The sequence below is a fragment of the Prolixibacteraceae bacterium genome (genome assembly GCA_019856515.1).
Taxonomy (GTDB): domain Bacteria; phylum Bacteroidota; class Bacteroidia; order Bacteroidales; family Prolixibacteraceae; genus Halosquirtibacter; species Halosquirtibacter xylanolyticus.
Genome location: CP082230.1, coordinates 1,960,829 through 2,018,499, shown reverse-complemented (window position 1 = coordinate 2,018,499; position 57,671 = coordinate 1,960,829). Strand labels below are relative to the sequence as shown.

Sequence of the window (57,671 nt, the reverse complement as noted above, 5' to 3'; positions counted from 1 at the left end):
AGCTTATAGCTTTAGTCCGATGCATAAGAGTAATATACAGCATAGTTTTGGTTTCCAATTAAAGTTGTAGAATTGAATTATCTCAGGAGATAATAAGCATAAAAAAACGTATCTTTGCGATCGTTTTTAATTATTTATATCTACCTAATGAAAGGCAAACAAACGAAGTTGGTTATTGCAATTGATGGATTTTCATCATGCGGTAAAAGTACAATGGCAAAAGATATAGCAAAACGAATGAGTTATATCTATGTGGATACAGGAGCAATGTATCGAGCAGTTACTTTATACGCTTTGCGAATGAATTGGATTAAAGAAGACCATGTAGAGAAGCAGTTGTTGATCGATGCTTTGAATGATATTCATATCTCTTTCCAATACAATGAAGAAAATCAAACTAATGTTACATTTTTAAATGGAGAGAATATCGAAACCGAAATTCGCCAATTGGGAGTGTCTAATAATGTTAGTGTTATTGCTGCCATTGCTGAAGTAAGACACCATTTGGTTAAATTACAGCAAGAGTTTGGAAACGACGGAGGTGTTGTAATGGACGGTAGAGATATTGGTACAGTGGTTTTCCCTCATGCTGACCTAAAGGTATTTATGACTGCAGACCCATTGATTAGAGCAAAACGACGTTTTGATGAGTTAAATGCCAAAGGAGATCATGTGACACTTGACGAGATTCTTGCCAATGTTGAGAAGCGTGATTATATCGATCAAAATAGAGATGAGAGCCCATTAACTAAAGCAGATGATGCCGTGGTGCTTGACAATAGTCATATCACTCCTTCAGAACAAACTGCATTGGTTATGGAGTGGATTCAAGAAAAAATTGAGGAAAAGGATCTGTAGGTCTTGTATTTGATCTTTACCTTTTGTAAAATTGTAATTCCAATTGCATTATGAAATGAGCTATAAAAACTTGTGAAGATATTTTGATTAAACAAGGTGAGAAATGGTTTCCTATGGTGATACTTCTTAACGATGAGTAATCAAGTATATAAGATGAGAGTTTCGCTCATTTAAATATGGAATTGGCATATATAGCCATAATGATGAATAGATTTTCGTATTGTGGTTTTCGTAATTCAATCTTATAGAATCCTAGTAAATTATGATCATAGAAATAGATGACAATTCTGGTTTTTGTTTCGGTGTGATCAAGGCGATCAAAAAAGCAGAAGATATATTAGAGTTAGAAGATGAACTTTATTGCTTAGGAGACATTGTCCATAACAGCTTTGAAGTTAATCGTTTGGCTCAATTGGGGCTGAAAACCGTAAGTCGTGAAGAGTACTTTACCATGAGTGATTGTACTGTTTTACTTCGTGCCCATGGAGAACCACCGGAGACTTATTTGTACGCAGAAGAGAATAACATTAAACTAATTGATGCGACCTGTCCAGTGGTCTTACGACTTCAAAAGAAAGTGAAAGATGGTTATGATGATGTGACACAAGAGAGTGGTCAGTTGGTCATCTTTGGTAAGAAAGGACACGCAGAGGTTAATGGTTTGGTTGGTCAAACAAATGGAAATGCGATTGTAATTGAGGGCACTGATGATATTAAAAATATCGATACCAGTAAAAAGACCCTTCTGTTCTCTCAGACGACCAAATCGTTAGATGGTTACCATGCACTTATTGATAATATCAAGGGTAAAGTAGGCGAAGATAAATTAACTTTCCACGATACGATATGTCGTCAAGTAGCCAATCGGATTCCTAAACTGCGCGAGTTCTCGAAGAGATATGATATAATTGTCTTTGTCGGTGGCGAGAAGAGCTCCAATGCAAAGGTGTTATACAACATATGTAAAGAGAACAATGAGAATGCATATTTTATTTCTCATCCGAACCAATTAGATCTATCTTTGTTCCACAAAAACAGTAGAGTAGGTATCTGTGGTGCGACTTCAACTCCAAGACATTTGATGGATTTGGTGGCACAGAAACTACAAGATAATTTTGATTCTTAATAAAATGATCCTATTTATTTAACCTTAATTTCTTGTCTTTTCAATCGATTGCAAGTAATATTGTGTAGGAAAGTTTTTTTCAGAATAAATAACAAAGAACAAGCGAAATAGATCATGGTGGAATTAGGAAATACAACCATTAAGAGAATTGGCCTTCTAACATCAGGAGGTGATGCACCAGGTATGAATGGCGCAATTCGTGCAGTCACACGTGCTGCAAGATATAAAGGATTAGAAGTGATTGGTATCTCTCATGGATATAAAGGTCTTATCAATAAGGCTTTTAAGAAAATGGAATCTAAGGATGTAAGTAACATCCTACAGCAAGGAGGTACAATGCTTAAATCTGCACGTTGTATGGAGTTTAAGACACCAGAAGGACGTAAAAAAGCACACGATAATATTGTTGAGGCTAAAATTGATGCCTTAGTGGTTATCGGTGGTGATGGAACTTTTACTGGAGCTGGTCTTTTTGCCAAAGAGTTTAACTTTCCTGTGGTTGGAATTCCTGGTACGATTGACAACGATTTATATGGTACAGATTTTACTATCGGTTACGATACTGCATTGAACACGATTGTAGAATGTGTCGATAAAATTAAGGATACAGCAACAGCACATGAACGTCTATTCTTTATTGAAGTGATGGGTCGTGACGCTGGATTCTTAGCGCTTAATGGAGGTATTGCTGCTGGATCAGAAGCTGTTTTGATTCCTGAAGTACCAACGAGCTATGCAGACCTTAAGTCTTACTTGGCAAATGGTTATAGAAAATCAAAAAACAGTTCAATTGTTTTGGTTGCTGAAGGAGAAAAAGAAGGTGGTGCATTTAATTGGGCTAAGAGAGTAGAGAAGGATTTTCCTGATTATGATGTTAGGGTAACTATTCTAGGTCACATTCAACGTGGTGGTACTCCATCTGCTTCAGATAGAATTCTAGCGAGTCGTTTGGGAGCTGGTGCAGTCGAAGCACTCATGGATGATCAAAAGAGTATTATGATTGGAATTGAGAATGGGGAGATTGTTCATGTTCCATTTACTAAAGCAATCAAGAATCAAAAGGTTGTAGAAAGACAACAGTTGGATTTAGTTAAGATTCTTTCGAACTAAGCAATATTGTCAAAATAATATTATCAAGGCTGTCTTTTTAGGCAGCCTTTTTTATTTTTGTAAAATGAGGTTGGTTCTTTTAAACCATTAATGAATATTCTTAAACCGTAACTTTATAAGTGCCGTTTCCCGTAATCTAAGGATGTACAAAGAGATCTCATAACTCAAATAAATTCTACAAACACAAATCTCTATACAAACGTTCTTTTGTGATTCGTTTCGCATAACAAACAGGACTACGGTGTTCTTAAAATAGTTTACTGAAGATGAATCATAATTATTAGATGTCAAATTAGTGAATTGTGGTTGATCTTATTTCTTTTCTTGTGATTATAAGCAATGACTCGATATTCTTACCAAACCTATCAAACAACGGCTTCTATATGGTTCAATGGCTGTAAATACCCATTGAATAAATTTTTGTCTATGACTATCATTAGCTTATGCATGGAGAAAATTAGTTCATTTCATCATTGCAATAGTCTTATGTTTATTAAGATGTATTTTATGTTGATTGCTGCAATTTAATTTATGTTGAGTTTATACAAATCAATATAAGGTCTTCTATATATTATTTGTATAAGTCTGCATTGTGTGTCATTATTAGATCGTTATATTTATGTTGTTAGGATCCAAAATTGTACAGTGTTAAATAATATGATCTATTTTAGTGTTTATTTGATTATACTCCCGTATCTTTGATGCGGACTGGATTATTAATTATTAAAAACGCAATTTTGGACATGAAACATTATTTTTATCTATTTACTCTTATGGTGGTATTTGTATGTTTTTCTTGCCATCAAGGGAATAATAAGCAAAAGCTAGCTACTAGTAAGGAGCAACCACAAACAGTAGTGAATGGTAATAAAAAGAGCAAACAGATGCTTATCGCTCCTATAGAAGGTGGAGATACAAGAGTTGCTGTATCTAAATTTATGGATGCTATCGTCTTTTCTAATGTTATGAATCTTGAGATGCAAGATCATGGGAAGAAATGGAGCTTCAAATTGGAAGATAGTACGATCTCAGCTCTTCTTGAGGATAAGGCCGATATAACCATGATGGTATGGGAATATCATAATAAGCCAGATATAGCCAAAGAACACCCCGAGATACAATATATATCATCTATATCTACAAATGCCAGAGAAGGGTTTGTAGTCCCTGAATATACTAGAGCATTGAGTGTGAAAGATGTGAAAGTGAAACAGAGAGTTTTCGTGGATACGATCTTTCTTTTAAAGAGATTGTATGGTATTCGTATGGAGACCGAACAGATTATTAAAACATATGATCTTCCAATGACTATAAAGCTCTGTAGTGAAAAGGAGTTGATGAGTGATATGCTTCGTTTATATAAGCAGAAGAAGGGTTTTCTTGCTTCAGGTTGGTATCCTAGTCTTATGTTTGGTTTAATGGATCTTAATATGGTTGATCGACCAACAATGAACGCATCTGAACGTGTTGATATAAATATCTATGCAACTTCAAAATGGTGTTCTTCTCACCCTGAAGAGGTAAAGATGATGAAACGCCTACGTTTAGATAATGAGTTTTTTGCTTTGGCTTTAGATGTGATGATGGAACATCAGGATGATTTAGGTGAAGCTTCACGTATTATCTATCGTCATAATAAAAAAATGTTTGATAAGATGTTACATTAGATAATCGATCACTTCGATATCTGTCTAACTCTTTAAGTGGTTAAAACGTGAATTCAAGCGACAAATGCAACTTTTCTATCAAGTTTTAGCTTATTATACATTTCAATAGGCTTATGATATCCATATCTCTTACGAGGTCTATTATTAAGCTTAGCTTGTATCCAGTCTATTTCCTTTTGTGTTAAGTTCTCAAAAGAGCTTCCTTTAGGTATATACTGTCTAATCAATCCATTTAGATTCTCATTTGCACCTCTTTCCCAAGAATGATATGGATGAGCAAAGTAGAAGTCCACCTTTAGTGATTCTGCAATATGCTTATGCTCATAGAACTCTCTTCCATTATCAGATGTAATGGTGTGTATTAGATCTTTAAAGGGGGTTAATACATCAATAGTTTGCTTTGCAAGAGCTTTGGCATTCTTTCCATTTAATAACCTTATCCAGCACAGCCCTGTAGACCTGTCGTTAATAGTGAGAATTGCCCCTTTCCGGTTCTTTCCAATAATTGTGTCTATTTCTAAGTCTCCAAAGCGTTGTTTCTCTTCCACAATTTTAGGACGCTGGTCTATACTTACGCGACCTTCCATTTTGCCCCGAAATTCGTTCTTTGCACCTCTTCTGGAGTATTTCTTATGTTTGCGTCTCAATGACTTATAAATCTCTCCACCTGCAATCTTATCCTCCCAGATATAGGTGTATATCGTTTCATGTGACACACAAGAAATCCCTTTTAATTTACTTCTGCCATTAATCTGTTCTGGACTCAAGCCTTTCTCCAAGTAATGTTTAATATAGTCTTTCATCGCTCCATCTAATACAATCTGCTTTCGCTTGTTACGATGTCTTTCTCTACATAAAGCTTCTGCATAGATCGCACAATAACATCCAGTTTCTGGATTACTATTCCTTTTTACTTCCCTACTTATTACTGACTTGTTTTTGTTGATTGCAGAGCCTATCGATTCGAAACTAGCTCCTGTTGCAAGCATCAATTCAATTAAGTATCTTTGTTTTATTACGAGTTGTCCCATTTGCATTATTTCTTGGAGGATTTATCTGTAAATATTTGATGGACAAACTTAGTATAAAGGAGGAGAAATCCTCCTTTTTGTTTCTTCAATATTTACACACAAATAACACTCATAGTTATAATATTGTGTTGCATTTATGATTTGAATGCAAGAAATATAAGAATCATCATTATAATCGGAATTATAGTCATATGTGCTTTTTGTCTTGCAACTCTCATTATTCGTTTGATGCAATTTTATATTATGATTTGATCTATAGTTAATTGTATGGTGTATTCTGATTTTATTTATCATCTCTAATTTATAAGAACAATGTCTTACTCTAACAGAATTGGTATTGATGTCACTGAATGGGGTTGTTGTCTATTTCATGTGATTAAGTTTATTATGTAGAGAAATATAGTATCATATAATATTGAAAACCTACTCCTTTTTTGAAAGGAGTAGGTTTTTTTATGTTTGTGATTATGAGTGAACTTATGTCTTTTGTGTTTGTTTTCCTTATGAGATGAAGTGAATCCTACGATAGGAGTAGATGACAATATATTATCTGAAACAAAAGATTTGATATGAAGAAGTTTGCTATTACCCTTATGCTGCAATTATTAGTTGTTTCAATCTTGTTTGCTCAAGAAATGAAACATGATGCTTCAACAAGCTTTTTTAAGCAACACCTAACGATGCCTGTTGATGGTAGAATTGAGTATAATTATCTTGATTATGAGAAGAATTTTGCGAATTATGGGTCGACACATAAATTTCAGTTTTCAGATCTTCTTTTCAGAATAGAAGGAATGTTAACTCCCAATATTGGATTTAATTTTCGAACCGTATTTAATTCGAATGATATCAATGCAAATAATATCCTAGATAATATTCAGGCTGCGAATATAACTTATACTACAGATAATAATAAGTGGTTTTTTAGTGCAGGGCGTTTCTTTATGAATGTGGGTACCGTTGAACAGTATTACAACCCCGCGGATGTATATATCTATAGTGTGGTTGGGAATAACCTTGGTGTGTATAAAACAGGGGTAACTGCTCAGTATACAACAACCAATCTGCAAAGTTTTGGCTTCCAATTGATGAATGCAGATAATGCGAGTGAAAAGCAAGACATGGAGTATAACTTATATTGGTATGGTCATATTGTAAAGGATAAGATTGAGACTTATATGAGTGTTACTGCAAAAGATAAGGGTGGTGCCGATGATACTCCTTATGCCATTAATCTTGGAATCGGTTGGAACTTTAAAGATCTACATATTGATACAGACTATGCTAGAGTGGAGAATATGCCCAACTTCTATGCAAATGCTGTCTACACTAGTGTTCCAATAAAAATTGCTTATAACTGGGACTACTTCAAACCTTATATCAAGTATATGTATAATAAGGTAGATTTTGATGGAGATGGTTATGATGTTCCAATGGAAGATGGGTCAACTGAAACTATTGATAATACTGCAATACATACCATTGAATTGGCGCTTCAATACTATCCATTAAAAGATAAGAATTTAAGATTATATGTGACTGGAGCTTACTCTTCTGATGGGAATATCTCTATTGTGACTCCCGATGCTCCAGCTTCAAGTACACGTCAGCACTATAATGCAGAGTTTCAAATTATGGCAGGAGTTAGAATAGGTTTTGATCTTCTACGTGGATGGAAATAATTTGTTTATGGCAATACGATCAAAATATTGTGATATAGCGAATAACCTATAGTTTATCATGAAAGATGGAATTGTATATAATAATAAGTCGTGAAAGATGCTGAACCACTCAGTGCTTCAGCATTTGTTTTTTTATAAACCATTAAAACAATTTGCTAATGAGAAAGAAAAAATACTTTCTAGTATGCTTTATCCTTACGATGTTAATCAGAAGTTCTTTTGCTCAGAGCTCAATTAATAGCAGTGGACATAAGATCACTGGTACAACCGGCTCCTTAAACTATTCCCTTGGACAAGTTATCTATAATACGTCTGTAAATAATGGTTCTGTTTCAGGTGGCGTACAGCAAGCTTATGAAATCTCTGTTGTAACAGGACATCGAACAGTTAACCTAGATCTATTGCAGATTTCATTTTACCCGAACCCTGTGCATGACATTCTGCAATTACAGATAGATAATGAACGGATTGGAGAAGACTTGTCATATAGTCTCTTTGATTCTCAGGGGAAGTTACTTAAAAAGGGAGTTGTCCTTTCCGATAAAACGAGAATAAACATGCAGGTCTGTAGACCTGGCGTCTATTTTTTGTATGTGACCAAACAGAATATTCAATTAAAGGTATTTAAGATCCTAAAAAACTAAATCAACTATGACTAGAATTATACTTAAGCTTTTCTTTCTGCTTATTACAAGTAGTGTCTCTTTATGCTCTCTGTTCGCTCAGAGTCCTGAGGCAGTCAATTATCAGGCTGTTATACGTAATAATAAAGGGGAATTATTAGTTAACCAGAATATTAGTATGAGGGTAAGTATTCTTGCGAACTCTGCAAATGGAGATGCTATTTATACAGAACTACATACTCCAACAAGTAATGCCAATGGCTTAATCTCAATTGAGATTGGAAAAGGGGCCACATCTGATGTTTTCTCTAGTATTAATTGGGGGCAAGGAATCTTCTATATTAAAACAGAAACGGACTTAAATGGAGGAAACAATTATACTATTGTTGGTACGAGTCAGTTGTTAAGTGTGCCTTATGCATTACATGCTAAAACTGCAGAGGGTTTAAGTGGCGACCTTAATGAAACCGATCCAGCTTTTACTGCTTGGGATAAATCAACAGGAATTACAATATCTACATCTCAGATCTCGGACATAGAAAATATTACTATAGAAGAGAAAGATGGGGATGTGACTAATGAGATACAGGATTTGTCATTGACGGGCAATATCTTAAAGATTACCCGTAATGGGGAGGCTACCTCTATAGACTTGAGTAAATATTTAGACAATGTGGATACCAAGCTAAGTGAGACAGAGGTGGATAATATCGTTTCCGCAAAGGGTTATGCTAAGACTTCTGATCTTAATGATAATGATGCATCAAATGAGATACAAGATTTGACGTTGACGGATAATATTCTAAAGATTACAAGTAATGGTGCTGCTACCTCTATCGATTTAGGAAAGTATTTAGACAACACGCAGTTAAGTGAGACAGAGGTGGATAATATTGTTTCTGCTAAGGGTTATGCTAAGACTTCTGATCTTAATGATAATGATGCATCAAATGAGATTCAGGATTTGTCATTAATAGGCAATATTTTGAAAGTTACCCTTAATGGTGCTGCTACCTCTATTGATTTAAGTAAGTATTTAGATGACACCAATTTAAGTGCTACAGAGATCAATACTATCGTTGCGGATCAAGGTTATGCCAAGACTTCAGAATTGAATGATAATGATGCTACGAATGAGATTCAGGACTTGTCATTAATAGGTAATATTTTGAAAGTGACTCTTAATGGTTCGGCTACCTCTATTGATTTAAGTAAGTATTTAGATGACACCAATTTAAGTGCTGCAGAGATCAATACTATCGTTTCGGATCAAGGTTATGCCAAGACTTCAGAATTGAATGATAATGATGCTACGAATGAGATTCAGGACTTGTCATTAACAGGTAATATTTTGAAAGTGACTCTTAATGGTTCGGCTACCTCTATTGATTTAAGTAAGTATTTAGATGACACCAATTTAAGTGCTACAGAGATCAATACTATCGTTGCGGATCAAGGTTATGCCAAGACTTCAGAATTGAATGATAATGATGCTACGAATGAGATTCAGGACTTGTCATTAACAGGTAATATTTTGAAAGTGACTCTTAATGGTTCGGCTACCTCTATTGATTTAAGTAAGTATTTAGATGACACCAATTTAAGTGCTACAGAGATCAATACTATCGTTGCGGATCAAGGTTATGCCAAGACTTCAGAATTGAATGATAATGATGCTACGAATGAGATTCAGGACTTGTCATTAACAGGTGATATTTTGAAAGTGACTCTTAATGGTTCGGCTACCTCTATTGATTTAGGTAAGTATTTAGATGACACCAATTTAAGTGCTACAGAGATCAATACTATCGTTTCGGATCAAGGTTATGCCAAGACTTCAGAATTGAATGATAATGATGCTACGAATGAGATTCAAGACCTTACGCTAACAGGTAATGATCTAAAAGTCACAGGTAATGCATTAGCGACTACCATTGGTTTAGTTAAGTATTTAGATAATACGAATCTTTCTCCAACTCAAGTTGATGCCATTGTAAGTGCAAAGGGATATGTTAAATCGAGTGATATAACAACAAAAGCGGACCTTGATTCACCATCATTTATAGGAACTCCGCAATTACCTACAGGAACTATTGCTGTAACTCAGACAGCAGGAAACAATTCGACTAAAGTGGCTACTACAGCTTATGTTGAAAATGCAGTTGCATCAGGAGGAAGTGTCTCGGATGCAACAGCATCAACAAAAGGAGTGATCAAGTTGGCTGGAAATATTGGAGGTACAGCGGATGCTCCTAAACTAGTTGTTCCAAATAATACAAATGGTGACCTTTTATATCATAATGGAACAGAGTGGTTAAGGATTGCAGCTGGAAGTGATGGTCAAGTGTTACAGATGACATCTGGTATCCCTCAATGGGTTAATGCAAGTTCCTCAGGTAGCGGTTCTGTGGAAGCGGAAGAATCCGTTACACGTATTGTAAAAGGAGAAATTAATTCAGCAGGTGGAGTTGTGTCGGGATCAGGTTTTAGTACGACTAAAAATGGAAGTAATGATTACATAATAACCTTTAATGAGTCATTTAGTGAAAAACCAGTCATTGTTTCTAACATTGTTTCAGCTTCACCAAATTATTTCACCATAGAAATAAAAAGTATAACGACTTCTTCATGTATAGTAAAAATAATTGACCCTGTCAATGGCTCTATTATGACAAGTGGATTTACTTTTATTGTGATGGGAACAAAATAAACTAATTTATTAATTCTAAAAATGAAAATTTATGGAACCTTTTATTGGTCAGATCATGTTGTGGGCAGGTAATTTTGCTCCTAGAGGATGGGCTTTTTGCTATGGACAACTTCTTCCTATTAGCTCAAATACTGCTTTGTTTTCACTTCTTGGAACAACATATGGTGGAGATGGACGGACGACTTTTGCCTTGCCTGATTTACGTGGTCGCGTAGCTGTTGGTGCTGGCACTGGTCCAGGACTATCTACTAGGGTGTTGGGACGTGGAATTGGATATGAAACAACGAGCTTATCTGTAGCTAATATGCCAAATCATACACATATAGCGTATCTAAAAGGATGTAGTGACAATGCTAATACAAATGATGTTGAAGGAGCTGCCCTTGCTTCAGGAGGACGAGATCATGAGTATCTTATTCATACCCCTGACAAAACTATGCATGCTGGTTCAGTTACTGTGTCAAATGAAGGTGGTAATATCCCATTTAATAATGTACAGCCAAGTCTGCCTCTGAGTTATGTTATTGCTTTGCAAGGGATTTTTCCTTCAAGAAGTTAAGAGTGCTTATGAGTATGTCTAAAATTTTTATTAATTCTAAAAATAAAATTTATGGAACCTTTTCTTGGTCAAGTCATGTTATGGGCAGGAACTTTTGAACCTAGAGGTTGGGCTTTTTGTGATGGAAGAACCTTATCAGTAGCAGAACATACAGCATTATACTCATTAATAGGCTCTGCATATGGTGGCAATGGTAGAACGACATTTTGTTTGCCTGATTTACGAGGAAGAGTAGCTATTGGATATGGACAAGGACCTGGGCTCACTAAGCGTTTGTTGGGTGCAAAAAGTGGCGTTGAAGCTAATGTGTTATTTGAAAGTCAGATGCCATTACATACGCATGATGCCGTATTAATGGGATCAACAGAAACTGCTGATATTAACTTGGTCACTAATGCCACTTTGGCATCAGGAGGAAGAGATAATGAATACAAGGTGGTTAATCCAAATGAAAAAATGCATAAAGATTCTGTATCTGTCAGTGAAACAGGAGGGAACGCACCTATTAATAATATGCAGCCCTATGTTGCTTTGAATTATGTAATTGCGCTTCAGGGGTTATACCCTTCTCGGAATGATTAATTAGATTCAATAATAATGGCATTTTATTTTGAAATTTATATGCCATAAATAAAAAGCGATTACCTCTTTCGAGATGATCGCTTTTTTTATTTATAGTAATAACTGATGTTTCCCATGTCTTTATTCAGGTTCATAAACCATTGATTCAATGAGCCTAAAGAATTTATTATTTTCGGGTTTATTTTTAAGTACACTGATTATCAATTCATTAAAATCACTATCGATGATTTCTGCGAGAGTTCTCATCAATTCGAGGATAAAACCCCAAATTCGTTGTACTATTACAAGTTCCATTCCTTGATCTTTTACATGAGCAAAGATTCCACCTAGCGTCTCATATGCCTCGAACCTTTTTGCTAAACTAAAAACGTTAAACTCAATAATAGCTACAGATAGATCTGCTATTTGAGCATCAAAATCACTCGATTGAGATTTTCCTAAACCAAAATAGTTCTTTGATTCCTTAAAAAAGACCTCAATACTCCATCTAATACTATATATCTGATAAGCTTTCTCTATGCTCAGCTTTGTATTTGAAGATACCAATAAATGCCATTTCCCTCGCTTACTGTTCTTGCAAAAGAATAGTTTTACATCTGTACCTTTATATTTCACTGTGACTTCTGCACAATATAGACTAAGTGACTTTACCCATTTTACTCTCTTTCGCTGTTTAAGTAAGAGAGCAAGTTCTTTGGTGCTATATTCTTTGTCTTTGAAAGAATATTTAGCACTAGACATCTTAGCCATTGCAACAAGATGCATACCATTAGAGATCACAGTTTTTAATATTGAATCACAGAAGAACCAACTGTCCATAAGTATGTAGTCTACTGTAATTCCTTGTTTAATAGCATTTACCATCATCTCTTTTGCCATCGTTATTTTATCAATAACGAGTTCTTTCTCTCGGTTAAACCCATTACTCTTTGTTGATCGTTTCTTTGAGAACTGTTTTTTACGTTGTTTGGCAGTGAGTCCAAATGGAGTCTTTTTATTCTTCCCTCTTTCTTTATGTAGAGAGAAGTCCAATGTAAAATAGCTTTTGCCATCCCATAAACCTAGAAATAATCCTTTAAAACCAAATATATAACGATGGGTTACATGCGACCATATTTTACTAACATGTTCAGTTTTGTAGGTAGACTTCTCAAAATCAGTATCGTCAATAATTAAGCATCTTTCTGCTTGATTACAGTCATCAGAGTGAGAGTTTTTGGCTATTTGACCAAAGAGTTTATTATTACATGATGAAACTATAGTACGCCAATCTATCTGGCTGTTATTTTTAAATCGATAGAATGTATTCTTTTGTGCTTCTAACATCTCTGATAGATAATGCTTACTGTAGCTATAAATATTAGGGATAGAGAAAATTGGGAAAAGTAGTAAGCCTAATAGTATGTCACCTTTGAAGTAAGTAGACTGAGGCAACTCTTTATTTCCTAATTTCAGTTGTCTTAAGTTGAGTAACTTGTAAAGGCTAATAATTCGATTAATTCCTTTTTCACTTGAACTGAAAAAACTCTGTGTCTCTGAAAAAACTTTTGTACTTTTATTCTGAAGCATGATTTATTTGGTTATTGGAACAACATTAATTTACTGATAATTAATGAATTATCAAAATAAACATGCTTCTTTTTATGCTGTAAATCAAGATGTTAGCCTACATGGGAAACATCAGGTAATAAGTTAATTACTTATTGGCTTTGTTTTCCATAAAGGCTTTGCAATAGGTTCAGTTCCTTTTCCAATAGCATTTTGTTTTTCTGATCTGATTCATTTAGAATCGTAGCTTTTACATCATTTATAGCATCAGTCCTTTCGAGTTGAACTGTTAATTTTGCTGCCAATAATCTCACTTCAAAATCCTGATCTCGTAGCATCGGAGGAATTAATTTTTTGGCAGACCATGCACTCATATCTACCAGTTCCTGCATCGCTTTTAGCTTTTCTTCTTTCGATTTACAAAGCTGTTTCTTAGAATGTCTGTACTTTGCCTGTTGTTCTTCGGTAAATAGGATCTCTTGATGGTATAGATCTGGTTTCACTACATTCTCATCGTATGAGATGATCTTCTTGTTTGCTACCACTCTTATAAGGCGAGGAATCATCCATCTCATTCCAGGAGTGCATTCTGGGTGTCCTACAACGGATGCGGTTTTTCCTTTCCCAATCTTATTGATGGTGATAAAAGGTTTGTTATTGGTCATGTTAGCCGGTGTACCTTCAATGGTATGCACATCGCTTAACATGGTTGCCAGCTTGGTATACTTACTTTCGTTGTTGGTTATTGGAACCATTACTGGTCCTTCGTAATATTGACAGTATGATATTTCTCTATCGGCCAATTCAGGGAATATTTCTTTCCCTTCTTGGGTTAATGAAAATTCCGATAGCCCATGTCCTCTATGGTCATGTTCTACATCGATGGCTTTATATCCGCTTAAGTTTAAGAAAGTGTAGTTCTCGGTTCCTGTTAATAGATAGGCTCCAGCACATATCCCAACAATTCCTTTGCCTTGTTTTTTAACAAGATCAATTATTCTTTGTCGACCAGTTTCTCCAAGGCTGGCTGCTTCTGAACTCCCACTACCTCCTGGAAATAAGTACACGTCAATATCTTCAGTATTGCCTATCATGATATCAGCAGCTGAAATGACACGGGGGTCAATATCTTTATCGATTTTTAATGCTTCCATAGCATCGGTAATGCAGAATGGGCTGTCGCCGTTTTTATCGAATACACCAACTTTAATGGTATTTGATGTAGTTGTATTTACTTGCTGTTTTGTGCAAGCAGTGAAGATCAGAAGTACTGTAAAGAGTAAAATTGTAGTTCTTTTCATATTTTAAAGGTATAAGTACATATCTGTAAACAATTATACGAAAAGATATTACTAATTGGGATGATTGTTTTTAAATTATTTGAAGAAACATCAAAATGAAATACAATATTATAAAGGAAATCGAGCATGAAATCGCATGCGCTATAAGGAATCATTGGAAAATAGAAGTAATGAATCGAATAACAGAGGTCAATTGGTGAGAAGGTTGTTTTAGCTCCCTAAACGATAGAATTCGTTATCTCAGAATTATTGTGTCCGAGAAAAGGTGGTTCTTACCCTATTCCTCATATATTTTGCCTAACCCATCACCGATTTAGTATTCAAATAATCTGTTGAGAAAGAAAAAGCGATTACCTCTTTCGAGATAATCGCTTTTCTGATTTATGTATGTGAGTAGGATTACTTCACTTCCTCAAAACTAACCGATATTAATTATCAGTGTTTTACGATTTTCTCGTACAGATTTGGTACAAATGAAGACTTCTTATTGTGCAAGATTGTATTCACTACCCAAATTTACAAAAAAGTGTCTTAAAATTGAATTAAGTACTAAAAAAATATTCAGTTGTGAGGTTTAGTTATTTCCCAATGACCACCTTTATCTGCACCAGTTCTATTTATTTTCCAATTTTTGAATTGTAAATTTGTTTTAATACAATCAATTCCCACTTCGGCTTGATTCAAAAGTATCGTGATGAGGCAGCGATCTCTTTCATTCAGATTGGAGGTAAAACTCTTTATATAACCAGTGATATTAAAGAAATCCTAGATAAGAATTATATACCTGCAATTGATTAAAATTATAGCTAGATACCCAGACTATTCTGGGTGTTTTTATATCTAATACTTAAAAAGCGAGTTGAAGCCTATTCACAAGAGAAGTATTTCAGACGTTTCTCTCCAGGACTAAATACCTTTATGGTATATGCCAATGATATTGCTAGGGAAATGCTTAGTGCCAATCATGAGCTTGTAGAAACCCTGCCTCCATTATATCAAAACATCCTCTACAAAAGCCGAAGAAATAAGGCTTTGGTAACGTTCTGCATCGCATTGTTTATGAAAAAGCTTATCCAGCCACCTAACTAAAGAATGTCATCGCGTCACCAATCTCATCTCAGAACAGTGTCAAAGTCAAATTTCTTTTGAGCTCATCCTCTCTAGTTTCAATCAAAAAAAATGATTTATATTTACGATTGGTATCTGTCCTTGTCAAGATGTTAATCCTCATACATCATTATGTTTTTTCATAATTTCATGTTTTGATTATCAATTGTTGTTCAAACGTGATAGCTTTGCGTTAAATTTAGGGATAGTCCTATATATAGTATGTATATGCTATGATAGTAAAAAAGTGCTAGGATATCTAGTTGACTAGATATCCAGTTAGCTGTAATTAATCCGATATCTCTTGCAGAGATATAATAATATTCAGGGCCTGTTCATAAAAATTATGCGGCAAAGAACTTGTTTATTTTCTCTGGATTATGAACAAGTTCTTCTCTTAATATATTTAAGTTACCTTCGTTGTTTATTCTAACTAACCCACTGCATATGAATAGCATAATAGCAGCCATAGATTTCTGTATTCCATGATTTAGGGACTTAAAATTGTCTTCTCCAAAATTGACATCTCTTATTCGATTCATCACTTCTATTTTCCAATGATTCCTTATAGCACCTGCAATTTCAGCGATATCACCATTATAATTCGTGATATAATATCGGTTTTCATTACGACATTTGCCTGTACTCATAGAAGAACTTGACCTTGTTACTTTAATCATCTTACAGATGCCACTTTCCGACCATCGAGGTTGTAGCATCTCGGTATTTATTACATAAGTCGCATAATCTCGTTGGTCTATTCTACCATGTGATTTGTCGATTTCTGACAACACTTCATCAGCAATAAGATGTTCTGAGGTATGGATTAAATCTTCTTTTAAGTGCTTCTGATTTGCTTTTATTTGCGTTAAATAGAAACGATTGTTTTGTTCAATGTCTGATAACAATCCAGATGAGTTATGCATGGCATCTAGACTTATTTTTGCAGCATCTGGCATATCCTTTATGGACTCTTTGACAACCTCCTTTTCACTCTCTTTAGTTCCATCATAGTAACCCAAAAGTTGTTGTTGATTGGTCAAGTGTGATAAAGCATAGACAATACTTAAACCTCTAGTATCCTTGGTGTTTAAATCAATACTCCCTCTTAATTCTTTCCCATCTACGGCATACCATTCAGACAAACCCTCTTTACTTGTGCGAATTGACAAGAAGGAAATGAAATCTAATGAAGATAAGACCCTAGATAGTTGAACTCTGCTAATACAATGATCAATATCCTTCTGTAAACAAACACATAAATTCTCGTAGTTACGTAACATATTACGATGAATCTTACTCATATTTAGATGTCCGTAGCTTCTCAAAATAGAGATCACTAGAAGCGTTATCACAAAGGCTAACTCATGCTTACGGCCAGAGTTACTTCTTGTATCATTAAGATTTATTTGTAGGTCGTTGTAGAATAATCTAACTTTGTTGTTCGAAAGGTCGTTGTTCATGCTTTATATCTGTTTTTAGCAATCCAAATATAATATGAATTAGCGACCTTTTATTATACCTTTATTTTATGAACAAGCCCTGTAATAATATTATGAATAAAAAATATGACATATAGTTTCTTTATTGAATGTGATGATTGTAGTAAAAAATATAGAATTCGTTATGGCTTAGGAAATAACTACCCTCAATTTGCATCTTTTCAATGCGATGATTGTTCTAAAAATATTGAAATTGGACACAAAGAATTTAAAGGGAAAATCATAATTAAAGGTGCAAAACACATTGAGGTTGATGACTCCCAATATTGGGATGTAACTGTACAGAATTTACACCCTGAAATTCCGACTCATAATAATGCGAAGAATGACCCATATTATTTTCAAACTGCAAATGTTTTTCAAAATGCTTTTAGGAATAACCTAGAAAAAGAACAATTTCAAGAAGAACAACAGAGGTGGGGTACTTTTAATAGTAAATGGGATAAAATTGAAATGCCCTTGAGAATCCTGTCGACAAAAGGTGAGATAGCTTTAAGGGAAGTATGTGGTTTAAAATTTAGAGAATTATTTAATCTGTTTAATGAGTGGTTATGGACTTTTACAAGTGGTGAATTGGAAGATGACTACGAGAATATTTGTGATGAGTATAATTCGTTAGAATTGACTGATGCTAAATTGTATATAAGGAATGATAATAAAATCTTTAATCGAATTTATGAATTGTGTAATACTTATATGAAGCGGTCTCACCAATTCCAAAGTACTATTCTATATCAAAAGTTCGGTTGGGAGGTTACGGAAGATATGACCGCAAATGTTAACTGGGAAGAAATATGTACTATATATGGAGATTTATATGAAATTGTTGGAGATCTTTTTGTGATACCTACAATCATGAATAATGTTAAGGCAGGTAGGAACTTTGATGAATTTAAGACAGTTGAATTTTCTCTTTCTAAGTATATTCAATCTGACAAGGCAAAGAGAGCAATGAATTTTGAAAATAATAGTAATTTATCTTTTCTAGCAAATTCTTATTTTTCTTGGTTACGAAACGGTACTCACCATAAGAATTCATTTCTAAATATAGAAACTAATGAAGTTGATTTGGGAACAGGCAAAGGAAGTACTATTCAAAAGAAAATTTCACTAACTGAATATGTGAAGAGTACTAATGAACTCTTTGGTGTAGGTTTAATATTATCAAGTATTGCACTAAATATGAATAAATAAAAACTGCACTTACCCCATAGTATGGACAATAAGTGTTTCAGAGGTTTGAGATAAGCACTAATTAATATTAAAGTTCGTCGAAACTTCACACATTACGTAATCATATATTGGCATATTGCTATTGGGTTATAATTTACAATACCCAACAAATATTCCTCATGATTCATGGGGAATATTTTCCTCCTTGAAGCAAATGTCTTTATTAACTCTTCTTAGATTTCCCTCATATCTCAGGCCCAAATAACATCATATTAGAGAGATTTATTCTAAATAGTGATTTATTTTAAGAGAATTTAGTGGGGATTATTTTATGTATAATACACTCATGAGAGCTGCGTTTGCGGGTAATTGCAGATTAAAAGAGGTGAAGAAATATCATAAATGCAATCAATCTGAAATGCCGTACAATTAAAAAACTATGTATTTATTAAAAATAATGTATTATCTTTGAATTCGAAACGATGTACAAAAATATTTCCTGATGATTGTAAAACTTGACGACATAGCAGAAATTCAATTTGGTCCTTATGAAAAAGGACAAGATGAAGGTCGTATTAAATATCTACTTGCTGGTCATTTCGATGATTTTTACCAGCCAACAATATTTACGAAAAGTTATATTGACTCATCTGAAAAAACAGATAGATTCCTTTTGCAAAACAACGATGTGATATTAGCAGGGAAAGGGCAACGAATTTTTGCTTGGGCATATAACGATACAATAGGTAAGGCTGTGCCATCTTCACTTTTTTATATCCTCCGCGCAAAAGTGGAATTTATTTTAGGTGAATATTTAGCCTACTATCTTAATTCTCAAAAAATGCAGTTTGAGCTTAAATCTATTGGTGCTGGTGCAACAATTACCTCGATTCCCAAAAAGGAATTAGAGCACTTAAAATTGATAATTCCATCAATCGATGAACAGAAGCGGATTATTAAATTGGGTAATCTACTCGATAGAGATGTCGAATTAACAGCAAAATTATTAGAGAATAAAAAAGACCTCAAGCGAGGTTTGATCAATAAGTTGATTACTAATCAAATAAGTGTGACAAAGACAGTAAAAAAGTCTTAAAAAGTTAGTCGCTTTTTAAGACTCTGTAATAAGGTGTTGTTGAGGCTCAGGGGCTTGTCACCCAACTGAGTTTAATAATGTTTCGCAAAACAAAGATATGCCTTAATTATCACTTTGCAAAATTTGCAATGACTCGGCTAACTCGTCCTAATCCGTAACAATATTGGACGATTGCAAAATTGATAAAATTATGGCTAATACTAGACACGTAGTACCAAATCACGATGGTGGTTGGGATTCTAAAAAAGGTGGAGCATCAAGAGCTTCTAAACATTTTGACACAAAAAAAGACGCTGAAAATTACAGCAGAGATCTTTCACGTAAAGAAAGTTCTGAATTGGTTATCCACGGCAAAAATGGACAAATCCAAAGAAAGGATTCCCATGGGAATGATAATTTTCCACCAAGAGGATAACTAAATTTAATAATCAAGGATAAGCAAATAGACTTGCTTCTCTTTAATTCAATAAAAAAATAGAAATATGAACAATAAACTAACTCAAGATATAATTAATCAAAAGGTTTGGAAAGCATGTGATACTTTCCGTGGAACCATTGATGCAGCTCAATACAAAGATTATATCTTAACCATGCTCTTTATAAAGTACATCACTGATGTGCAAAAAGAAAAGAAAGAAGAATACATGCATAAGTACAATAGCGATGCTGAGCGTGTAGATCGAGCTTTAAAACACGAAAGATTCAAAGTGCCTGAAGAAAGCTCTTTCGACTTTATTTATGAGGAGCGTAACGAAGACAATTTAGGTGAGCTCATCAATATTGCTTTGGAAAACCTCGAAGATGCCAACCGTTCCAAGTTAGAAAAGGTGTTTCGTAATATTGACTACAATTCAGAAGCCAATCTTGGACAAACGAAAGATAGGAATAGACGATTAAAAAATCTCTTGACTGACTTTTCTGACCTGAACCTAAGACCTTCGAATTTGGAAGATAATGATGTGATTGGAGATGCCTATGAATTCTTGATTGCAAATTTTGCTTCGGATGCAGGAAAAAAAGCAGGCGAATTTTATACACCTTCTATGGTTTCTAGCTTATTGGCAAAGTTAATTGAGCCAAAAGATGGAAATAGGGTATGTGACCCGACTTGTGGTTCCGGTTCTTTACTATTAAAAGTGGCCAAGGAGATTTGTAGTAAAAATCTTTCTTTAAATGGGCAAGAAGTAAATGGAAGCACTTGGGCTTTGGCTCGAATGAACATGTTCTTGCATGAAATGGACAACGCTAGAATTGAATGGGGCGACACAATCAATAGCCCACAGTTGGTCGAGAATGATTCTCTTATGAAGTTCGATATTGTCGTTGCAAATCCTCCTTTTTCTCTGGACAAATGGGGAGCCGATGACGCCAGTGCCGATCGTTACCTCCGTTTCCATAGAGGAGTTCCGCCAAAAAGTAAAGGGGATTATGCCTTTATTACCCACATGATAGAAACCCTGAATGAACACGGTAGAGCGGGCGTAGTATTGCCTCATGGTGTCTTGTTTCGTGGAAGCTCCGAAGGGAAAATCCGTCAGGCTTTAGTCAAGGAAAATGTATTAAAAGCGGTAGTAGGTTTACCTGCTAACTTGTTTTTTGGGACAGGTATTCCAGCTAGTATATTAATCTTCGATAAGAATAAAGGGGAGAATACTGATGTGCTCTTCATTGATGCAAGCCGCGAGTTTGATAATGGCAAAAACCAAAGTAGATTAAGAGTCGTCGATATTGAAAAGATCTATACCACATATAAAAACTGGGAGAGTATTGATAAATACAGCTATGTGGCTACTCGTAAGGAAATAGAGGATAATGACTACAATCTAAATATCCCTCGTTATGTTGATACTTTTGAAGAGGAAGAACCAGTAGATATAGCTGCAACTCAAAATGAAATAGTCAATTTAAAGACAGAATTGACTGAAGTTGAGAAACAAATGGCTGGGTATTTAAAAGAATTGGGATATTAGAGATGGGAAAGAAAAAAGATAAAGAACCGAGACCGCCTATTCCTGCAAATACAAAAGCACGACTTTGGCTAGCCTCTGGAGGCAGGTGTCAATTCAAGGGTTGTAATAAAGCATTATGGTCTCATTCTATCACGAGAAATCTTATGAATAAATCATATATAGCTCATATATATGCGTTTTCTCCTGAAGGTCCTCGATATGATAAGATTTTATCACCACAGCTTGAAACAGATTATAACAATCTGATGCTTATGTGTGATGAATGCCATCGTTTAATCGACGCTATGCCTGTTAAAGAATATACTGCTGAGACTCTTATCCAAATGAAGAAAGACCATGAGGCTAGAATTGAGCTGTTGACAGGTATTCAACCTAACAAGATGACTCATGTTATCATGTATGGTGCAAAGGTTGGTAAACACGATTCTCCGCTAAGATACGATAGCGCTGTACAAGCTGTTATACCACAGTATTATCCTTTAAGTTCCAATGCCATAGAGCTTGGTATGAAGAATACTGTCATTGAAGATTCAATGCCTGAATATTGGAACATTCAAGAGCAAAACTTATGTGCCTTGTTTAAAAAACAGGTTGAATACATTAAAGAGAATGATGGAATACAACATTACTCGATTTTTGCTCTTGCACCTCAACCTTTGTTGATAAAACTGGGGACCTTATTAAATGATATTTATTCTGCTGAAGTATACCAATTACACAGAGAACCATCAACATGGGCATGGCAAAATGATGATAAATCAATTGAATATGAATTGGTCATCCCAGAAAAACGTGCCAATGTAGTTGCATTAAAAATTGAACTAAGCGCAACAATAACTGATGATCGATTAACAGATGTAATGGGTATTGATGTTGACATTTGGTCTATAAAAATTGAAGAACCTTATAACGACTTTCTTCAAAGTAGGCATCAACTCAAGCTTTTTAGAGAATTTATCAGGAAAGCATTTGATAAAATAAAAGCGATTTATGGTCAAGATGCTGTTTTAAATATATTTCCTGCAATGCCTGTTTCTACAGCTATTGAACTTGGACGTGCATGGATGCCAAAGGCGGATATGAGTATGCTCGTATATGACCAAAATAGAACGCTTAATAAATTTATTAAAACCCTGAAAATTAAATAATATGCAACTAACCACTGAACAAATAACCCAATTTAGTGATATCCTCGAAGAGTTTGGTAAAACACTTGATATTACTAAAGAGCAACATGAACAAGCTTTAAAAAGCTACGAATTTGTTGCTAACCATTTAGCGTCCGTAAATTCCCCACTTCACAGATATAATCCGGAGATTATTCCGCAAGGTTCTTTCATGCTTGGAACCATGGTGAAGCCTCTTCAAAAAGATGAACTTGATGTTGATCTTGTGTGTCGTCTTGAAGGGAAAAATCTGGATTGGACGCAAAAAGATCTTAAGATGGTGGTTGGTGACCGCCTAAAAGATCATGGCACCATAAAGAATCTTCTTGAGACTCCAGATGGAAGAAGGTGTTGGACGCTACAGTATGCCGATTCTGCAAAATTTCACATGGATATCTTGCCTGCAATTGTGAGTACTGATTATAAAACCATACTTGCAAAAGCATTCTCAGCTAGACAAATGGAGAATCCAGATTCTTTAGCTATAAGAATTACAGATAGAGAAATGGACTGTTATGATTCCTCAAATCATCCAGAAGACTGGTTGAAAAGTAATCCTTTTGGATATGGAATATGGTTTGAGCAACAGGCTACTATTGGTTTTACAAAGGCTGTTATGATGAGTGAGTCTGTTCAACCTTTGCCTAAATACCATGAAAAGAAACATCCCTTGCAAAGAGTTGTTCAAATTCTTAAACGCCATAGAGATATGATATTTAATGGGGACGATGATAAACCTATCTCTATTAGTATTACAACATTGGCAGCCAGAGCTTACAGAAAAGAAACAGATATTCTTCAAGCATTAGTGAATATTATTGATCAAATGCCTAATGAGATAGAAGAGAAATATTCTGAAGAACATGGTAGATCAATTAAATGGATCGCTAATCCTGTGAATGATGAAGAAAACTTTGCTGATAAATGGCCTGATACCCCTAGAAAGCAGGATAATTTCTACAAGTGGATGGCTAAAGTTCGTGAAGATGTTCATGCTGCAATGTCAAATACGAATAAGGGACTACCTGCCGTTGTGGAGTCACTTAGGGATTCATTTGGTGAAAAAGATTTTAATGATGCGTTTAATAACTATGGAGTTAATCAAAGACTTTTAAGAGAGTCAGGTAAAATGAAAATGGCGGCTACTACTGGGACAGTTGGTCTTATTGGAAGGACAACTATTGCTCAACATCAAAACTTTGGCATAGATGAGTAGTGTGTCATTGGCAGCCCAAGAGGGTGCCCTGAAATCCTATTTCCCTAATTCCATAATTAAAAGAATTAGAGAAAAGGAGATAACATGGACGCATGATGTAACTCCTTCTCCATTAAGTGGAACCTATAAAATACGTCTCCATTATAAGATGGGAAGAGCTCCTGAAGTCTTTGTGCTTGAACCAAAACCTTTAAAACTTGCAGAAGGGCAAATAGTACTTAAACATGTTTATAGCACACCAAAGCAGAAACTTTGCTTATACTACCCATTGGCTAGAGAATGGTCTTCATCTATGTATTTAGCAAACACTATAATACCATGGGCTTGCGAATGGTTACTGCATTATGAAATATGGGCGGTAACAGGTGTTTGGAATGGTGGAGGCATTGAACATTCAAGTGAAGATAAAAAATAAAATGAGTAAGTAATAATTATTCAGTATGTGCAATTATTGCACATACTGAATCTTATTAGATAATTTGATATAATAATGATGATTCAATATTGTTCTGACCTGCATTTGGAGTTTCCAGAGAATGAAAAGTTTCTTAGGGCGAATCCTATAGAACCTATAGGCGACATCTTGATTCTCTCTGGCGATATCGTTCCCTTTGTTGTCTTGGATAAATATTTATGGTTTTTCGAGGACCTTTCCAGTAAGTTTAAACAGAGCTACTGGATTCCTGGAAATCATGAATATTACTATTCTGATATATCCAGTCGTACGGGTGTTATAAATGAAAAGATTTTTTACAATGTATCATTGGTAAACAACCACTGTGTACAGCATGATGATATTACATTCATTTTCTCTACTCTATGGTCTAATATCAGTGAACAAAATCAATATTTTATACAGAATAGACTTTCTGATTTTGTTGTCATAAAGAATCAGAATAGATCATTTCTACCTCTTGATTATAATGAGATGTATAGAGAATCGATTGATTTTATTAAAAGCGCACTTAATCATTCTGCAACAAAATTAACAGTAGTAGCTACTCATCATGTGCCTACTTTTCTGAATTACCCTGAACAGTATAAGGGTGATATGCTTAATGAAGCTTTCGCATCCGAACTCTTTGAACTCATCGAGTCGTCCAATATTAATTATTGGATTTTTGGGCATCATCATTCTAATATAAACGATTTTACCATTGCAGATACACTGCTTCTTACTAACCAATTGGGATATGTTAGAAATAATGAGCATCATTTGTTTAAAACAAGTACAATTAATGTTGCAAGTTTAAAACAATAAACCTATAATTGCATAATAAACTGAGTGGGTTTATTGTGCAGTTTCAAGTTTAATTATCTGATATGGAATATCTGAAGACGTATTTGAAGGAAATATTGGGAGAGCCAATAGGTATAGAAAGGCTCCCTAAGAATCAGTTGAAGGTTATGCCGCTTTATATATATCATGCTTATAATATATATGAAACGACCTTGTTGAATCAGCATGTTATATTGCTTGAAAATAAGAATGTTGATGATTTTAAGATTTCACAAACAGATAAACATATTGAGCTTTTGAGAGAGGCGTTCAGTATGCCTGTTGTACTCGTATTAGCTCAATTAGCTTCATATAATCGCTTACGATTAATCGATAAAAGAATCAATTTCATTGTACCTGGCAAACAACTCTTTATTCCTGACTTAATGATGGATCTTCGAGAGTCTTTTGCTCCTTATAAAAAACAAAACAAAGAGACGCTTACACCTTCAGCTCAGTTGATTGTTTTATATCATATCTTAAATAGAGACGAAGCAGAGGCGATAAAAAATCTTTCTTTTAAAGAAATTGCTGAGAAACTGGTTTACTCGTCAATGGCGATAACCAAAGCTGTTGAAAATCTTAAACAACTTGACTTGATCGAAGTTCAGGGGCTTAAAGAGAAGAGAATTAGTTTTGTATATGATAGGATTGATTTATGGAAAAAACTGAAAGAGAATGGATTCTACCGTGATCCTGTTCTTAAGAGAGTTTTTGTTGATGAGATTCCACATGACACACAACTTTTGAGGAGCAATGAGTCTGCTCTTACTGAATATTCAGATATGAATCCTTCAAGACAGTTGTTTTTTGCCATTGAGAAGAATGCTTATTATGCTTTGCAAAAGAGTAATAAATTGGTAAATGAGAATAAATACGAAGGGCGATATTGTTTGGAGGTTTGGAAATACAACCCCTTAACACTTGCTGAGATTTTTAACAGGTATCCTAAGATTGTCGATCCACTTTCGTTGTTTATCAGTTTTATGGGGGATAGTGACGAACGTATTGAAATGGCATTAGAACAAATTGAAGAGAAATACTTATGGTAAGAGGAATAGATATATTTAAAGAGTTTTTTAAATATTTTACGGATAACTATATCATCATTGGGGGGACGGCTTGCGATATTCTTATTAAGGAGGCAGGATTCTCACCTAGGGTAACTAAGGATATCGATATCATCTTAATTGTCGAGGCTTTAAGTAAAGAATTTGTAGTTCAGTTTTGGGAATTTATAAAGAAAGGGAATTATGAGCAGCGCGAAAAAGGGGAGGGTGACCATAATTATTACAGGTTCATAAAGCCTGAAAATAAGGAGTTTCCTTATCAGATAGAACTGTTTGCTAAGAATCCTGACTTATTGGATTTGGATGAAGAATCTCATCTTACTCCCATACCAACCGATGCTGAACTTTCCAGCCTGTCTGCCATTTTAATGGATGAGAAATATTACAAGTTCACTCTTGATAATAGCGAAGTGAAGGATGAGGTAAATATTGCCAATACCATTGCCCTTATTTGCCTAAAGGCTCAGGCTTTACTTGATTACACCCAAAGGTCACTTGAAGGGGAGATAGATTGTTCCAAGCAAATTAAAAAACACAAGGCGGATATGCTACGTCTGACACTACTTCTTGTTCCTGGTGAAAAAATAGAAATTCCAGATGTAATCAATGAGAATTTGAAAAGCTGTCTTGAAATTATGGCTAAAGAACCACCTGGCAAGGAAATGTTTAAGAGTATGGGGATTACAATTTCTCCAGATAAAGTGATTGGGCAATTTAAAGAGTTCTTTGAACTATAATCAAGGAAAAGAGAAATAAATGACAATATATAACGAAAATAAAACAGGCTATAAAAAAACTAAGATAGGTTGGATTCCTGAAGTGTGGGAAATAACACGAATCTCAAATATAGTAGCTTCAATAAAATCTGGTGTAAGTGTTAATTCTACAGATAGAACAAAATTGAATAATGAAAAAGGTATTCTTAAAACTAGTTCTGTTTATAATGGAATATTTATTCCTGACCAAAACAAAGCAATTATTTCAGTTCAAGAGTTAATAAGAGCAAGATTAAATCCTAAAAAAGATTCGTTACTTATTAGCCGGATGAATACCCCAGATTTGGTAGGTGCATGTGCATATGTGGCTAAAACAGAACAGGATCTGTTTATCCCGGATCGTTTGTGGCTAACAGAGTTAAATAATAAAATTGTCAATGCTAGGTGGTTTAATTTTCTATTGAATTCCCAATATTACAGATTTCAGATTAAGAACAGGGCAACTGGAACAAGTAATAGTATGAAAAATATCTCAAAAGAAAGCTTTACTGGTATTAAAATCCCTCTACCCCCTCTCGCTGAACAACAAAAAATAGCAGAAATCCTTTCTGTATGGGACAAAGCCATTGAGCATATTCAAAACCTTATTGGGCAACTAAAGCTTCGGAAAAAAGGATTAATGCAGCAATTACTAATTGGTAAGTCACGTTTGCCTGGTTTTAGTGGGGAATGGGAAAGTTGTCCTCTAGGTAGTTATATTTCAGCTACTTTAAGACCAGTTGATAAACCGAGCTTTAATTATCTAGCTCTAGGTTTGAGAAGTCATGGTAAAGGTGTTTTTCATAAAGAAAATTTTGATCCTGATTCTATAGCAATGGATACATTGTATGAAGTAAAAGAGTATGATTTAATTGTCAATATTACTTTTGCTTGGGAGCAAGCCATCGCTATCGTTGATAAACAGGATGAAGGTGGATTGGTTTCACATCGTTTCCCAACATTTACATTTAATGAAGGAAAAGCATTCCCTCATTTTTTTAGATACTTTGTTTTGCAACCACGTTTTAAATATTTGCTTAATTTGATTTCACCAGGTGGAGCGGGTCGAAATAGGGTGATGAGTAAAACAGACTTTCCAAAATTAGAAGTAAAGATTCCTCCATATATGGAACAACAAGCTATAGCTAAAGTCATAGCTGCTGCTGATGAGGAGATACAAATACATGAATCATACTTATCTCAATTACAGACACAGAAAAAAGGTCTGATGCAACAATTATTAACGGGTCAGAAAAGGGTAAATTAATAATATATGGGTACACCATCATTTTTAGAAGATCACATTTCTCAATTACCAGCAATTCAACTGCTCATAAATATGGGGTATCAATATGTAACGCCTACACAGGCGGTTAAGTGGCGGGGAGGTAAAGCCTCTGCGGTATTGTTTGAGAATGTTTTGCGAACTCAGTTAAAGAAAATTAATAGTATTTACCGTAAAGGAAAAGAGTATGAATTTTCTGATGCTAATATTAGCGCTGCAATTTTGGCAATCAAAGATCTTCCAATTCAAAATGGTTTCATCAATGCAAATGCTGCATTATACGACCAGATTACATTGGGGAAAGCTTTTGAGCAAAGCATCGGTGGTGATAAAAAAAGTCATACCCTGCATTACATAGACTGGAAAAATCCTGAAAACAATAGCTTTCATGTCACCGAGGAGTTCTCTGTGTTGCGTACTGCTCGTACCGATCATTACCGACCCGATGTATTGCTCTTTATAAATGGCATCCCCACCGTTATTATCGAATGTAAAAGCCCATCATTAAGTGGCACCAAGTCACCAACAGACCTGGCTGTTGAGCAACATATAAGGAATTTTAGTAAGGACGGGATTCGTTCTTTATATGTGTATTCAAACTTATTATTGAGTTTAGCCACCAATGATGGTAGTTATGCCACAACAGGTACCAGTAAAGAATTTTGGGCAAAATGGAAAGAACAATTCACCAACAAAAAAGCAGAAGAGGATTATTGGACTTCTCTGAAAGAACTTAAAAATAAGCCACTCTCCGAAAATAATAAAACAGATCTGTTTTCTGATCGATTTAAGTACGTCAAAAATTATTTCGATACTTTGGAGCAAGAGGAAAGACCGCTTACCAAACAGGACGAATTGCTCTATAGCTTGTGTCAACCTAAGCGTATTGTCGATTTTATTCGAAATTACACCTTGTACGATGATGGCACTAAGAAAGTGGCTCGTTACCAGCAATATTTTGCGGTAAACGAAACGCTAAAAAGGGTGAGCGATTTTGACAATACAGGTAAGCGAAGGGGCGGAGTTATTTGGCACACTCAAGGAAGTGGTAAATCACTCACTATGGTAATGCTGGCTCAAATGATTGCATCAAGCAGTGAGATCAGTAACCCCAAAATCATATTGGTAACCGACCGGATAGATTTGGATGATCAGATTTCAGATACATTTAAGAAGTGTCAGAAAGAAGTGAATCAAGCAAAAACGGGATCTCACCTAGTAGACTTAATAAATGACAGTGGTGATGCTATCATTACCACCATCATCAATAAGTTCGAAGCTGCTGTTAAGCAATGTAAAAAGCCATTTATGTCTCCCGACATCTTTGTGCTGATCGATGAGGGGCACAGAACGCAATATGGCTCTTTTAATGTGAGTATGCAGCGAGTATTTCAAAATGCGTGTTTTATAGCCTTTACAGGTACGCCTTTAATGAAAAAGGAAAAGAGTACTGCTAACAAATTTGGTGGCTACATAGGCAAGGCATATACGGTAAACGATGCTGTTGAAGATGGTGCAGTTGTCCCTCTTTTGTACGAAGGGCGACATAATCTGATTACTCTAAATTCAGAGCCAATTAATCGATTCTTCGATAAAGTATCTGAACCATTAAGTGATTACGGGAAGATTGCTTTAAAGAAGAAATTTAATACCATAAATGAGCTCAATAAAGCAGATCAGATAGTTTATGCCAGGTCATGGGATATTAGCGAGCATTATACCGATTTCTTCCAAACAAATAACGATGCATATAAGCCAAAAGCACAGCTGGTGGCACCTTCTATTAAAACCGCTTTGCTTTACAAGCATTATTTGGATGAGATAGGGAAAGTAACTTCTGAAGTTGTTGTGACGCAGTCTGATCAACGTAAAGGAACCACAGATGGGTTCTATAATGTGAACGAAGAAAAGGAACGTGAAGATGCTTATTTTAAAGCCATGATCGATAAGTATGGTGATATCAGGAAGTATGAAAAAAGCATTATCAATCAATTCAAAAATCGGGAGGATCCTGAAATTATCATTGTGGTTGCAAAACTTCTCACAGGCTTCGATGCGCCCTGTAATACAGTTCTTTATTTGTGTAAATCACTAAAAGAGCATACCCTTTTACAGGCTGTTGCTAGAGTTAATCGTGTTTTTCCGGGTAAAGACTATGGTTACATTATCGACTACTATGGAAATCTGGAGAATTTAGATGGCGCACTAAGTACCTATTCGGGACTAGAAGGTTTTGAAGAGGGTGACCTTGAAGGCTCGATGACCAATTTGAATGAAGAGTTAAAAAAGCTACCGCAATCTCATTCGGAATTATGGGATATATTCAAAACTTTAAAAGACAAAAATTTTGAAGCCACAGCTTATGAAGAATTTCTGTCTCCGGAAGATATCAGAAACAAATTCTATGAGAAGTTAAGCACTTTTTCAAGAATGTTAAAAATAGCATTGTCTTCTGTTGATTTTATGACGAATACGGCTGCGGCAAAAATTGAGAACTTTAAAAGTGATGCTAAGTTTTTCCTTAAACTCCGTGTGGATGTCAAAAGACGTTACAACGACGAGATGTCGTATAGAGAGTTTGAGCCTCAAATTCAGAAGCTCATTAATAAACATATTTCTACCGAAGGCGAGATCATGAAGATTACCGAATTGGTAAATATCTTCGATAAAGACGAGCGTGAATCTGAGGTTGGAAAATTGGTGGGAAAAGCAGCACAAGCCGATCACATTGCCAGTCGTACAATTAAGGCTATAAATGTGAAAATGCAGGAAGACCCTGTTTATTATCGAAAATTGGCAGATCTTATTAAAGATACCATAGAAGAGTATCATCACAAACGCATGAGTGAAGCTGATTATTTAAATAAAGCCAAAGCCTTTGAAGACAAGTTCTTTAAAGGGCGTTCTGATGATGCCCCTGCCCAATTGATTAATAACGAAGTGGCTTTGGCATTCTATAACTTCAGTAAAACTATTTTCGAAGATGTAGATTTACTCAAGACACCTTTTCATATTGAGGTGAGTTTGGTAATAGATAATACCGTTAAAGAATACATTTATTTAGATAAGAAAAAGATCGTCGATTGGCACAGAAACAATGATGTGACAGGAAAAATAAATATTGAATTGGGTGATGCCATTTATGATCTATTCCAAAAATATGATTTAGATACCAACTGGGATAAAATAGACAATCTTATCGAAGAATGTATGAAGATTGCAATCCTTAAATACAAATAGTCATGGATAAATTAATATCACTTCTGCCATCCTTAATATTAGGAGCCTTTGGCTTAATTGCAACGATATCGTTTTCACGATCAGCAAAAAAACGAGAGGATGATAAAATGATGAAAGAGCTTTTCTCAGAGTTTAATAAAAGATATGATAAATTAAATAATCGATTGAGTCAAATTGTTGAGTCGAATAAAGGAGCCAATTCAATAAATGATTTAGCAAAGATAGATAAGGCAGTGATTATTGATTTCTTTAATTTGTGTGCAGAAGAATATTTTTGGCACGATCGTAATAGGATTGATGAAAAAATATGGCTCAGTTGGCAGGCGGGAATGAATAATTGGTACAATCATAAAAATTCAATTATTCGTGATTTATGGAAAGAGGAAATCAAAATTGAATATGGCAAGGTGAGTTATTACATAGTTAATGGGGATGAATTCTTTAAAAGGAATAGGAGAGATGGAGGAGCAGATTAAATATGGAACATCAGTTATTGAATACACTTTGGAATTTGCAAAGCGTAAGACGCTTGGCATTAAAGTTTATCCAGACAAATCTGTAAGAGTTATAGCTCCTATGGATACCAGCATTGAGAAGATAAAGGAGAAAATAATAAGTAAAGCGGGCTGGATCATCAAACAACAAGATTTTTTTCTCACTTTTCATCCATATACACCCGCCCGAAAGTATATCAGTGGAGAAACTCATTTGTATCTAGGTAAGCAGTATCGACTGAAAATATTCGAGTCCGATAAAGAAAAAGTGAAACTGCAGGCAGGTAATATCAATGTCTTTGTAAAAAGTAAAGCCGACAAATATAAAATAGAGAAACTTCTAAAAAAATGGTACAAGAACAAAGCAGACTCTCATTTTCAGAAACTGTTTGAAGAATGTATCCCATTTTCAAAACAATTTTACACTGGGGAACCTGTGCTCAAGTACAGGTGGATGGATAAACGTTGGGGGAGTTGTGATAAAAGAGGTCAGATACATCTCAATCTTGAACTCATAAAAGCACCTAAAAAATGCATTGAGTATGTCATCATTCACGAATTGTGTCACCTGGCTCACTTGAACCATAGTACCGAGTTTTATAAATTATTGGATAAACAATACCCTGACTGGAGAACAACTAAAGATCGATTGGAAAAATTGTTGGTTTGATGAAAAAATCAAGATGTAAGTCATTTATTAATAATAATCTATGTCAAAGGAAACGTTACTGGTTAAGAACCCATTTATAATAATATTACCAATAACAATATCAGCAATTGCATTGTTTGTAAGTGTCTTTCAGCTTGTGGTTTCACAAAAGCAAAACACGCATAATATTAAACTTGTAGAGCCTAAAATAGAGCTTTCAATTTTTGATGCGAGTCATGAAATTAAAATTAGTTTTAAAAATAAAGGACTTGGTCCCGCTTATATAAAGTCTGTGAAATTTATTGATTGTGAAGGAAGTCTACTCAATATGTATCAATTTATGGATGGCTTGTGTTTATTGTCAGGAATTGAAGATCAGTCTTTTCATGTAGCTCATTTTGGATCTGAATCAATAATTTCTAGCAATTAAGATTTTGTTTGGTTTTCTTTTTCCAATAATGAAATACATTCTTCTTCTGATGTCGTTTTAACTAACAATATTAAGAAACACTTGAGTGTGTTAAACGTTGAAATTAAATATGCAGACATTTATGGAAATGAACAGAAAGCATATAAAGCAATTTTTTTTTAAGAAGTACTGACACTATGATAGTAATAATTGAAAGTCATATATTATAGCGTTTCACCTTGGATTGTTGCATGATACCTGCCATGTACTGTCATAATTTCTATTGGTCATTGCATCTTTTAACCCCTCCTTGTAAGCAGTAGTATGGGAAAGGATCATATACCCATTATTGAATGATCTCAACAGTAAACCTCATTCATTGCTTAATAGTTTCAAACTTATATTAGTAGCTTTGAATTCCACTGGTCTTTAGATCGGGGCTTCTAAAATTGCAAAGACGATACCCGTTCGGGTATAAGCTTTACAGGAGAGTGTATAAGCGACATTAGTTTTTCTCTATATTCATCAATACAAATAGCTCTATTTTTCTTCCACTTCATTGACTTTTTGTTGTCTTTATCCAACTTTAATATGTTTAAAGCCATCTTACAAAGCATATTCATATTCTCAGCAGCATGATTTTTCTTACGTTGCTGTTTGTCTTCATTAAAAGTGACATCCAATGTCCAATGTAGATTGTTTTCTATTGCCCAATGGGAACGAATGAATTGATTAAACTTCTCAGCTGTAGTATTTAAGGATGAAATATAATAACGGACTTCTGCTCTTTCTTTCTGCATTGATGGTTCAAATACCTGTGTCGTGATTCTAATTAGGCTTTTAATTTCAGTCCACTTAGACAACACTGGAATATCTTCAATGTCTTTTATTATCTCACAAATACGTGTTTCGGCCCTTCCATGACCATATTCTTCGACCATATTAGAGTCGCAAACAAGATCCGTATTGAATTGAATCTCAATCTCTTCTTTTGTTTTCTCTTGATTGCCTTTTACTTGCAGAATATAGTCTCCTTGGTTCTCGATGATCTTTTTAGCAATATCTAGTTGACATCCCATGGCATCTATAGTAACAATCATCCCCTTGATGGTTATAAGACCTAGTAGCTCAGGTATGGCAATTATTTCGTTGCTTTTCTTCGCTGTGGTTACTTGACCTATACATAAACCATTCATTGAAGCAAAGGCTGATACGACATGAATGGCATTCTTCTTAGCATTAGCTGAACCTTTTATAGTTTTTCCATCTATACCTATTACTTGTCCTGAAGTGAGTTCTGTTAGACTAGACACCCATTGAATAAAACACTCATTAAAGAGTGTTGGATTAAGGTGCCTAAATACCCTACCTATTGTGTCATGTGAAGGAATTCCTTCTGTAAATGGGTAAAATTTTCTAAGCCAGTCAATCTTAAGTTCGCCAAATTGTTGAATATCATCATTGGTCTGAAAACCACATAGTACGGCTGATAGTGAAAGAAATAATACTTCTACGAGTGGATACATAAAATTACCTTTTTGTGTTCGTCTTGGATCTTCTAAAGGAAGGAAGTATTTAGTAAATTGGTTATCATAGTTATTTCCTAGTGCTAGATTCATGTTTTTTTTAGAAAGGGACATCTCCCTCGAAGCAATTAATATAGAATAAGACCAAATGAAGTCTTATTCGAATAGACAAATATAACGAGATTAATTTAAAATCTTAAATGCAATTTCCCTGTTTAAGGGCTGATTTAAAAATTGAGTAATAGGTTGCAGTAGTATTGTGAGAAATAGTTCCTTTTTTATTGCCTCCCATTGGAGCTGAAAAAAGGAAGAGTTTAAAATCTTCAGCTGTCGCAATATTTAATTGTGAAAACAAAATTATTTCTCCGGCAAATATCTTTAGAAGTTCATTGGTGCGCTGCCAATTGACTTGAATGGATTTTGACCTATTGGCATGACGTTTAAAAATTAATTTCTCAAAATATTCAATGAAATTATATTGTGATTTTTCTCTATGTTCTGCTTTCTCGCTTTCTGTCTCATTATATAAATCAGCATGATCATATTCGCGTTGACGTAGTTTTCGAACACCATCTGCAAACAATATGCTTTCTGTATCAATTTCATTGCGGCAAACAATTATACCATTATCATTGCGTTTGGGTTTGTATGTTTTTTCACCATTCGAATTGGTTCGGGCAGTTCTTTTTTTATCCCATTCAACGGTAGTAACACCTCTGTTGAGGTACTCTCGAATTCGTTTGGGTTTTATTTTACCTGGAACAAATACCGGATAACTTTCCAAATAAATATACCACTCTTTTCGATCATCTGCGATTTTATCAATGGATTTTTCAAGCAATGTTTGTTTTAGTTCCGCTTCTTTCGCTTGTTTTTTTCTTTTTCTTCCTGATTTATTTGTGCAGTAAGGGCTACAGAAGCGAGTGGCTACAGTTTTGGCTTCAAAAGGCTTTTCCACATTGCTTTTTCCCATCGTATTCCCAGTGATTTATTACGTCATTTTAAATAAGCATGAATAAGACCGATTAGAGCGCACATTATCATCAATTAGTGCGCGGTACTAGCATGGTACAAATATAGCCCACAAATCAGAGAAAGTCAACTTAAAATTAAAACTGAATAAAAAAGTAAACCCCAGTAAAACACTGTTTTACTGGGGTTTGAGTATATTTAGCTATTTTGAAATTAGCTTCCTATTTGACTTCTTCGAAGTCAACATCAGTTACTTCATCATCTTTACCACCTTGGTTTGGTTGTGCTTGTTGTTGAGCACCACCTTGTGATTCTTGTCCTGCCCCTGCATTATACATCTCTTGAGATGCTGCTTGGAATACAGTGTTAAGCTCTTCAGTAGCTGCGTCAATTGCTGGTACATCTTCTGCTTTATGCGCTTCTTTAAGCTTCTCAAGAGCTGCTTCGATAGGCGCTTTCTTATCTGCAGGAAGTTTATCACCAAACTCTTTTAACTGCTTCTCCGTTTGGAAAATCATGCTATCTGCTTGGTTGATCTTGTCGATCTTCTCTTTCGCAAGTTTGTCAGATTCAGCATTAGCTTCTGCTTCGTCCTTCATACGTTGGATCTCCTCATCGCTAAGACCAGAAGAAGCTTCGATTTTGATCGATTGCTCTTTTCCTGTTGCTTTATCTTTTGCAGATACGTGAAGGATACCGTTAGCATCAATATCGAATGTTACTTCAATTTGTGGCTCACCGCGACGTGCTGGTGGAATGTCAGCCAATTGGAAACGACCAATTGTTTTGTTATCAGTTGCCATAGAACGCTCACCTTGCAATACATGGATATCTACTGCTGGTTGGTTGTCTGCGGCTGTTGAGAATACTTGTGATTTCTTTGTAGGAATCGTAGTATTCGCTTCAATCAATTTAGTCATCACACTACCCATTGTCTCAATACCTAGAGAAAGAGGTGTAACGTCTAGTAGAAGTACATCTTTTACCTCTCCAGTTAATACACCACCTTGGATTGCAGCACCTACAGCTACAACTTCATCAGGGTTAACTCCTTTTGAAGGTGACTTGCCGAAGAAAGCTTTTACTTTATCCACGATAGCTGGGATACGAGTCGATCCACCTACTAGAATAACTTCATCAATATCAGATGAGCTTAGTCCTGCATTTTTAAGTGCATTCTCACAAGGAACTAGAGTTCTTCTAATTAGATCATCAGCCAACTGCTCGAATTGTGCACGTGTAAGTGTCTTAACCAAGTGTTGTGGCATGTTGTCCAATTGGAAGATATATGGTAAATTGATCTCAGTAGAAGTTCCACTAGACAATTCAATCTTTGCTTTCTCTGCAGCTTCCTTCAAACGTTGGTGTGCCATTGGATCTTTGCGTAGATCAACTCCTTTATCTTTTTGGAATTCATCTGCTAACCAATTGATAATTACATCATCAAAGTCATCTCCACCAAGGTGAGTATCACCGTCAGTTGATTTTACTTCGAATACTCCGTCACCCAATTCTAGGATAGATACATCAAATGTACCACCACCAAGGTCGAATACCGCAATCTTCATATCTTCGTCTTTCTTATCCAAACCATAAGCAAGTGCTGCTGCTGTAGGCTCATTGATAATACGACGTACTTTCAATCCTGCAATTTCTCCTGCCTCTTTTGTTGCTTGACGTTGAGCATCATTAAAGTATGCAGGTACTGTAATAACTGCTTCCGAAACTTCTTGTCCTAGATAGTCTTCAGCTGTTTTCTTCATTTTCTGAAGAGTGATTGCTGAGATCTCCTGTGGAGAATATTTACGGTCGTCAATTTGTACACGAGGTGTGTTATTTTCTCCTTTAACAACGTGATAAGGTACTCTTTTGATCTCTTTCGCTACTTGATCGAAAGTTTCACCCATGAAACGTTTGATAGAGAAGATAGTTTTTTCTGGATTAGTGATTGCTTGACGTTTTGCTGGATCACCAATTTTTCTTTCACCATTTTCTACAAAAGCGACTACAGAAGGAGTAGTTCTTTTACCTTCGTTGTTAATGATTACAACTGGTTCATTTCCTTCCATTACAGAAACACACGAGTTTGTTGTTCCTAAGTCAATACCAATAATCTTTCCCATTATATCTAATTTTTAATTTATTCGTAATAAAAATTTATTGCTTTCTACTAGTGTTTAGCAATGCGCGTTAATAATTAATATCTTCCTGTTAGCATTTGGAATGTCTTTTATTCGCGCTTTCGATAGGTTAAATATCAAATGGTGTGCCAAAATCAAATACGGCGATAAATATGCAAAATTGTCATGTAATGTTTTAACACTCCCCTGAAAATAGCACATGACAGTGTGTCAAAATGACTATTTTATGTCAATTTTGTGCATAATGTCAGCATCCCCATTATATTTTATCTCAATAAATGACCCTTATTTATGGTGTGGAATAAAATCTTATTTCATAATTTTGCAGATATTCTATCAATAAATAAAGGTAATGTCTGTACATAGAGAGGTAAAAAAGGTTACAACCCACGTGCTTTCAGAGATGAAGCTTAAAGGGGAAAAGATTGCAATGCTAACCGCATATGATTATAGTATTGCAAAATTGGTTGATCAAGCTGGTATCGATGTCATTTTGGTTGGGGACTCTGCATCAAACGTAATGGCGGGTAACGAAACGACACTACCTATCACTCTTGATCAAATGATCTACCACGGAAGCTCTGTTGTTAAAGCAGTGAACCGTGCACATGTCGTAGTGGATCTTCCTTTTGGTTCTTACCAAGGAAACTCTAAAGAGGCGCTTTCATCTGCTATTCGTATTATGAAAGAGACGCATGCCGACTCTGTAAAGATGGAAGGTGGAGAAGAGGTTATAGAATCTGTAAAGCGTATTTTGTGTGCTGGTATTCCTGTAATGGGTCACTTAGGTCTGATGCCTCAGTCGATTCATAAGTATGGAACATATACGGTGCGTGCTAAACAGGATGAAGAAGCTGAAAAGCTAATTGATGATGCAAGACTTCTTGAAGAGGCAGGTTGTTATGCTTTGGTTTTAGAGAAAATTCCTGCAAGTTTGGCAGCTAAAGTAGCGAGTAAAGTGAAGATTCCTGTGATTGGTATTGGTGCTGGTAGTGAAGTAGATGGACAAGTATTGGTAGTACACGATATGTTGGGTATTACACAAGAGTTCTCTCCTCGTTTCTTACGTCGTTATCACAATCTTGGAGCTGAGATCATCGGAGCGGTTGGAAACTATGTTTCTGATGTAAAGTCTGTTGATTTCCCTAATGAAAGAGAACAGTATTAAATTATAAGTAGTTACAGTATGACAATCAGGCGATCTGCCTGATTGTTCTTTTATATGTGATATGTATCCAATTCTATTTGAAGACAATCATCTGATTGCAGTCAACAAACCTTCGGGTGCCATAGTACAAGGAGACCAAACGGGCGATTCTCCGATGACGGATGTGGTTAAAGCTTTTATCAAGAAACGAGACAATAAACCTGGTAATGTCTACCTTGGTTTGCCGCATCGTTTAGACCGTCCTACTTCTGGTGTCCTGTTATTATCCAAAACATCCAAAGCATTGACACGCCTTAATAAGATGTTCCAGAGTAAGTCAGATATGCAGAAGACTTATTGGGTGGTTGTAGATAAGAAGCCTGAAGTATCTACCCAAAGGCTAGAGCATTTTATGGTACGTAACACCAAGCAGAACAAGTCCTATGCCTATTTAAAAGATCGTCCAGAAGCAAAGAAGGCAGCGCTAACGTATCGCTATTTAGGATCATCTACTAAGTACCACCTACTTGAAGTGGATCTACATACAGGACGACATCATCAGATTAGAGCACAACTGGCAGCCATTGGATTACATATTAAAGGAGATCTAAAATATGGCGCTTCTCGTTCTAATCCCGATGGAGGAATACACTTACATGCACGCAACCTTTCATTTATGCACCCGGTAACAAAAGAGGCTGTGAATATTGTGGCTACACCACCTGATGATGCCGTATGGAACTTCTTTGCTAAGAATTATTAGAGATGTTTTAGCTCCTCTCCCGAAAATCGGAAGGGGAGTAGCATGTTCACTCCTTCAATTACCTCAATCTGTTTTTGTCCATCCAAGACGATAGTCATATTCTTTCCCCCTCTTTTTTCTGCTTCTGAGAGTACTTGACAGCATGCCCCGCATGGCTTAATCGTTTCGTCTGTAATTTTATCTTTAAAGAATGCAGTGATGGCTATTGCATCAATTGGTACATTGGGATATTGACTTTGTGCATAAAAAATAGCCGTTCTTTCTGCACACAATCCTGATGGAAAGGCTGCATTTTCTTGATTGTTCCCTCCAATGATCATTTGGTTTTCTAATTGCAGTGCTGCTCCAACCTTAAAGTTTGAATAAGGAGCAAATGCATTTTGTGTCTCTTTACGAGCATTCTTTAAAAGAAGTTGTAAGTTTTCCGGCAGCTCTTCTATACTCTCGTAAATCTTATATCGAAGTTTTTTTTCCGCTATCTTCATAAACAATGTAGGTTTATCGTGTTCGCAAATATGTTTTAAAATAATCGACTATTTTGTGAATCGATCTTATAATCAACAAATGACATGTACTTATACTGATGTAATAAGAAATTTAGATCATCCAATACAATCTAAATCATGAGGGATTTTCCTCCTTAATTCACCATAAATCATGGTACCCTTTCCCCGACGAAACTACTACAAATTCTTACGGAACCGTGATATTACACTTCTTTTGTGAATAAAACACTGATCATTGTCAAGGTGCTGAAAATATAGTATTAGCCCGACGTCAATATAACGATATCACACAAAATATATGTCATTGATTATATGATATTTGCTAAAAATCATTTATCGAAATTGAGTCGTTGGGTTAATATAAACTGATATTAAAAACAATTCATAGGATCCCCATGTTGCTACTATAGGGCGATAGAGATACTGTGAATAAAAAATGGGATGTTTTTTTGTTTCATATTGATATTCTCTGTTTAAGAAGATCAATATGGACAAGGTGATGCTTTTATCTTTTGCCTTGTCAAAACAAAATATATTCGCAATGAGATTATCCCTCAATTTAAATGTAATTCGTATTAAACTTCTATAAATGGAGTATTTTATTCCAAAGCCCAAGGAGTGTGGCATGCTAGTTGTTTCTAAAGAGATCAATCATGAATGAATTTAAAATTATAATAATCAATAATAGAAAGATGTTAAGATACGGTCTGATTGCTTTTGTTTCATTACTATTTACTAGTTGTTCTTTATTGAAGTTTGAAACTGAACAAGTTCCGTTGTCAAATTATGAAGTAAACACAAGAGAGTTGCTTCAAAGGCAAGGAAGTCTGTCGATACTCGCTTTTAATGACATTTGTGATTCGATAAGAAATAACACTACTTCTTTAGAATTAAAAGAGGCTACGTTGAGATTGAAACTCAATTTCGTAAGTGGTATGGAAGCCACGGTATACCAAAATCCTCCTATCTATGCATTAATTGATACCTGGATATATGTGTCTCAGGTATCGTCGTATCTGTCTAATGATGACATGGCGAAAATAATAGGTAAACACTCAGTCTATTTGAGATCGGAAGTTACCAAGGTAAAAGAGGATTTTGATGCTTTTGCCAAGCGAACTTTAAGAATTACCCACTATTCGAGAAAGAAGAAATTTGTTGATGAATACAGCAGCAACCATTTAATTACTTCGATAGATCTTGAGAGAGATAGCCCTTTTAGTGATTATACTGAGTACGAAGGAATACCCGACACCTCCTTCGTAAAAACTACTGGTACCCTATCTCAGGTTATGTCAGATTTTAGCAATAGAGTGAAATTCAATAGCAATGCTTTGCCGAAGAAAGTGAAATGGGAATCGCAAATCATTGCGATGAGTGCTGGAATCGATTCGGTGAATATACAGGCTACATTAGACTCTATTCAAATCCAGATCGAGCGATTTAATAAGATTGTTGAAGAGAGTCCTGAAATGTTCCAAGAAGGGTTAGATCGTTTGGTCGCTGAAACAACCCCACTTCTTCGTAATATAGATATACAGTGGGCCAATTCGCTTAGAACAATCCACCATGAAAGGGTAGCTTTAGATTCAATGATTCTTCGTGAGCGTTTAGCATTTGATTCCATGATACAGAGAGAGAGGGAGATTGCTTTTGTGAAAGTAAATGAGATGGCAGTAGATGTCACAAAAGAAGCTATTCGTAGTGTAAAGGAAACGATATCTTCTATTCTTATATATATCATACTGCTATTTGTCGTAATTCTAGTTATTCCCTTTACTATGGGGTATTATTCAGGAAAATGGGCGACCCATCACAAACGAAAGAAACAGTGTAAGCCAAAGGATATTTCGTAATCAGAGTATTCTCTTAAGAAGGAGCTAAGTTATCGGGTGGATAATGCTGCCATAAAGTTTATATCGAAAGAGTTAAAAGAGGAGTGTTTTTGGGATTTTACAGATGAATGAACACTATTAGATATAGAGATCTATAATTTTATTTTGGCTCTTTCCGATATTTGGAGGGTAACCACATATGGTTGCAACCAAATCATCAATGCAAAGCTATATTCTCCAATTAAATTACGACAAACAGACCATCGTTTATTGTAGGTTTAAGCTTTTTGAACCCATTACGATAATAATTTCATCAAAAATATCACGAACACATATCGTTATGGTTTCTTAACTCTTTTGCATCACCAAACCTATAGCATGACAATAGAATATTGATCTATTAAACATTTTTGATGAATGAACTATCAATGAAGTATCCTTGAAGTATCAATAAACTACGAAGGAAACCCTATCTAAGATGTCTGTTATTTCCTAAAGTAGAAGCACTTTTTCTATCCAAGTTATCATAAGAACCATGAACCACCTTAATGAGGTAATTCATGCTCTTTATGCCCCCTCAGAGGAACGTACAGCTCCAGCTCGGAGACAGAATTGATTGCAATCACACTCCTGTATTCTCCATGCCACATATCGCCTTCATCAAAACTAGTAACATAGAAGAGTTTAGATGCCTATTAAGGCAGGGTGATTATTGGACAACACATTCAAGATGGAAGAGGATAACGAATCATTGAAATATTGTCCTAAAGGATACAACCTGTGAGTTTAAGATGTTTTAGATAAATAGAGATTCATAAAGAACCCTTAAAGCCACCATCACCTGACTAACATACTACCATCACCTGCTTTTTCCTGGGTATCATTCTAAGTATATTCGAAATTCCATCACCCAAAATGGGAAATCGATGAATGAACTTCGAGTGAACTTTGAATGAACTTCGAGCCATCTCAGGGGAAAAGCAGGAGCAATTAGCTTGTTGGTCAGAGTAAGGTGATATTGATGTCATCGGATGTGATAATGGTATATGAGTATTGTTCTATTTAATATGGTCACACATCAAGTTTCGGAAAGAGCCATAATCCATAATATTCAATTTACGCTACCTTTATATCTTCCGACATGGAATGCTCCTCTCTACTGTTGATAGATATCATATACATTTAAACTATTCAATTTTGCTGATGAAGATGTGTAATATGTGATATCTGCTTTCAATATATAAGAAAGGATAAAAGCGATAATTCTTTCATTATGGTCTCATATTGTCATTATATTGACGATTTGTAAGTTTACTTCTCTTTTTGTTAACAATAATTTAATATGTTGCTAACTCCTTGATATGTCGTGGTTTATTTCTATAAGCAAGGGGGGTTAATGTTGTTTTTATGTTTTAAAACGTTTGTAATATTTGTAATAATATATTTGAATTGTATATTTGCTTACAGATTCTGGAAAAAACTGTCAAATTACTTAATGATTGTAATTTATGCTATTGGGTTTCTTGTTACTTCAAAAGATAGTACTCCAGGATGTGAATTTCGTTTTCTAAAATACAAGTAAAATACGATATATTATGCAGAGAAGATTTCCTAAGGCTCAGGGTCTTTATGATTCTGTCCATGAACATGACGCGTGTGGAATTGGTTTTGTTGCACAAATTAAAGGGGTACCATCCCATGATATTGTAACACGAGGACTTGTCGTCCTTCGTAATATGGATCATCGTGGAGCAACTAGTTCCGATAATCAAACGGGTGATGGAGCGGGGATCTTACTTCAAGTACCTCATAGCTTTTATGTGGACAAAGGTATTGGTGTTCCAGAGAATGAAGGAACCTATGGTACAGGGTTAATTTTTCTTCCTAATGAAGAAGACGAAGCTGCACTTTGTCGCCAAGTGTTGGATAAATATGCAGTGGCAGAAGGGTTGACTCTTCTAAAGTGGAGAGATGTTCCTGTAGATAGTAGTCACGTAGGAGAAATTGCTCTACGTACTGAACCATCTATTCAGCAGGTATTCTATACTGGTAACTACGAGAGAGATGTATTGGAGCGTAAGCTTTACTTAGTGAGAAAACAGGCCGAGGATGAGATTCGTAACTCTACATTGAAGGAGGCGGAAGCATTTTATGTTTGTAGTCTCTCTTCCAAAGTAATCATATACAAAGGGATGTTGACTCCTGATCAGTTGAGAGATTACTTTAAGGATCTTACGGATCCTGATTTTAAGAGTGCTATCGCTTTAGTACATAGTCGTTTTAGTACCAATACTTTCCCAACATGGGATTTGGCACAGCCTTTCCGTATGATGGCACATAATGGTGAGATCAATACGGTAAAGGGTAATCGTCTTTGGATGGGAGCACGTGAGAGTCTCTTCAAATCAGAAGTTTTCGGTGATGAAATCAAGAAATTGTATCCTGTGGTAGAACCAGGGAAGTCTGATTCTGCATCGTTAGATAATACATTGGAGTTCTTACATATGACTGGGCGTTCGTTGCCTCACTCGATGTGTATGTTGATTCCAGAATCATTTAATAAGAAGAACCCTATTCCTGAGAGTTTAAAAGGTTTCTATGAATATCATTCAACTTTAATGGAACCATGGGATGGTCCAGCTTCTATTGTCTTCTCTGATGGACGTTACATTGGTGGAACCTTAGATCGTAATGGATTGCGTCCTTCACGTTATGTGATCACAAAAAATGATATGATTGTGATGGGTTCTGAGGTGGGAGTTCAAACTTTTGCAGCAGAGGAGATTAAAGAGAAAGGACGTTTACGTCCAGGGAAGCTTCTATTGGTGGATACCAAATTAGGTATTATTATCCCAGATAAAGAGGTGAAAGCCGACCTGTCACGTCGTTATCCATATGTAAACTGGTTGAAAGAGAATCGTTTGATGATGGATCAACTAGAGGTGAAACAGCGAGTTCCATCAAGCATGGGAAAAGAGTATGCACTCTATTCGAAGACCTTTGGATATTCGAAAGAGGACTTAACTCAGACGCTTAAGCCTATGGCTGAGACAGGCAAAGAGCCTACTGGTTCTATGGGTAATGATGTTCCTTTTGCTGTATTCTCTGAGAAACCACAACGTCTGTTCTCTTATTTTAGACAGCTATTTGCACAGGTGACAAATCCACCAATTGACCCTATCAGAGAGGGATTGGTGATGTCACTAACCAACTATATTGGATCGTTGAGTACCAACATCCTTGATGACAGTCCTGAACACTGTAAATTGGTCAAATTTGATAGCCCAATCATTACAAATACAGATCTTGGTAAGATTAAAGATCTGAAGCATGATTCTTTTACTCATGCAATCATACCTATGGTATTCCGTAAGTCTGAAGGCGAAAAGGGATTAAAGAAGGCTATTGATGTGATGTTGAAAAAGGCGGAAGAGGCTGTCGATCAAAATAAGAATTTTATTATACTATCAGATCGACATATAAGTCCTGAAATGGCACCAATTCCATCGCTTCTTGCTACCTCAGCAGTTCATCATTACTTAATTGAGAAGAAGAAGCGTATGCAAGTAGGTTTAATCGTTGAAAGTGCTGAGCCTAGAGAGGTAATGCATTTTGCGCTACTTGTCGGTTATGGAGCGAGTGCAATCAATCCATATTTGTCTTTTGCTTCCATCAATGAGATGGTTTCTAAAGGAGAGATTAACAAGGATTATGCAGAAGCACGTAAGAATTTTATTAAGTCGATCGATGCAGGTCTTCTTAAGGTATTATCTAAGATGGGAATTTCAACATTACGTTCTTATCATGGAGCACAACTTTTTGAAGCTGTAGGTATCGGTGATGAGTTAGTGGAGAAGTACTTCAAAGGAACGCCATCAAGAATTGGTGGTATATCTTATAAAGAGATCTACCAAGAGGCTGTACATTTCCATGATCAAGCATTTGAGAGTACCGAAGCTAAATATACTCCTAAATCAAGTGGGGTGTTCTCTTACCGTCAGGATGGAGAACATCACGCTTGGAATCCACAATCTATAGGTCTTCTACAGTGGTCTACTAAAGTGAATGACTATAAGATGTATAAGAAATATAGTAAGCTTGTGGATGAGGAGAACGCGAAACCTGCATTTATTCGTGGTCTGTTAAAGTGGAAGAAGAATCCTATTGATATCTCTGAAGTGGAGCCAGTAGAGAACATTATGAAGCGTTTCGTTACAGGAGCAATGTCCTATGGTTCTATCTCTAAAGAGGCGCATGAGGCTTTGGCTATGGCTATGAATGCTATTGGTGGTCGAAGTAATACAGGAGAAGGAGGGGAGGACCCTTCAAGATTCTCTAGAAACACTAGAAGTTCGATTAAGCAGATTGCTTCAGGACGTTTTGGGGTGACAAACAACTACTTGGTAAATGCGGATGAGTTACAGATTAAAGTGGCTCAGGGAGCAAAGCCTGGTGAAGGTGGGCAGCTACCTGGATTTAAGGTGAATAAAATCATTGCAAAGACGCGTAATTCAACGCCAGGTATTACATTGATCTCACCCCCACCACATCATGATATCTACTCTATTGAGGATCTTTCTCAGTTGATTTATGACTTGAAGTGTGTGAATCCACAAGCGAAAATATCAGTGAAATTGGTATCTGAAGTGGGAGTTGGAACTATCGCTGCTGGGGTATCGAAAGCCCACTCTGATTTGATCGTGATTAGTGGATCAGACGGAGGTACTGGAGCTTCTCCAATGAGTTCTATCAAACATGCAGGTCTGCCTGTGGAGATGGGAATTGCTGAAACTCAGCAAACATTGGTGATGAATAACTTAAGAGGTCGTGTGAAGCTACAAGCTGATGGTCAATTAAAGAATGGTACGGATGTGGTTAAGCTTGCGCTATTGGGAGCTGAAGAGTTTGGATTCTCTACCTCTGCATTGATTGTTCTTGGTTGTGTTATGATGCGTAAGTGTCACTTGAATACTTGTCCAGCAGGTATCGCGACCCAAAGTGAAGAGCTAAGACAACGATTCTTGGGTAAATCACAAAATGTAATTAACTTCTTTACATTCATTGCTGAAGAGATTCGTGAGAACCTTGCAGAGCTTGGATTTAAGAAGTTTGATGATATCGTAGGACGTGCTGATCTTCTTGAAACGGATGACTCTTTATTGAACTGGAAGATGCAAGGTATTGATCTGTCGAAATTGATTCATGTTCCTGCTGAAGCAAAGAAATTTGATATCCATAATACACATATGATGGATCGCGACTATTCTAAGTTGTTAGATACTCAGATGTTGCAGATGGCAAAGAAAGCGATCAAAAATAAAGATATGGTATGGTTTGACTTTCCTGTTCAGAATACTGATCGTACTGTAGGAGCACTTCTGTCAGGTGAAGTATCTAAAAAGTATGGAGAAGAAGGATTACCAGATAATACGATCCACTCTATCTTCCATGGATCCGCAGGACAGAGTTTTGGAGCATTCTTAACCAAAGGAATCACCTTCCGTTTACAAGGGGATTCTAATGATTACCTGGGTAAAGGTCTTTCAGGAGGTCGTGTAATTGTTGTGCCCCCATCGGCTTCGACTTTTGTACCAGAGAATAATATTATTGTTGGTAATACTACATTATATGGGGCAACTAGCGGTGAGGTCTATATTAGAGGTATTGCAGGAGAACGTTTTGCTGTAAGAAACTCAGGTGCCACTGCAGTAGTCGAAGGTAGTGGAGATCACTGTTGTGAATATATGACTGGTGGTCGTGTGGTTGTTCTTGGTGAAACAGGAAAAAACTTTGCTGCTGGTATGAGTGGAGGTATTGCTTACGTGTATGATGTAAATGGTGATTTTGAGTATTTCTGTAACAAAGGATTGGTTGAATTGAGTCCAGTGGAGGATCGTTCGGATATTCGTGAACTACAACAGATCATTAGTAACCACATGGATTACACACAGAGTTCTTTGGCAGCAAATGTCCTTTCCAACTGGGAGGAGAGCTTGACTAAGTTCATCAAAGTAATTCCACTAGAGTATAAGAAAGTTTTAAATGAGATGAAGCTTGCTGAACTGAATCGAAAGCTTCAGTTAGCGGAAGACGATCCATCTAGACATGAGTAGTCTGTGATGGTGAATGAAAAAGTAAGTGAAACGATTTAAAATTAAAGATCATGGGTAATCCTAAAGGTTTTATTGAAATAGAGAGAAAAGAGGGCGGATACCGCCCTGTATTAGAGCGAATATATGATTTTGGAGAGGTAGAGCAAACATTGAATCTGAGAGACAGACAGTTGCAAGCTTCTCGTTGTATGGATTGTGGTGTACCTTTTTGTCACTGGGGGTGTCCTGTTGGTAGTAAAATGCCTGAATGGCAAGATGCCATCTATCATGGTAAACACGAAGAGGCATACCACATCCTTACCACTACCAATCCTTTTCCTGAGTTTACAGGAAGAGTGTGTCCTGCACCATGTGAGAAATCATGTGTGTTGGCCATTCATGATGAGGCTGTAACTATTCGAGAGAATGAGGCTTCAGTCGTAGAAAGAGCATTCGAAGAGGGATATGCTGTCCCTAAGAAGCCATCTAGTCGTAGTGGAAAGAAAGTGGCTGTAATTGGTTCAGGACCTGCTGGATTAACTTCTGCTTATTGGTTAAATCAGGCCGGTCATGAAGTGACCATATTTGAGAAAGATAGTAAGTTTGGTGGTTTATTAAGATATGGTATTCCTGATTTCAAACTGAACAAAAATATTATTGATAGAAGGTTATCTGTGTTGAAATCAGAAGGAATTCATTTTCAAGCTAACACAGAAGTAGGCGTAGATATCACCCATGAAGAGTTAGATCAGCAGTATGATGCTGTATTACTTGCTTGTGGTGCGATGAAGCCTAGAGACCTTCAAGTAGAAGGACGTGACTTGAAAGGAGTTCATTTTGCGATGGATTTCTTATCGCAGCAAAATAAAGCTATCGGTGGCGAAGCCTTCGATCAGGAGAAGATCTCTACTAAAGATAAACATGTACTTGTAATTGGTGGTGGAGACACTGGCTCTGACTGTGTAGGTACTTCGATTCGCCAGAAAGCGAAGTCTGTTCTTCAGATTGAGATTATGCCTAAACCAACTGAGCAAAGAGTTGAGGACAATCCTTGGCCATATTGGCCAAATGTACTACGTACTTCAAGTTCTCATAAAGAGGGTTGTGAAAGACGTTGGAGCTTGTCTACAAAACGTTTTATTGGTGAAGGTGGCGCAATCAAGCAGGTTGAAGTAGTACAAGTGGAATGGCAGAGTAAGAATGGTCGATATATGCCTGTTGAAATTGAAGGATCATCAGAGATTCTTGATGTAGATGTAGTATTCTTATCGATGGGATTTGTTAGTCCTATTCACAAAGGACTTATTGATTCATTAGGTGTTGAACTAGATCAAAGAGGAAATGTATCTAGCACTAAAAATGTTACTAGCTTAGGCAAAGTCTTTGCTGCTGGTGATGTTACCACAGGTGCAAGTTTAGTGGTCAGAGCTATGAGAAGTGGTCGTGATGCTGCAGAAAGCATTGATGCTTTTTTAGAAAAATAATTCGGATTTTATTACTCCTAAATTATATTTTTTTCCATTAAAGAGCGTTCGATTTGAACGCTCTTTTTTTTTATCTAAACATAGGCTCCCTAACGGTGTGTCGCATTTGTTGCTGGTTTTATTATTCTACATAATGTAGTGTAAGTTTCATGTTTTAAATAGAAAGATAATGCGTGATATTTGTGTCTTATCGTAATAAAATAGGGTAAAAGTTTTGATAAGTGAAACTGATTGCTTAGATTTAGATTCAATTTTAAGTATTTCTCGGTAGTCGTTGTATTTATGAATACTGACTTCGTTTCAATAATTGGGTGTTATCATCCTTTTATTTGTGATTGAAATTTCTCCATTTGTTATAGAATTGAGAGTTAATATTATTGGATGAAGAAGGTGAATAGTGAATTATTTATTTAACGAATGATTACCATCAGTAATTAGGTTTGAATACAAAAAAGGAGACAGAGATGTTTCCTTTTTTTGTATATGTATATTCAGTATGTTACTTCCTGATATTAAGTATATCTTATAATCTTGATGCTCTATTAGAACATCTGTACATGTTTATATGTTACAACTAATTAAGTTTGATATATTTAATGTGACAACTAGTGTCGGAAGGATAATGAGGTCTAAATGCTTTATTTGGATTTATTAAGCATTAGTTTGGAGTTTCGAAGCTTTTGCAATATACGGTAAAAAAACTATATTATTCGCGTGTTATATAACATGCTTTAGGTGTTAATGTGTTGATGTATAAGGGGCTGTAGTGGTTAATGAGAGGTTCTTACTTAACCATATGTTATTTAATACATTTCAATAAATCTTACGTGCTAATATTTTTGTGTTATATTTATTCCAACGAACTAGTAAATTTAATTGCATATGATGACTAAATTCACTCAGCTAGCTTTTATTCTAGCTTTTTTAGCTCTTGGGGAGGGGCTAAAATGGGTGCTGGGAGTACCAGTACCCGGAAGTATCATAGGTATGCTTTGCCTTGTATTATGTCTTGAGTTTAAAATTGTCAAGCTTAATTGGGTAAAGGATGCAAGTGATTTCTTAATTCAAAATATGGCATTCTTCTTTATACCAGCGGGGGTCGGTTTGATGGTGCAATGGGACATAATTCAAAAAGAGTGGGTTCCTATTGTCGTAGCATCTGTTTTAAGTACATTAATTGTAATGGCTGTAACAGGTCTCGTATCAGGTCGTAAATAAAATAAGGAGGAAATAACATGGAATTTTTGAATAGTATATCATTCTTGGTGGCATTCACCATGGTTGTATTTATTTTGGCAAAGGTAGTTTACCAAAAGTATCCTATTTTTATATTTAATCCAGTATTTGTATCCATGGGGGTATGTATTGGGTTTTTATTGATAACTGGAATTCCTTATGCCGATTACAATACAAAAACAAAATTTATTAGCTTTTGGCTTAACCCTTCAGTGGTTGCTCTAGGCGTACCTTTTTATCTTCAACTTGAGAGAATTAAAAAGGATTGGAAGCGTATTATGTCTGCCATGATACTTGGAAGTGTTTCAGGAATCGTATCGGCAGTATTGATAGCATTTATGTTTGGTGCTTCAAAAGAGGTCTATCTCTCTTTAGCGGCTAAATCGGTAACAACACCAATCGCAATGGGGGTAACTGAGGCCTTAGGTGGTATTCCTGCATTGACAGCTGGAATTGTAGTATCAGTGGGAATTCTTGGTGCTATTATTGGTGAAGGCTTTATGAAACTAATTGGTGTTACTAATGCTAAATCGCAAGGTATGGCCATCGGTACTGCTTCACATGCACTTGGAACAGCTAAGATTGCACCGAAGAGTGAACAGCATGGTGCTTATGCAGCATTAGGATTGGCCATGAACGGTGTTTTAACAGCAATTATTGCCCCAATTATTATGCCTTGGGTTGAGAAGTTGTTGACTTATTTATAGAACTTCGAAATAATAAAAAATGATAATGTGAATAGGTTATAGAATTATATGTTCTATAGCCTATTTTTTTATCTTTGAACTTTTTAAGATAATAACAATCTGTAGAATCAAAGTTATAAAAGATGAGGTTAATAATTCAAGATCAACCATCTAATGTTGCACAGTGGAGTGCCAACTATATCGCAAAACGTATTGCGGATGCCAACCCAACTGAAAAGAAGCCTTTTGTTCTAGGCCTTCCAACTGGAGGAACTCCTCTAGGAACATACAAAGCACTTATTGAGCTTTATAATGCAGGGAAAGTTTCATTTGCAAATGTGGTTACATTTAACATGGATGAGTATGTAGGTATATCGAAAGATCACCCAGAAAGCTATCATTCATTTATGTGGAATAACTTCTTCTCTCATGTAGATGTGAAACCTGAAAATGTAAACATCTTAGATGGAAATACTGCAAACATGAAAGAAGAGTGTCTACGTTATGAGAAGAAGATTGTCTCTTATGGTGGCATTGATCTATTCATGGGTGGTGTTGGTGTTGATGGTCATATCGCATTTAATGAGCCTGGATCTTCATTGGCTTCAAGAACAAGAGATAAAGAGTTGAATCAAGATACTATTGTAGCCAATTCTCGTTTCTTCGATAATGATATTAACCAAGTCCCAAAGAAAGCACTAACCGTTGGTGTTGGTACTTTGTTAGACGCTAAAGAGATTATGATTCTTATAACAGGACACAATAAGTCTCGTGCTCTTCGTCATGCTGTGGAAGAAGGTGTAAACCATATGTGGACAATTAGTGCGTTGCAATTGCACTCTCAGTCAATGATTGTATGTGATGAATCTTCAACATATGAGTTGACTGTAGGAACATACAAGCACTTTAAGGATATTGAAAAAGAGAATATTGCCCCTGATTCTATTTGGAATACCAACGAGAATGTTGGGTGGTAGTACCAAATAAGGAGCGTGCTGTAATGGCACGTTCTTTATTTTGATGTCATTGTATTTTCTACTATTTTTATCTTAACCAATAAAACAGGGTTATGAATAGTAAACTGAAAATAGGAGTACAATTAATGGCGGCAAGTATGATTGCTTGCCCTTTAAGTTCAATGGCAAAGAAGCCTGAACGAAAAATTGAGAAGAAACCCAATATTCTACTTTTTGTTGTTGATGATATGGGATGGCAGGATAGCTCTATTCCAATGTGGGGAGCCTCTGTTCCTACCAACCGTCTATATCAAACTCCCAATATGGAGCGCTTGGCTTCTAAAGGCGTTGTTTTTACGGATGCTTATGCATCGAGTCCTGTCTGTTCTCCTACACGAACAGCTATCATGACAGGACAAAATCCTATGCGAACAAGAATCTCTAACTGGATACCTGGAGAACGTGTCGGGAAACCTAAAGACCAAAAGTATTTGGTTCCAAAATGGAATGTACCTGGTATATCTAAAAGTCAATTAACCCTTCCTCAAGTGTTAAAGCAGGCTGGCTACTTTACTGCAATCATCGGAAAAGGCCATTTGGGTGACAAAGGTGCGTATGCTGCCGATCCAAAGAATATTGGCTTTGATGTCTCTGTTGCTTCCCATCATGCTGGACATCCTGGAAGTTATTATGTGCCTTATGGTAAACCAAAGTCGAGTCATCATGTGCCAGGTCTAGAGGCTTTCTACAAAGATAGTGTATACTTAACCGATGCGCTAACATCTGTCGCAGTCAATATGATCGACTCTCTTTCGACACATTCAGAAAATCCTTTCTTTATCGATTTATCTCACTATGCATTACATACTCCGCTAATGGAGCACCCTGAGTTAATGGATAAGTATTTAGGATTGGGCTACAACCGAACTCAAGCTCGTTATGCATCAATGGTTGAAAGTATGGATGCAAGTTTAGGTCGTGTCATGGATGCACTTCAAGTGAATGGACAATTAGACAACACTGCTATTTTCTTTATCTCAGATAATGGAGGCTTGGTAACCCATGGTGGAAATAAAAAAGATGGTCCTTATGCGACTTCTTGTTTCCCTCTTCGTTTAGGTAAAGGTGGATCATATGAAGGAGGAATACGTATTCCTATGTTAGTCTCTTGGCCTGGTGTCACCAGTCAAGCTAAGAGAGTTTCTGAGCCTGTAATTACCGATGATCTATTTACCACTTTTGCGGAGATCGCCGGTGTTACTTTACCACAAGACTATGTGTCTGATGGAACTTCCATTACTCCACTACTTAATGGAAAGAAACACCTAAAGAGAGATGTTCCGATGGTATGGCATTACCCACACTATTGGGCTGGGCCTAGTATCCGAAGAATATATCCCGATGTTAAACCATATACTGCCATTCGTATTGGCGACTATAAGTTGTTGTATAGCTACGATGAAGGAAAAGCAGAGCTGTATAACCTAAAGGAAGATATCGCGGAAAGAAATAATATTGTCCTTTCTAATCCTAAGAAAGCCAAGGAGCTTTGTGATAAATTGGTGGCTCATATGAAAAGTGTTGACGCACAAACACCATTGGATAGAGAAACAGGAAAGCCTGTTGCATATCCTCATCTATAAGAAAATATGGCATAAACAATATAATAAGGGGGATCAATATATCCTCCTTATTTCTGTTTATATGCCTCCCACTCTTTCTTTTGTGGCATGGTATGAATCACCTCTTGCTCTTCTGTTAAGCCCCATTGACAACTATTAAAAGTTGCAGGTGCTTTTACGGGAATCACCTCAATAGTATCACCTCTTTTAATCTTGAAGAATTCACTGGGAGTAACCTTAATGGTAGCATGGGTCAAAGACATCTTATGGATATAATTTAGTTCTCCAAGAAGAATATCTTTATTCTCAACTTTCTTTATGATTCTACCATACAGTGGTTTTCCATCGACATTAATATAACTATTTCGGGTTAAATGTTGCTCATTTGATTGAATGACGATCTCATTTCTGGCCTTGTTTTTTGCAATGACAGTAGTACGTATTCGCAACGCAATATCTTCAAGCTTACATGCTCCCATTTTCCACGTTAAAGCATCATTAAAAACAAAGGTACTGGGTTGTATCTCACTAATGTTTCTAAAATCGTTACATATAAGAGCTGACAGGGTATCTCCCAATACCAACTCCATCTTGGGGAAGTAGGATTGAAACATATTACGTAACTTTCTTAGTTGAAGTATTGTATCATAATGAATACTATTTACCCCATGCCTTGTCTTACATAAGAATGTATGATACGGGTGGGCTAGAAAGCCTTTGAAGATAAACTTATCCTTTTTGGCATGAAGAAATTGAATGATCTTCTCAATCTTAGCCGTATTGCTCGCAGCTACCCCAAGGATTTCTCCATCTGTATCAATCTTAAGGTATATCGATATTGGCTTGGTGATCTGTGCTTCTACCTTCTCAAGGGTCGAAAGATGCTCCGCTACAACTTGAAGTTTAATCTTTTCATTTAATTGGTTGAGTTGGTCAAGATGATGTATGTTAAACGGAACAGTTACGGTAATATCGTCCCAGCCATGTTCCATAAAATACTCCGCAACATTAAAGGAAGAGACTGCAATTTTGTCAATCCCATATGTTCTGAACCATGAGGCAATTTGTGTAGAACGATGTGTCATTACGTGAGGGCGCAAGGACACATTGTTCTTTTTACATTTCTCTGCCATCTTAGCAATGTTAGTACAGCAGATCTTTTTATTGATGACTAGTATTGTTTGGCTTTGGTTCATGGTTTTGTGGTTTATGAAGATAGCCTGTTTAGGAAATCATCACGTTCTTGTTTTAGTGCCGCTGAAAGCCCCACTTTATAGATGTGTGGACTAATAAAACGGTAATGTTCGTCAGCCAACTGCTTAGATCTCTCTTGCAGATATTCGTAGGCTTCCTGTGTCGATGGTAGCGGTGATACTACTTCGCCATCTTTCATGATGAGCTTCTGTAACTCCTCATATTTAAGACCTTTTACTGGGGTCTTCTTATAGTCAACACTTGGATGCGAAATTTCTGTTATCGCAGTGACATCCTCAGAACTCTTTACAATCGCATCTCTGAAAAATTGACCGTGATCATCAAAGTAACGTACCACTTTTTTTGCTCCAGGGAGCGTTACTTTCTCTATGTTCTCAGATATCTTCATTCGAGGAATTCCATTACACTCCGATAGCTTATAAACACCGTCTAGAGATGCATCAGGCTTACCTGTGATCATCTCTGTTCCTACTCCAAATGCATCAATCTTCGCATCTTGTTCTAAGAGACTATTGATTACATATTCGTTTAATTGGTTAGAGGCCGTGATGATTATATCTGGATATCCTGCCTCATCCAACATCTGTCTTGCTTTACGGCTTAAATAAGATAAGTCACCACTGTCGAGACGTATTCCTTTTACCTTTATTCCTTTATCTTTCAATTCATCCGCCAATTTAATGGCATTAGGAACTCCACTCTCTAGTGTATTGTAGGTGTCCACAAGTAATATACAGTTATCTGGATGGATCTCAGCAAAAGTTCGGAAGGCCTCATATTCGTCCAAAAAACTCTGAACCCAACTATGGGCCATCGTTCCAGATACTTTTAGATTATACTTCCTTGCTGCATATACGTTAGATGTAGCAACTGCACCACCAATCATAGCTGCTTTACTTGCTTGAACAGCTCCTGTACCATGCGCTCTTCGAAGACCAAAGTCAATAATATCTCTCCCTTTGGCCGCCTGAACAATACGGAAAGTCTTCGTCGCAATAAGCGACTCGTAATTTAAAATATTTAATAGGAGTGTTTCTATCAACTGACATTCGATAATATTACCCTCCACTCGTACTATTGGGACCCTTGGGAAGGCAATTTCCCCTTCCCTCATGGCATATATGTTTCCTCTAAATTTAAAATCCTTTAGATAGTCAATAAATCTCGAATCAAGACCTTGATTCGTCAGGAACTGAAGATCCTCAGAAGAAAACCTAAAATCCTTAATCATCTCAATGGCATCGCTTAACCCTGCAAATACCAAATAACCACCCCCGTAGGGATTTGTTCTATAGAAGTAATCAAATGATGTCTGGTCCGTTCCTTTCCCCGATAGAAAGAAAGCTTGAGACATGGTGATTTCGTAATAGTCGGTGTATAACCCGTAATTTTTCATTGGTCTCTTTGAAAATATTATATGAACCTATGCTTATATCGTAAAAGTAATAAAAATGAAACTGTTTACATAAGAAAATAAATCATCTTTTTCTTTTGACTCTTTGAGAGTGAACACGTTCTAAGTCTTCGAAGATCACATTAACGATTTTTTATCATTCTTCTTCTCATACAAATTTATGAGGTTGGTTCGGTCCCATAAGTGTTGCATACTCTTTACTCTCTATCTGATACTTCCCTTATACCTCTTTTATACCGTCTTTCACCCCCTTTACCCTCCCTTCATAGCAGATTAACATAATTCAAATACATAATCATACACCGTTTTATTAATGTCGACAGCCATATGTCAGCAATTGGCATCCCCAATTTTCTCCTATCATAGAGTTATCATCGGTGCTATATTGACGTTGGAGGTCGAATCTTGTGCCAACTCATTGGCCCACCTTGTGCGTTGTTTTGTCATTGTAATGGTCAATATCGGTTTATGTCTCCTTCTCGTGACAATAAATTGGCACAAACAATACATAACGTCATCGAAATAGATGTCCACAAAAGGCGGATGTGCAAGAATGAAATACGGATGATATCTCTTAAATTGATCTACTCAGAACTATAACACCACATCATGACTAAAAAGCTACTATCCCCTGACCTTCCTTTGACATGGCTCGAAGTACATTCAAAGTTCATTCGAAGTACATTCATCGATTTTGCTTTTTGGGTGAGGGAACTTTGAATCTACTACCAGTGATATTCAAAAGAAGGCAGGGGATTGTAGTATGTTATTCAGAGGAAGGTGGCTTTAAAGGAGGATTTTCATTGACATTCTATCATTTTATGATCATGCCCTTTGTCGAAGTTTGTGCCAATTCATTGGTACGCCT

44 protein-coding genes (1 of these 44 cut by a window edge) are annotated in these 57,671 nt (G+C 36.0%); 34 read left to right on the top strand and 10 right to left on the bottom strand.

Translation table 11 applies throughout. The features are described 5' to 3' along the window. The 5 genes from K5X82_07140 to K5X82_07120 all read left to right on the top strand — a co-directional run. A protein-coding gene (locus K5X82_07140; GenBank protein ID QZT38664.1) for a PorV/PorQ family protein crosses the window boundary here: on the top strand, positions 1–70 show its 3' end. The gene continues 908 nt to the left of window position 1, outside the view; only the last 70 of its 978 coding nucleotides appear in the window; the start codon falls outside the window, past its left edge; it ends in the stop codon at positions 68–70. 77 nt (positions 71–147) lie between these two features. Continuing rightward, on the top strand, positions 148–858 hold the full coding sequence (cmk, locus tag K5X82_07135; GenBank protein QZT38663.1) for a (d)CMP kinase: 711 nt from the start codon (positions 148–150) through the stop codon (positions 856–858). A 262-nt stretch (positions 859–1,120) separates the two neighbouring features. Next, positions 1,121–1,984: a 4-hydroxy-3-methylbut-2-enyl diphosphate reductase gene (locus K5X82_07130; protein ID QZT38662.1), complete on the top strand. Its 864-nt coding sequence runs from the start codon at positions 1,121–1,123 to the stop codon at positions 1,982–1,984. A 114-nt stretch (positions 1,985–2,098) separates the two neighbouring features. Then, positions 2,099–3,094, top strand: coding sequence for a 6-phosphofructokinase (gene pfkA, locus K5X82_07125; GenBank protein QZT38661.1), 996 nt, complete (start codon positions 2,099–2,101; stop codon positions 3,092–3,094). A 743-nt stretch (positions 3,095–3,837) separates the two neighbouring features. Next, a complete protein-coding gene (locus tag K5X82_07120; GenBank protein QZT38660.1) occupies positions 3,838–4,761 on the top strand; it encodes a hypothetical protein in 924 nt (307 codons plus the stop codon). 53 nt (positions 4,762–4,814) lie between these two features. Here K5X82_07120 and K5X82_07115 read toward each other — a convergent pair whose 3' ends face one another. Further along, the gene (locus tag K5X82_07115) at positions 4,815–5,792 is read right to left on the bottom strand and encodes an IS30 family transposase (protein ID QZT38659.1); all 978 of its coding nucleotides are present in this window, start codon (positions 5,790–5,792) and stop codon (positions 4,815–4,817) included. A gap of 569 nt (positions 5,793–6,361) precedes the next feature. Between K5X82_07115 and K5X82_07110 the strand changes: the two genes are divergently transcribed. The 5 genes from K5X82_07110 (at position 6,362) to K5X82_07090 (ending at position 11,948) form a co-directional block, all read left to right on the top strand. Beyond that, positions 6,362–7,474, top strand: a complete 1,113-nt coding sequence (locus K5X82_07110; GenBank protein ID QZT38658.1) for an OprO/OprP family phosphate-selective porin — start codon at positions 6,362–6,364, stop codon at positions 7,472–7,474. Positions 7,475–7,632: 158 nt separating this feature from the next. Beyond that, positions 7,633–8,118: a T9SS type A sorting domain-containing protein gene (locus tag K5X82_07105; protein QZT38657.1), complete on the top strand. Its 486-nt coding sequence runs from the start codon at positions 7,633–7,635 to the stop codon at positions 8,116–8,118. Positions 8,119–8,125: 7 nt separating this feature from the next. Then, positions 8,126–10,807, top strand: a complete 2,682-nt coding sequence (locus K5X82_07100; protein ID QZT38656.1) for a hypothetical protein — start codon at positions 8,126–8,128, stop codon at positions 10,805–10,807. Between the two features lie 31 nt (positions 10,808–10,838). Continuing rightward, positions 10,839–11,366 (top strand): tail fiber protein, encoded by a 528-nt coding sequence (locus tag K5X82_07095; GenBank protein ID QZT38655.1) that lies wholly within the window; start codon positions 10,839–10,841, stop codon positions 11,364–11,366. A gap of 51 nt (positions 11,367–11,417) precedes the next feature. Beyond that, a complete protein-coding gene (locus K5X82_07090) occupies positions 11,418–11,948 on the top strand; it encodes a tail fiber protein (protein ID QZT38654.1) in 531 nt (176 codons plus the stop codon). A 120-nt stretch (positions 11,949–12,068) separates the two neighbouring features. Here K5X82_07090 and K5X82_07085 read toward each other — a convergent pair whose 3' ends face one another. The 3 genes from K5X82_07085 to K5X82_07075 form a co-directional block, all read right to left on the bottom strand. Continuing rightward, on the bottom strand, positions 12,069–13,517 hold the full coding sequence (locus K5X82_07085) for a transposase (protein QZT38653.1): 1,449 nt from the start codon (positions 13,515–13,517) through the stop codon (positions 12,069–12,071). A gap of 131 nt (positions 13,518–13,648) precedes the next feature. Next, on the bottom strand, positions 13,649–14,797 hold the full coding sequence (locus K5X82_07080) for a hypothetical protein (protein QZT38652.1): 1,149 nt from the start codon (positions 14,795–14,797) through the stop codon (positions 13,649–13,651). A gap of 1,451 nt (positions 14,798–16,248) precedes the next feature. Further along, positions 16,249–17,367 carry an ISAs1 family transposase gene (locus K5X82_07075; GenBank protein ID QZT38651.1) on the bottom strand — a complete coding sequence of 373 codons (1,119 nt, stop codon included), beginning with the start codon at positions 17,365–17,367 and terminating at the stop codon, positions 16,249–16,251. A gap of 105 nt (positions 17,368–17,472) precedes the next feature. Between K5X82_07075 and K5X82_07070 the strand changes: the two genes are divergently transcribed. The 15 genes from K5X82_07070 to K5X82_07000 all read left to right on the top strand — a co-directional run bounded on the left by K5X82_07070 (position 17,473) and on the right by K5X82_07000 (position 33,229). Then, positions 17,473–18,600 carry a hypothetical protein gene (locus K5X82_07070; GenBank protein ID QZT38650.1) on the top strand — a complete coding sequence of 376 codons (1,128 nt, stop codon included), beginning with the start codon at positions 17,473–17,475 and terminating at the stop codon, positions 18,598–18,600. 481 nt (positions 18,601–19,081) lie between these two features. Next, positions 19,082–19,675 carry a restriction endonuclease subunit S gene (locus K5X82_07065; protein ID QZT38649.1) on the top strand — a complete coding sequence of 198 codons (594 nt, stop codon included), beginning with the start codon at positions 19,082–19,084 and terminating at the stop codon, positions 19,673–19,675. Between the two features lie 190 nt (positions 19,676–19,865). Then, entirely contained in the window at positions 19,866–20,090 is a 225-nt protein-coding gene (locus K5X82_07060; GenBank protein ID QZT38648.1) for a DUF2188 domain-containing protein, read from the top strand. A gap of 67 nt (positions 20,091–20,157) precedes the next feature. Beyond that, positions 20,158–21,645: a type I restriction-modification system subunit M gene (locus K5X82_07055; protein ID QZT38647.1), complete on the top strand. Its 1,488-nt coding sequence runs from the start codon at positions 20,158–20,160 to the stop codon at positions 21,643–21,645. A 2-nt stretch (positions 21,646–21,647) separates the two neighbouring features. Continuing rightward, a complete protein-coding gene (locus tag K5X82_07050) occupies positions 21,648–22,793 on the top strand; it encodes an SAVED domain-containing protein (protein ID QZT38646.1) in 1,146 nt (381 codons plus the stop codon). A gap of 1 nt (position 22,794) precedes the next feature. Further along, positions 22,795–24,027, top strand: a complete 1,233-nt coding sequence (locus K5X82_07045) for a nucleotidyltransferase (protein QZT38645.1) — start codon at positions 22,795–22,797, stop codon at positions 24,025–24,027. Then, positions 24,020–24,442, top strand: coding sequence for a hypothetical protein (locus K5X82_07040; protein ID QZT38644.1), 423 nt, complete (start codon positions 24,020–24,022; stop codon positions 24,440–24,442). Before K5X82_07045 ends, K5X82_07040 begins: the two co-directional genes overlap by 8 nt. Before the next feature lie 75 nt (positions 24,443–24,517). Then, positions 24,518–25,288, top strand: coding sequence for a metallophosphoesterase (locus tag K5X82_07035; GenBank protein QZT38643.1), 771 nt, complete (start codon positions 24,518–24,520; stop codon positions 25,286–25,288). A 62-nt stretch (positions 25,289–25,350) separates the two neighbouring features. Beyond that, a complete protein-coding gene (locus K5X82_07030; protein QZT38642.1) occupies positions 25,351–26,358 on the top strand; it encodes a MarR family transcriptional regulator in 1,008 nt (335 codons plus the stop codon). Next, the gene (locus K5X82_07025) at positions 26,352–27,113 is read left to right on the top strand and encodes a hypothetical protein (GenBank protein QZT38641.1); all 762 of its coding nucleotides are present in this window, start codon (positions 26,352–26,354) and stop codon (positions 27,111–27,113) included. The genes K5X82_07030 and K5X82_07025 overlap by 7 nt, the downstream gene beginning before the upstream one ends. A gap of 19 nt (positions 27,114–27,132) precedes the next feature. Next, positions 27,133–28,398, top strand: a complete 1,266-nt coding sequence (locus K5X82_07020) for a restriction endonuclease subunit S (GenBank protein ID QZT38640.1) — start codon at positions 27,133–27,135, stop codon at positions 28,396–28,398. A gap of 6 nt (positions 28,399–28,404) precedes the next feature. Further along, on the top strand, positions 28,405–31,656 hold the full coding sequence (locus K5X82_07015) for an HsdR family type I site-specific deoxyribonuclease (GenBank protein QZT38639.1): 3,252 nt from the start codon (positions 28,405–28,407) through the stop codon (positions 31,654–31,656). A 2-nt stretch (positions 31,657–31,658) separates the two neighbouring features. Then, entirely contained in the window at positions 31,659–32,132 is a 474-nt protein-coding gene (locus K5X82_07010) for a hypothetical protein (GenBank protein QZT38638.1), read from the top strand. Next, positions 32,089–32,820, top strand: a complete 732-nt coding sequence (locus tag K5X82_07005) for a M48 family metallopeptidase (protein QZT38637.1) — start codon at positions 32,089–32,091, stop codon at positions 32,818–32,820. The genes K5X82_07010 and K5X82_07005 overlap by 44 nt, the downstream gene beginning before the upstream one ends. 40 nt (positions 32,821–32,860) lie before the next feature. Beyond that, the gene (locus K5X82_07000) at positions 32,861–33,229 is read left to right on the top strand and encodes a hypothetical protein (GenBank protein ID QZT38636.1); all 369 of its coding nucleotides are present in this window, start codon (positions 32,861–32,863) and stop codon (positions 33,227–33,229) included. A 422-nt stretch (positions 33,230–33,651) separates the two neighbouring features. Here the strand turns inward: K5X82_07000 and K5X82_06995 are convergent, their stop codons facing one another. The 3 genes from K5X82_06995 to dnaK all read right to left on the bottom strand — a co-directional run bounded on the left by K5X82_06995 (position 33,652) and on the right by dnaK (position 37,829). Next, a complete protein-coding gene (locus tag K5X82_06995; protein QZT38635.1) occupies positions 33,652–34,827 on the bottom strand; it encodes an ISAs1 family transposase in 1,176 nt (391 codons plus the stop codon). Between the two features lie 103 nt (positions 34,828–34,930). After that, positions 34,931–35,707, bottom strand: coding sequence for a phage integrase SAM-like domain-containing protein (locus tag K5X82_06990; protein QZT38634.1), 777 nt, complete (start codon positions 35,705–35,707; stop codon positions 34,931–34,933). 220 nt (positions 35,708–35,927) lie between these two features. Next, a complete protein-coding gene (gene dnaK / locus K5X82_06985) occupies positions 35,928–37,829 on the bottom strand; it encodes a molecular chaperone DnaK (GenBank protein QZT38633.1) in 1,902 nt (633 codons plus the stop codon). Positions 37,830–38,199: 370 nt separating this feature from the next. Here dnaK and panB point away from each other — a divergent pair, with 370 nt between their 5' ends. Then, on the top strand, positions 38,200–39,015 hold the full coding sequence (gene panB / locus K5X82_06980) for a 3-methyl-2-oxobutanoate hydroxymethyltransferase (GenBank protein QZT38632.1): 816 nt from the start codon (positions 38,200–38,202) through the stop codon (positions 39,013–39,015). 61 nt (positions 39,016–39,076) lie between these two features. After that, positions 39,077–39,757: an RNA pseudouridine synthase gene (locus K5X82_06975; protein QZT38631.1), complete on the top strand. Its 681-nt coding sequence runs from the start codon at positions 39,077–39,079 to the stop codon at positions 39,755–39,757. Here the strand turns inward: K5X82_06975 and K5X82_06970 are convergent. Next, positions 39,754–40,242, bottom strand: a complete 489-nt coding sequence (locus K5X82_06970; GenBank protein QZT38630.1) for a cytidine deaminase — start codon at positions 40,240–40,242, stop codon at positions 39,754–39,756. The genes K5X82_06975 and K5X82_06970 overlap by 4 nt on opposite strands. A 674-nt stretch (positions 40,243–40,916) precedes the next feature. On the opposite strand from K5X82_06970, the gene K5X82_06965 reads away from it, so the two are divergent. The 7 genes from K5X82_06965 to K5X82_06935 all read left to right on the top strand — a co-directional run bounded on the left by K5X82_06965 (position 40,917) and on the right by K5X82_06935 (position 54,195). After that, on the top strand, positions 40,917–42,119 hold the full coding sequence (locus tag K5X82_06965) for a hypothetical protein (protein QZT38629.1): 1,203 nt from the start codon (positions 40,917–40,919) through the stop codon (positions 42,117–42,119). A 1,574-nt stretch (positions 42,120–43,693) separates the two neighbouring features. Next, positions 43,694–48,211 carry a glutamate synthase large subunit gene (gene gltB, locus K5X82_06960; protein QZT38628.1) on the top strand — a complete coding sequence of 1,506 codons (4,518 nt, stop codon included), beginning with the start codon at positions 43,694–43,696 and terminating at the stop codon, positions 48,209–48,211. Positions 48,212–48,261: 50 nt separating this feature from the next. After that, entirely contained in the window at positions 48,262–49,674 is a 1,413-nt protein-coding gene (locus K5X82_06955; GenBank protein ID QZT38627.1) for a glutamate synthase subunit beta, read from the top strand. 882 nt (positions 49,675–50,556) lie between these two features. After that, on the top strand, positions 50,557–50,892 hold the full coding sequence (locus K5X82_06950) for a CidA/LrgA family protein (protein QZT38626.1): 336 nt from the start codon (positions 50,557–50,559) through the stop codon (positions 50,890–50,892). Between the two features lie 26 nt (positions 50,893–50,918). Beyond that, on the top strand, positions 50,919–51,617 hold the full coding sequence (locus tag K5X82_06945) for an LrgB family protein (protein ID QZT38625.1): 699 nt from the start codon (positions 50,919–50,921) through the stop codon (positions 51,615–51,617). Between the two features lie 122 nt (positions 51,618–51,739). Further along, positions 51,740–52,573, top strand: a complete 834-nt coding sequence (locus K5X82_06940; protein QZT38624.1) for a glucosamine-6-phosphate deaminase — start codon at positions 51,740–51,742, stop codon at positions 52,571–52,573. 92 nt (positions 52,574–52,665) lie between these two features. After that, complete coding sequence (locus K5X82_06935) at positions 52,666–54,195, top strand: sulfatase (GenBank protein QZT38623.1); 1,530 nt, start codon at positions 52,666–52,668, stop codon at positions 54,193–54,195. Positions 54,196–54,242: 47 nt separating this feature from the next. Here the strand turns inward: K5X82_06935 and K5X82_06930 are convergent, their stop codons facing one another. Next, positions 54,243–55,370 carry an alanine racemase gene (locus K5X82_06930; protein QZT38622.1) on the bottom strand — a complete coding sequence of 376 codons (1,128 nt, stop codon included), beginning with the start codon at positions 55,368–55,370 and terminating at the stop codon, positions 54,243–54,245. Between the two features lie 11 nt (positions 55,371–55,381). Further along, positions 55,382–56,785 carry a nicotinate phosphoribosyltransferase gene (locus tag K5X82_06925; protein QZT38621.1) on the bottom strand — a complete coding sequence of 468 codons (1,404 nt, stop codon included), beginning with the start codon at positions 56,783–56,785 and terminating at the stop codon, positions 55,382–55,384. Positions 56,786–57,671 lie beyond the last annotated feature (886 nt).

Excerpts from the sequence above, each read along its gene's own strand:
- cmk (QZT38663.1), top strand. The coding sequence starts at position 148 with ATGAAAGGCAAACAAACGAAGTTGGTTATTGCAATTGATGGATTTTCA.
- K5X82_07130 (QZT38662.1), top strand. The coding sequence starts at position 1,121 with ATGATCATAGAAATAGATGACAATTCTGGTTTTTGTTTCGGTGTGATC.
- pfkA (QZT38661.1), top strand. The coding sequence starts at position 2,099 with ATGGTGGAATTAGGAAATACAACCATTAAGAGAATTGGCCTTCTAACA.
- K5X82_07120 (QZT38660.1), top strand. The coding sequence starts at position 3,838 with ATGAAACATTATTTTTATCTATTTACTCTTATGGTGGTATTTGTATGT.
- K5X82_07115 (QZT38659.1), bottom strand. The coding sequence starts at position 5,792 with ATGGGACAACTCGTAATAAAACAAAGATACTTAATTGAATTGATGCTT.
- K5X82_07110 (QZT38658.1), top strand. The coding sequence starts at position 6,362 with ATGAAGAAGTTTGCTATTACCCTTATGCTGCAATTATTAGTTGTTTCA.
- K5X82_07105 (QZT38657.1), top strand. The coding sequence starts at position 7,633 with ATGAGAAAGAAAAAATACTTTCTAGTATGCTTTATCCTTACGATGTTA.
- K5X82_07100 (QZT38656.1), top strand. The coding sequence starts at position 8,126 with ATGACTAGAATTATACTTAAGCTTTTCTTTCTGCTTATTACAAGTAGT.
- K5X82_07095 (QZT38655.1), top strand. The coding sequence starts at position 10,839 with ATGGAACCTTTTATTGGTCAGATCATGTTGTGGGCAGGTAATTTTGCT.
- K5X82_07090 (QZT38654.1), top strand. The coding sequence starts at position 11,418 with ATGGAACCTTTTCTTGGTCAAGTCATGTTATGGGCAGGAACTTTTGAA.
- K5X82_07085 (QZT38653.1), bottom strand. The coding sequence starts at position 13,517 with ATGCTTCAGAATAAAAGTACAAAAGTTTTTTCAGAGACACAGAGTTTT.
- K5X82_07080 (QZT38652.1), bottom strand. The coding sequence starts at position 14,797 with ATGAAAAGAACTACAATTTTACTCTTTACAGTACTTCTGATCTTCACT.
- K5X82_07075 (QZT38651.1), bottom strand. The coding sequence starts at position 17,367 with ATGAACAACGACCTTTCGAACAACAAAGTTAGATTATTCTACAACGAC.
- K5X82_07070 (QZT38650.1), top strand. The coding sequence starts at position 17,473 with ATGACATATAGTTTCTTTATTGAATGTGATGATTGTAGTAAAAAATAT.
- K5X82_07065 (QZT38649.1), top strand. The coding sequence starts at position 19,082 with ATGATTGTAAAACTTGACGACATAGCAGAAATTCAATTTGGTCCTTAT.
- K5X82_07060 (QZT38648.1), top strand. The coding sequence starts at position 19,866 with ATGGCTAATACTAGACACGTAGTACCAAATCACGATGGTGGTTGGGAT.
- K5X82_07055 (QZT38647.1), top strand. The coding sequence starts at position 20,158 with ATGAACAATAAACTAACTCAAGATATAATTAATCAAAAGGTTTGGAAA.
- K5X82_07050 (QZT38646.1), top strand. The coding sequence starts at position 21,648 with ATGGGAAAGAAAAAAGATAAAGAACCGAGACCGCCTATTCCTGCAAAT.
- K5X82_07045 (QZT38645.1), top strand. The coding sequence starts at position 22,795 with ATGCAACTAACCACTGAACAAATAACCCAATTTAGTGATATCCTCGAA.
- K5X82_07040 (QZT38644.1), top strand. The coding sequence starts at position 24,020 with ATGAGTAGTGTGTCATTGGCAGCCCAAGAGGGTGCCCTGAAATCCTAT.
- K5X82_07035 (QZT38643.1), top strand. The coding sequence starts at position 24,518 with ATGATGATTCAATATTGTTCTGACCTGCATTTGGAGTTTCCAGAGAAT.
- K5X82_07030 (QZT38642.1), top strand. The coding sequence starts at position 25,351 with ATGGAATATCTGAAGACGTATTTGAAGGAAATATTGGGAGAGCCAATA.
- K5X82_07025 (QZT38641.1), top strand. The coding sequence starts at position 26,352 with ATGGTAAGAGGAATAGATATATTTAAAGAGTTTTTTAAATATTTTACG.
- K5X82_07020 (QZT38640.1), top strand. The coding sequence starts at position 27,133 with ATGACAATATATAACGAAAATAAAACAGGCTATAAAAAAACTAAGATA.
- K5X82_07015 (QZT38639.1), top strand. The coding sequence starts at position 28,405 with ATGGGTACACCATCATTTTTAGAAGATCACATTTCTCAATTACCAGCA.
- K5X82_07010 (QZT38638.1), top strand. The coding sequence starts at position 31,659 with ATGGATAAATTAATATCACTTCTGCCATCCTTAATATTAGGAGCCTTT.
- K5X82_07005 (QZT38637.1), top strand. The coding sequence starts at position 32,089 with ATGAATTCTTTAAAAGGAATAGGAGAGATGGAGGAGCAGATTAAATAT.
- K5X82_07000 (QZT38636.1), top strand. The coding sequence starts at position 32,861 with ATGTCAAAGGAAACGTTACTGGTTAAGAACCCATTTATAATAATATTA.
- K5X82_06995 (QZT38635.1), bottom strand. The coding sequence starts at position 34,827 with ATGAATCTAGCACTAGGAAATAACTATGATAACCAATTTACTAAATAC.
- K5X82_06990 (QZT38634.1), bottom strand. The coding sequence starts at position 35,707 with ATGGGAAAAAGCAATGTGGAAAAGCCTTTTGAAGCCAAAACTGTAGCC.
- dnaK (QZT38633.1), bottom strand. The coding sequence starts at position 37,829 with ATGGGAAAGATTATTGGTATTGACTTAGGAACAACAAACTCGTGTGTT.
- panB (QZT38632.1), top strand. The coding sequence starts at position 38,200 with ATGTCTGTACATAGAGAGGTAAAAAAGGTTACAACCCACGTGCTTTCA.
- K5X82_06975 (QZT38631.1), top strand. The coding sequence starts at position 39,077 with ATGTATCCAATTCTATTTGAAGACAATCATCTGATTGCAGTCAACAAA.
- K5X82_06970 (QZT38630.1), bottom strand. The coding sequence starts at position 40,242 with ATGAAGATAGCGGAAAAAAAACTTCGATATAAGATTTACGAGAGTATA.
- K5X82_06965 (QZT38629.1), top strand. The coding sequence starts at position 40,917 with ATGAATGAATTTAAAATTATAATAATCAATAATAGAAAGATGTTAAGA.
- gltB (QZT38628.1), top strand. The coding sequence starts at position 43,694 with ATGCAGAGAAGATTTCCTAAGGCTCAGGGTCTTTATGATTCTGTCCAT.
- K5X82_06955 (QZT38627.1), top strand. The coding sequence starts at position 48,262 with ATGGGTAATCCTAAAGGTTTTATTGAAATAGAGAGAAAAGAGGGCGGA.
- K5X82_06950 (QZT38626.1), top strand. The coding sequence starts at position 50,557 with ATGATGACTAAATTCACTCAGCTAGCTTTTATTCTAGCTTTTTTAGCT.
- K5X82_06940 (QZT38624.1), top strand. The coding sequence starts at position 51,740 with ATGAGGTTAATAATTCAAGATCAACCATCTAATGTTGCACAGTGGAGT.
- K5X82_06935 (QZT38623.1), top strand. The coding sequence starts at position 52,666 with ATGAATAGTAAACTGAAAATAGGAGTACAATTAATGGCGGCAAGTATG.
- K5X82_06930 (QZT38622.1), bottom strand. The coding sequence starts at position 55,370 with ATGAACCAAAGCCAAACAATACTAGTCATCAATAAAAAGATCTGCTGT.
- K5X82_06925 (QZT38621.1), bottom strand. The coding sequence starts at position 56,785 with ATGAAAAATTACGGGTTATACACCGACTATTACGAAATCACCATGTCT.